Source organism: Streptomyces scabichelini (assembly GCF_011045015.1).
GTDB lineage: Bacteria > Actinomycetota > Actinomycetes > Streptomycetales > Streptomycetaceae > Streptomyces > Streptomyces scabichelini.
Map to the genome: position 1 here is coordinate 1 of NZ_JAAKZY010000058.1, position 52,430 is coordinate 52,430.

General features: G+C 70.2%; 52 protein-coding genes and 1 pseudogene. 32 read left to right on the forward strand and 21 right to left on the reverse strand.

Annotated elements, in window-relative coordinates; genetic code table 11:
- A partial coding sequence (locus tag G5C60_RS19635) for an acyl-CoA dehydrogenase family protein (RefSeq protein WP_165261029.1) occupies nt 1-712 on the forward strand: 712 nt, incomplete at its 5' end.
- A gap of 118 nt (nt 713-830) precedes the next feature.
- On the opposite strand, the gene G5C60_RS19640 is transcribed toward G5C60_RS19635, so the two are convergent.
- The 7 genes from G5C60_RS19640 to G5C60_RS19670 all read right to left on the reverse strand — a co-directional run bounded on the left by G5C60_RS19640 (nt 831) and on the right by G5C60_RS19670 (nt 7,241).
- Nucleotides 831-1,682 carry a class I SAM-dependent methyltransferase gene (locus tag G5C60_RS19640; protein WP_206439727.1) on the reverse strand — a complete coding sequence of 284 codons (852 nt, stop codon included), beginning with the start codon at nt 1,680-1,682 and terminating at the stop codon, nt 831-833.
- Between the two features lie 41 nt (nt 1,683-1,723).
- Nucleotides 1,724-2,881, reverse strand: coding sequence for an acyl-CoA dehydrogenase family protein (locus tag G5C60_RS19645; protein ID WP_165261032.1), 1,158 nt, complete (start codon nt 2,879-2,881; stop codon nt 1,724-1,726).
- A 48-nt stretch (nt 2,882-2,929) separates the two neighbouring features.
- Entirely contained in the window at nt 2,930-3,472 is a 543-nt protein-coding gene (locus G5C60_RS19650; protein WP_165261035.1) for a DoxX family membrane protein, read from the reverse strand.
- Nucleotides 3,469-4,380 (reverse strand): SDR family NAD(P)-dependent oxidoreductase, encoded by a 912-nt coding sequence (locus tag G5C60_RS19655; protein ID WP_165261038.1) that lies wholly within the window; start codon nt 4,378-4,380, stop codon nt 3,469-3,471. The genes G5C60_RS19650 and G5C60_RS19655 overlap by 4 nt, the downstream gene beginning before the upstream one ends.
- A 53-nt stretch (nt 4,381-4,433) precedes the next feature.
- The gene (locus tag G5C60_RS19660; protein WP_165261041.1) at nt 4,434-5,588 is read right to left on the reverse strand and encodes a CoA transferase; all 1,155 of its coding nucleotides are present in this window, start codon (nt 5,586-5,588) and stop codon (nt 4,434-4,436) included.
- A gap of 107 nt (nt 5,589-5,695) precedes the next feature.
- A complete protein-coding gene (locus G5C60_RS19665) occupies nt 5,696-6,472 on the reverse strand; it encodes an enoyl-CoA hydratase/isomerase family protein (RefSeq protein ID WP_241266919.1) in 777 nt (258 codons plus the stop codon).
- 13 nt (nt 6,473-6,485) lie between these two features.
- Nucleotides 6,486-7,241: a glucose 1-dehydrogenase gene (locus tag G5C60_RS19670; RefSeq protein ID WP_165261044.1), complete on the reverse strand. Its 756-nt coding sequence runs from the start codon at nt 7,239-7,241 to the stop codon at nt 6,486-6,488.
- Between the two features lie 226 nt (nt 7,242-7,467).
- On the opposite strand from G5C60_RS19670, the gene G5C60_RS19675 reads away from it, so the two are divergent.
- The 10 genes from G5C60_RS19675 to G5C60_RS19720 all read left to right on the forward strand — a co-directional run bounded on the left by G5C60_RS19675 (nt 7,468) and on the right by G5C60_RS19720 (nt 18,430).
- Nucleotides 7,468-8,610, forward strand: a complete 1,143-nt coding sequence (locus tag G5C60_RS19675; protein WP_165261047.1) for an acyl-CoA dehydrogenase family protein — start codon at nt 7,468-7,470, stop codon at nt 8,608-8,610.
- An 82-nt stretch (nt 8,611-8,692) separates the two neighbouring features.
- Entirely contained in the window at nt 8,693-10,183 is a 1,491-nt protein-coding gene (locus G5C60_RS19680) for an aldehyde dehydrogenase family protein (protein ID WP_165261050.1), read from the forward strand.
- Nucleotides 10,184-10,223: 40 nt separating this feature from the next.
- Entirely contained in the window at nt 10,224-11,801 is a 1,578-nt protein-coding gene (locus tag G5C60_RS19685) for an AMP-binding protein (RefSeq protein WP_338145868.1), read from the forward strand.
- Between the two features lie 4 nt (nt 11,802-11,805).
- Nucleotides 11,806-12,957, forward strand: a complete 1,152-nt coding sequence (locus tag G5C60_RS19690) for a thiolase C-terminal domain-containing protein (RefSeq protein WP_165261056.1) — start codon at nt 11,806-11,808, stop codon at nt 12,955-12,957.
- Nucleotides 12,954-13,355, forward strand: a complete 402-nt coding sequence (locus G5C60_RS19695) for a Zn-ribbon domain-containing OB-fold protein (RefSeq protein WP_165261059.1) — start codon at nt 12,954-12,956, stop codon at nt 13,353-13,355. The genes G5C60_RS19690 and G5C60_RS19695 overlap by 4 nt, the downstream gene beginning before the upstream one ends.
- A 275-nt stretch (nt 13,356-13,630) precedes the next feature.
- Nucleotides 13,631-16,147, forward strand: a complete 2,517-nt coding sequence (locus G5C60_RS19700) for a nitrate- and nitrite sensing domain-containing protein (protein WP_165261061.1) — start codon at nt 13,631-13,633, stop codon at nt 16,145-16,147.
- 3 nt (nt 16,148-16,150) lie between these two features.
- Nucleotides 16,151-16,600, forward strand: a complete 450-nt coding sequence (locus G5C60_RS19705; RefSeq protein ID WP_165261064.1) for a roadblock/LC7 domain-containing protein — start codon at nt 16,151-16,153, stop codon at nt 16,598-16,600.
- A gap of 8 nt (nt 16,601-16,608) precedes the next feature.
- Nucleotides 16,609-16,986 (forward strand): DUF742 domain-containing protein, encoded by a 378-nt coding sequence (locus G5C60_RS19710; protein ID WP_165261067.1) that lies wholly within the window; start codon nt 16,609-16,611, stop codon nt 16,984-16,986.
- Nucleotides 16,967-17,560: a GTP-binding protein gene (locus G5C60_RS19715; protein ID WP_241266920.1), complete on the forward strand. Its 594-nt coding sequence runs from the start codon at nt 16,967-16,969 to the stop codon at nt 17,558-17,560. Before G5C60_RS19710 ends, G5C60_RS19715 begins: the two co-directional genes overlap by 20 nt.
- 120 nt (nt 17,561-17,680) lie before the next feature.
- On the forward strand, nt 17,681-18,430 hold the full coding sequence (locus G5C60_RS19720) for a FadR/GntR family transcriptional regulator (RefSeq protein WP_338145869.1): 750 nt from the start codon (nt 17,681-17,683) through the stop codon (nt 18,428-18,430).
- Between the two features lie 30 nt (nt 18,431-18,460).
- On the opposite strand, the gene G5C60_RS19725 is transcribed toward G5C60_RS19720, so the two are convergent.
- From G5C60_RS19725 to G5C60_RS19750, 6 genes and pseudogenes are all read right to left on the reverse strand, one after another.
- Entirely contained in the window at nt 18,461-20,101 is a 1,641-nt protein-coding gene (locus G5C60_RS19725) for an amidohydrolase (RefSeq protein WP_241266921.1), read from the reverse strand.
- A 45-nt stretch (nt 20,102-20,146) separates the two neighbouring features.
- Nucleotides 20,147-20,434: pseudogene (locus G5C60_RS19730) on the reverse strand (amino acid transporter); the annotation flags it as partial.
- Complete coding sequence (locus tag G5C60_RS19735; protein ID WP_420907391.1) at nt 20,371-20,640, reverse strand: hypothetical protein; 270 nt, start codon at nt 20,638-20,640, stop codon at nt 20,371-20,373. The pseudogene G5C60_RS19730 and the gene G5C60_RS19735, both read right to left, overlap by 64 nt.
- 162 nt (nt 20,641-20,802) lie before the next feature.
- Nucleotides 20,803-21,825 (reverse strand): LLM class F420-dependent oxidoreductase, encoded by a 1,023-nt coding sequence (locus G5C60_RS19740; protein WP_165261074.1) that lies wholly within the window; start codon nt 21,823-21,825, stop codon nt 20,803-20,805.
- Entirely contained in the window at nt 21,822-22,964 is a 1,143-nt protein-coding gene (locus G5C60_RS19745; protein WP_165261077.1) for an acyl-CoA dehydrogenase family protein, read from the reverse strand. The genes G5C60_RS19740 and G5C60_RS19745 overlap by 4 nt, the downstream gene beginning before the upstream one ends.
- A gap of 19 nt (nt 22,965-22,983) precedes the next feature.
- Nucleotides 22,984-23,781, reverse strand: a complete 798-nt coding sequence (locus G5C60_RS19750) for an enoyl-CoA hydratase/isomerase family protein (protein WP_241266922.1) — start codon at nt 23,779-23,781, stop codon at nt 22,984-22,986.
- An 80-nt stretch (nt 23,782-23,861) separates the two neighbouring features.
- On the opposite strand from G5C60_RS19750, the gene G5C60_RS19755 reads away from it, so the two are divergent.
- From G5C60_RS19755 to G5C60_RS19765, 3 genes are all read left to right on the forward strand, one after another.
- Entirely contained in the window at nt 23,862-24,746 is an 885-nt protein-coding gene (locus tag G5C60_RS19755) for a crotonase/enoyl-CoA hydratase family protein (RefSeq protein WP_165261080.1), read from the forward strand.
- Nucleotides 24,743-26,344 (forward strand): GMC family oxidoreductase, encoded by a 1,602-nt coding sequence (locus G5C60_RS19760; protein ID WP_165261082.1) that lies wholly within the window; start codon nt 24,743-24,745, stop codon nt 26,342-26,344. Before G5C60_RS19755 ends, G5C60_RS19760 begins: the two co-directional genes overlap by 4 nt.
- Before the next feature lie 148 nt (nt 26,345-26,492).
- Complete coding sequence (locus tag G5C60_RS19765) at nt 26,493-27,902, forward strand: family 1 glycosylhydrolase (protein WP_165261084.1); 1,410 nt, start codon at nt 26,493-26,495, stop codon at nt 27,900-27,902.
- Here the strand turns inward: G5C60_RS19765 and G5C60_RS19770 are convergent.
- Together G5C60_RS19770 and G5C60_RS19775 are read right to left on the reverse strand one after the other, a co-directional pair.
- The gene (locus G5C60_RS19770) at nt 27,881-28,381 is read right to left on the reverse strand and encodes a MaoC family dehydratase (RefSeq protein WP_165261086.1); all 501 of its coding nucleotides are present in this window, start codon (nt 28,379-28,381) and stop codon (nt 27,881-27,883) included. The two genes, G5C60_RS19765 and G5C60_RS19770, sit on opposite strands and share 22 nt — an antisense overlap.
- A gap of 17 nt (nt 28,382-28,398) precedes the next feature.
- Entirely contained in the window at nt 28,399-29,238 is an 840-nt protein-coding gene (locus tag G5C60_RS19775) for an enoyl-CoA hydratase/isomerase family protein (protein ID WP_206439728.1), read from the reverse strand.
- Between the two features lie 95 nt (nt 29,239-29,333).
- Between G5C60_RS19775 and G5C60_RS19780 the strand changes: the two genes are divergently transcribed.
- From G5C60_RS19780 to G5C60_RS19800, 5 genes are all read left to right on the forward strand, one after another.
- Nucleotides 29,334-30,452 (forward strand): acyl-CoA dehydrogenase family protein, encoded by a 1,119-nt coding sequence (locus tag G5C60_RS19780; protein ID WP_165261088.1) that lies wholly within the window; start codon nt 29,334-29,336, stop codon nt 30,450-30,452.
- A gap of 48 nt (nt 30,453-30,500) precedes the next feature.
- A complete protein-coding gene (locus G5C60_RS19785; RefSeq protein WP_165261090.1) occupies nt 30,501-31,679 on the forward strand; it encodes an acyl-CoA dehydrogenase family protein in 1,179 nt (392 codons plus the stop codon).
- Nucleotides 31,676-32,227 carry a nuclear transport factor 2 family protein gene (locus G5C60_RS19790; RefSeq protein ID WP_165261092.1) on the forward strand — a complete coding sequence of 184 codons (552 nt, stop codon included), beginning with the start codon at nt 31,676-31,678 and terminating at the stop codon, nt 32,225-32,227. The genes G5C60_RS19785 and G5C60_RS19790 overlap by 4 nt, the downstream gene beginning before the upstream one ends.
- Nucleotides 32,227-32,991 carry an SDR family NAD(P)-dependent oxidoreductase gene (locus G5C60_RS19795; protein ID WP_165261094.1) on the forward strand — a complete coding sequence of 255 codons (765 nt, stop codon included), beginning with the start codon at nt 32,227-32,229 and terminating at the stop codon, nt 32,989-32,991. Before G5C60_RS19790 ends, G5C60_RS19795 begins: the two co-directional genes overlap by 1 nt.
- Nucleotides 32,992-33,265: 274 nt before the next feature.
- Complete coding sequence (locus tag G5C60_RS19800) at nt 33,266-34,879, forward strand: class I adenylate-forming enzyme family protein (protein WP_206439729.1); 1,614 nt, start codon at nt 33,266-33,268, stop codon at nt 34,877-34,879.
- Nucleotides 34,880-34,902: 23 nt separating this feature from the next.
- Here G5C60_RS19800 and G5C60_RS19805 read toward each other — a convergent pair whose 3' ends face one another.
- Nucleotides 34,903-36,114, reverse strand: coding sequence for a CaiB/BaiF CoA transferase family protein (locus tag G5C60_RS19805; RefSeq protein ID WP_165261096.1), 1,212 nt, complete (start codon nt 36,112-36,114; stop codon nt 34,903-34,905).
- A 143-nt stretch (nt 36,115-36,257) separates the two neighbouring features.
- Between G5C60_RS19805 and G5C60_RS19810 the strand changes: the two genes are divergently transcribed.
- The 5 genes from G5C60_RS19810 to G5C60_RS19830 are packed head-to-tail and all read left to right on the forward strand — an operon-like array spanning nt 36,258 to nt 39,696.
- The gene (locus tag G5C60_RS19810) at nt 36,258-36,752 is read left to right on the forward strand and encodes a PaaI family thioesterase (RefSeq protein WP_165261098.1); all 495 of its coding nucleotides are present in this window, start codon (nt 36,258-36,260) and stop codon (nt 36,750-36,752) included.
- 4 nt (nt 36,753-36,756) lie between these two features.
- Nucleotides 36,757-37,602, forward strand: a complete 846-nt coding sequence (locus tag G5C60_RS19815; protein ID WP_165261100.1) for an enoyl-CoA hydratase-related protein — start codon at nt 36,757-36,759, stop codon at nt 37,600-37,602.
- A 48-nt stretch (nt 37,603-37,650) separates the two neighbouring features.
- Nucleotides 37,651-38,133 (forward strand): FAS1-like dehydratase domain-containing protein, encoded by a 483-nt coding sequence (locus tag G5C60_RS19820; protein WP_165261102.1) that lies wholly within the window; start codon nt 37,651-37,653, stop codon nt 38,131-38,133.
- Nucleotides 38,133-38,555 carry a MaoC family dehydratase gene (locus G5C60_RS19825; protein ID WP_165261104.1) on the forward strand — a complete coding sequence of 141 codons (423 nt, stop codon included), beginning with the start codon at nt 38,133-38,135 and terminating at the stop codon, nt 38,553-38,555. Before G5C60_RS19820 ends, G5C60_RS19825 begins: the two co-directional genes overlap by 1 nt.
- Before the next feature lies 1 nt (nt 38,556).
- Complete coding sequence (locus tag G5C60_RS19830; RefSeq protein WP_165261106.1) at nt 38,557-39,696, forward strand: serine hydrolase domain-containing protein; 1,140 nt, start codon at nt 38,557-38,559, stop codon at nt 39,694-39,696.
- Nucleotides 39,697-39,735: 39 nt separating this feature from the next.
- Here the strand turns inward: G5C60_RS19830 and G5C60_RS19835 are convergent, their stop codons facing one another.
- The 3 genes from G5C60_RS19835 to G5C60_RS19845 form a co-directional block, all read right to left on the reverse strand.
- On the reverse strand, nt 39,736-40,923 hold the full coding sequence (locus tag G5C60_RS19835; protein WP_241266923.1) for an amidohydrolase family protein: 1,188 nt from the start codon (nt 40,921-40,923) through the stop codon (nt 39,736-39,738).
- 83 nt (nt 40,924-41,006) lie between these two features.
- Nucleotides 41,007-41,996, reverse strand: coding sequence for an alpha/beta hydrolase (locus G5C60_RS19840; RefSeq protein ID WP_165261108.1), 990 nt, complete (start codon nt 41,994-41,996; stop codon nt 41,007-41,009).
- A 103-nt stretch (nt 41,997-42,099) separates the two neighbouring features.
- Nucleotides 42,100-42,417, reverse strand: a complete 318-nt coding sequence (locus G5C60_RS19845) for a putative quinol monooxygenase (protein ID WP_165261110.1) — start codon at nt 42,415-42,417, stop codon at nt 42,100-42,102.
- A 144-nt stretch (nt 42,418-42,561) separates the two neighbouring features.
- On the opposite strand from G5C60_RS19845, the gene G5C60_RS19850 reads away from it, so the two are divergent.
- Both G5C60_RS19850 and G5C60_RS19855 read left to right on the forward strand, forming a co-directional pair.
- Nucleotides 42,562-43,467, forward strand: a complete 906-nt coding sequence (locus tag G5C60_RS19850; protein ID WP_165261112.1) for an AraC family transcriptional regulator — start codon at nt 42,562-42,564, stop codon at nt 43,465-43,467.
- Nucleotides 43,468-43,630: 163 nt separating this feature from the next.
- Nucleotides 43,631-44,380 (forward strand): SDR family oxidoreductase, encoded by a 750-nt coding sequence (locus G5C60_RS19855; protein ID WP_165261114.1) that lies wholly within the window; start codon nt 43,631-43,633, stop codon nt 44,378-44,380.
- 130 nt (nt 44,381-44,510) lie between these two features.
- Here the strand turns inward: G5C60_RS19855 and G5C60_RS19860 are convergent, their stop codons facing one another.
- Nucleotides 44,511-45,314 (reverse strand): FCD domain-containing protein, encoded by an 804-nt coding sequence (locus G5C60_RS19860; protein ID WP_165261116.1) that lies wholly within the window; start codon nt 45,312-45,314, stop codon nt 44,511-44,513.
- A 201-nt stretch (nt 45,315-45,515) separates the two neighbouring features.
- Here G5C60_RS19860 and G5C60_RS19865 point away from each other — a divergent pair, with 201 nt between their 5' ends.
- From G5C60_RS19865 to G5C60_RS19875, 3 genes are all read left to right on the forward strand, one after another.
- Nucleotides 45,516-46,361 carry an enoyl-CoA hydratase-related protein gene (locus tag G5C60_RS19865; RefSeq protein WP_165261118.1) on the forward strand — a complete coding sequence of 282 codons (846 nt, stop codon included), beginning with the start codon at nt 45,516-45,518 and terminating at the stop codon, nt 46,359-46,361.
- Nucleotides 46,358-46,930: a DUF2889 domain-containing protein gene (locus G5C60_RS19870; RefSeq protein ID WP_165261120.1), complete on the forward strand. Its 573-nt coding sequence runs from the start codon at nt 46,358-46,360 to the stop codon at nt 46,928-46,930. The genes G5C60_RS19865 and G5C60_RS19870 overlap by 4 nt, the downstream gene beginning before the upstream one ends.
- A 353-nt stretch (nt 46,931-47,283) precedes the next feature.
- Nucleotides 47,284-47,853: a DUF3455 domain-containing protein gene (locus G5C60_RS19875; protein WP_165261122.1), complete on the forward strand. Its 570-nt coding sequence runs from the start codon at nt 47,284-47,286 to the stop codon at nt 47,851-47,853.
- Between the two features lie 100 nt (nt 47,854-47,953).
- Here G5C60_RS19875 and G5C60_RS19880 read toward each other — a convergent pair whose 3' ends face one another.
- Nucleotides 47,954-49,180 carry an acyl-CoA dehydrogenase family protein gene (locus G5C60_RS19880; RefSeq protein WP_206439732.1) on the reverse strand — a complete coding sequence of 409 codons (1,227 nt, stop codon included), beginning with the start codon at nt 49,178-49,180 and terminating at the stop codon, nt 47,954-47,956.
- 123 nt (nt 49,181-49,303) lie between these two features.
- Here G5C60_RS19880 and fabG point away from each other — a divergent pair, with 123 nt between their 5' ends.
- From fabG to G5C60_RS19895, 3 genes are all read left to right on the forward strand, one after another.
- Complete coding sequence (fabG, locus tag G5C60_RS19885; protein WP_165261126.1) at nt 49,304-50,050, forward strand: 3-oxoacyl-ACP reductase FabG; 747 nt, start codon at nt 49,304-49,306, stop codon at nt 50,048-50,050.
- Between the two features lie 96 nt (nt 50,051-50,146).
- On the forward strand, nt 50,147-51,397 hold the full coding sequence (locus G5C60_RS19890; protein WP_206439733.1) for an acetyl-CoA C-acetyltransferase: 1,251 nt from the start codon (nt 50,147-50,149) through the stop codon (nt 51,395-51,397).
- Between the two features lie 3 nt (nt 51,398-51,400).
- Nucleotides 51,401-52,430: hydroxymethylglutaryl-CoA synthase family protein (locus G5C60_RS19895; protein ID WP_165261128.1), on the forward strand; the 1,030-nt coding region annotated here is incomplete at its 3' end.

The window sequence follows — 52,430 nt, forward strand, 5'->3', positions numbered from 1 at the left end:
GGGGCAGGGGGAGGGTGAGGGTGAGAGTGGAGAGGGCGGCTGGAGACTGACCGGACGCAAGAGCTTCGTCATCGACGGTACGACGGCCGATCTGGTCCTGGTCGTCGCCCGTACCGTCGGCGGTCCCTCGCTCTTCGCCGTCGACAGCACAGCGCCCGGCCTGACCGCCGAGCCCATGGAGACGCTGGACGCCACCCGGGCGATGGCCCGGCTGACGCTGGACGCCGTCCCCGCGACACGCGTCGGCGCGGACGGAGCCGGCGGCCGGATCATGGCGAAGGTCCTGGACATCGCCTCGGTCGGGCTTGCCGCCGAACAGGCCGGCGGCGCCCGCCGCTGCCTGGAGACGGCGGCCGATTACGCCCGTACCCGCCACCAGTTCGGCCGGTCCATCGGCTCCTTCCAGGCGGTCAAGCACAAGTGCGCGGACATGCTCGTCCAGGTGGAACTGGCCGAGGCCGCCGCCCGCGAGGCCGCCCGGCTCGCCGCGGAGGGCTCCCCGGACTTCCCCGTCGCCGCGGGCGTGGCACACGTGGCCTGCTCACGGGCATACATGTTCACGGCGATGGAGAACATCCAGGTCCACGGCGGCATCGGCTTCACCTGGGAACACCCCGCCCACCTGTATTTCCGGCGCGCCAAGTCCTCCCAACTCCTGTTCGGGGGCCCGGCGGTGTACCACGAGCGGTTGCTCGACCGGCTCGGCATCTGACCGAACCGCTGCGCCGCCCAAGCGCTCCGCTGGAAGCGCAGTCATGAGGCTGCGGGCCGGTGGGGGCTGGTCGCGCCCACGCGGCGGAAGCCGCATATCTGATACAGCCCCGCGCCCCTTACGGGGCGCGGTACCGGGCCGGGGCCGGCGATTCCGCGCGAAGCGAGTACAGGACCGGCAGGTGGGAGTCCCCGAACGGGAGCCGGTACAGGCCGTCTTCGCTCTGGCGGAGGAAGCCGCGGGGGTCGATCTCGGTGGCGACGTGTTCGCCCAGGTGCTGTGTGGTGAGGCCCGCTTCCGCGGCCGCGGTGACGATCTCACCGAGCGAGTACGGGTACTGGACGGTGTCCTGGGCCGGTGTCGCCAGGCCCGGCTCGGCGTAGGTTCCGGTTTCCGTCTCGTGCTGGGGCTCGCCCCCGCCGTAGGGCCAGTCGACGACCAGCGGATCGAGGGAGGCGACCGTCTGGAACGCCGGGTGCAGGTCCACCAGTACGAGGCTCCCGCCGGGCTTCAGTGCCATGGCGGCGCCGCGCATCCAGGCCTTGACGTCGGCGATCCAGCACAGCACCCCGTAGGTGGCGACGACCAGGTCGAAACGGCCTGCCAGCCGCGCGGGCAGCCGCTGGGTGTCGGCCTCGACGAAGGTGGCCTCGAGACCGGCTCGTCCGGCCAGCAGCCGCGCCCGCTCGATCGCCACCGGTGAGAAGTCGACACCGGTGACCCGGGCACCCAGACGAGCCCAGTTCAGCGTGTCCATCCCGAAGTGGCACTGCAGATGGAGCAGATCCTTCCCGGTGACGTCACCCGCGAGCTCACGCTCGACGGCATAGAGCGTCTGGCGCCCGGCGAGGAACGACTCGACGTCGTAGAACCTGTCCGAGGGAGTCGAACCGTGGATGCGGGCACGCTGGTCCCACAGCGCACGGTTCAGCGCGAGGCCGTCCTCGCCGTTCGGCATGGTTTCGGTCATGCGCTGAGAGTGGCACACAGCGAACACCTCGGCGGGCGGGTTCAGCCGCGCGCGGCCTCGCCCAGCAGTGCCTTCGCGATGATGACCTGCTGGATCTGGCTCGTGCCCTCGTAGATGCGGAACAGCCGGGCGTCGCGGTAGAAGCGCTCCACGGCGACCCCGCGCATATAGCCCGCGCCGCCGTGGATCTGCACCGCGCGGTCCGCCACCCGCCAGACCATCTCGCTCGCGAAGTACTTCGTGCAGGACGGTCCGATCTTGGTGTCCTCGCCCTCGTCGAAGCCCCGGGCCGCCTCCAGGACCGTGGCGCGTCCGGCGTAGTAGTCGGTCATCGAGTCGGCGATCAGGCCCTGGACGAGCTGGAAGGAACCGATGATCTTCCCGGACTGCCTGCGCGTGCTCGCGTACGCGACCGACTCGTGGACCAGGCGCTCCGCCATGCCGACCATCAGGGCCGAGATGTGCACCCTCCCGTGCGCGATACAGCCCATCGCCGTGGCGAAGCCCCGGTTCAGGCCCTCCTCGCCACCGACGAGGGCGCCGGCCGGTACGCGTACGTCGTCGAAGTAGACGTCCGCCGTCCAGGCGCCGAACTGGCCCATCTTGTGGTCCTTCGGCGCCACCGTGAGGCCCGGAGTACCGGCAGGGACCAGGAAGGTGGAGATGCCCCGGGTGCGCGGGGCGTCGGGGTCGGTGCGGGCGAAGACCATGAAGACGTCGGCGAGCGGGGCGTTGGTGATGTACCGCTTGGCTCCGTTGATCACCCACTCGTCGCCCTCGCGATGCGCCCGTGTGGTCAGCGTCGACGGGTCGGAGCCGGCGTCCGGTTCGGTGAGCGCGAACGACGCCAGTACGTCACCGGAGGCGATCCGCGGCAGCCAGTGCGCCTTCTGCTCCTCGGTGCCGCCGACCATGAGGACATGACCCGCGATGCCGTTGTTCGTGCCGAACATCGAGCGCAGCGACGGAGTGGTGTAGCCGAGCTCGAACATCAGCTGGGCCTCTTCGTACATCGAAAGGCCAAGACCGCCGTACTCCTCGGGCAGGGCGAAGCCGAAGAGCCCCATCTTCTTCGCCGCCTCACGGATGTCCGCCGGCATCTCGTCCGTCTCGTCGATCTCCGCCTCCAGCGGCACGACGCGTTCCCGGACGAAGCGCCGGACCTCGGACAGCACCGCGCCGAAGTCATCAGCGTCCATGTCGTCTCCCTTGACTGGCCTGGTTTCTGTGACTGGCCTGGTTCCTGTTCACTGATCTGCCTCGTCCGGCTGTTGGTCCGGCTGTTCGTCCGGCTTCTCTGCCGGCCGATAGCACGCGGCGAGCAGTGCCGCCGCGCTCGCCGCACCCACCCCGGCTGCCAGCAACGCGGGCCCCGGGCCCGAGCGTTGCCGCCTCAGCAGCCCGTCGACCGAGTACCGGCCGTTGCCGAGAGCGGCCAGCGCCACGGCAGCGCCGCCGACGACTCCGACGTACTCCCAGCCGCCCTTGAAGACGAAGAAACCCTTGCCCCGGTGGTCGGTCCGGGCCGCCACGGCCATCAGGCCGACGGTCGCCGCCGCGGGGAGCGGGTTCGCGGCGCCCAGGGTGAGGCCGACGCCCGCCGCCATCTCGGTTCCCGCCGCCATCCGCGCGTGCACTTCCGCGGGCTTCAGCCCGAGGGCCTCGAACCAGCCCGTGGTGCCTTTCAGACCACCCGGCCCCGAGACCTTGTTCCAGCCGTGTGCGAAGAGCATCGGGCCGAGTGTCGCGCGCAGCAGCAGCGCCGCGACGTCGCCGCCCCGGGCCTTCACTGGCCCACTCCGGTGGCCCGGCCCGCGGGAGCGGCACCGTACAACTGCGGTACGGCCTCGACGAGTTCCTCGGGAGTGAGGGCCTCACCTGACCGGCTGGGGTGCACACCGGCCACCGTCCAGCCCTGGAGGCGGTTGAGCCGGTTGCCCTCGATGCGCAGCACCTGGCCGGTCAGCCAGGACGAGGAGTCGGAGGCCAGGTAGACGACGACGCCGGAGGCGTTGGCGGGATCACCGGGGTCGAAGCCGTCGACGGCCGGCTGTGAGGTGCCGACCGCCAGGCCCTCGGTCATCCGCGTGGTCGCGATCGGCGAGATGGCGTTCGCGGTGACGCCGTAGCGGCGCATCTCCAGCGCGGTGACGACCGTGAGGCCGGCGATCCCGGCCTTCGCGGCGGCGTAGTTGGACTGGCCCTGGTTGCCGAAAAGGCCGGTACCGGACGTTGTGTTGATGACACGACCGGCGACGCGCTCGCCCCGCTTCGACGCCTCACGCCAGTACGCGCACGCATGCCGCGTCAGCGCGAAGGTGCCCTTGAGATGGACGGCGATCACCGCGTCGAACTCGGCCTCGCTCATCGAGAACAGCATGCGGTCGCGCACGATCCCCGCGTTGTTCACGACGATGTCGAGCCGGCCGAACTCCGCGACGGTGTCCGCCACCATCGCCTCGGTCGCCGCCCAGTCGGTGACCGAGCTGTGGTTGGCGATCGCCCGGCCGCCGAGCTTGGTGATCTCGGCGACGACCTCGTCGGCGGGGGAGTCGCCGGTCTGCTCGCCGTGCACGCCCGCGCCGGGGTCGTTCACCACCACTGCGGCCCCGGCCTCGGCGAGCGCCAGGCAGTGCGCGCGGCCGAGGCCCCGCCCGCCACCGGTCACGATCGCGACCTTGTCGTCGAGGATGCCCACGCCGTACCTCCAGATCAGCTGGATCAGTTGAATTAGCTTGCTTGCCTGCTGAGTCAGCTCAGTTCGCCGAGCACTTCGTCGGTGTGCTCGCCGAGCGTCGGCGCACCCGCCCGCGGTTTCTCGTCCACACCCCAGAAACCGACAGGTGTGGCCACCGTCCGCAGCGGCGGCGCGTCACCCATGCCGGGCTGTTCGACGAACGCCCCCACCGCCTCGGCCTGTGGATCCGCGGCGACCTCCGCCAGCGTCTGGACGGGCGCCCACCACACGCCCTCCGTGTCGAAACGCACCGCCCACTCGGCCAGCGGCAGCTTCGCGAACTCCTCGTCGAAGACAGCGATCAGCTCCCGTACGTGGCCGCGCCTGGCCTTGCCCGTCGCGAACCGTTCATCCGTCCCCAGGTCCTCGCGGCCGAGCGCCTTGATGACTCCGGGCCAGTGCCGGTTGCCCTCCAGACCGACCAGCCAGAACCAGCGTCCGTCGGCGGCCTGATAGCTGTTGTAGAGCGGGGATTCGTGCTCGGTACGCGGCCGGGTGCGACCGCGCTTGCCGAAGAAGTTCTGCAGCGCGAGATCGTTGCCGTTCGCATACGTCCCGGAGCGCAGCAGCGACACGTCCACCACTCCGCCCTCGCCCGTACGCGCCCGGCGCAGCAGCGCGGCCAGCACGCCCGCCACGAGATTGGCGGCGGCGGTACGGTCGCCGAGGCCGGGGCGGATGCCGGGCGGCGGCTCACCGGCCGGGTTCAGCATCGCGGCGATACCGGGTCGCGCCCAGAACGCGGAGACGTCGTAGCCGGCCCGGTCCCGCTCCTCGCCGGTCCAGCCGTAGCCCGTCAAAGTGCCGATGACCAGGCGGGGATGGCGGACACGTATCTCCTCCGGGGACAGGCCCAGACGCTCCAACGCGCCCGGACGGAGGTTGGTGACGAACACGTCGGCGCGCTCCAGCAGCCGCTCCAGCGCGTCCTTGCCCTCCTCGGACCGCAGATCGAGGACCACACTGCGCTTGCCCCGGTTGTCCGTCTCGAAGGGCGGCGCGCTGTCGATGTCCTGACCCACGTGCCGCAGCGTGTAGCGGTTCGGGTCACCGGTCGGCGCCTCCACCTTGATCACGTCCGCGCCCCAGTCGGCCAGCATGGTGGCGGCGGCCGGAGCCGCCACCCACATGCCCAGCTCGACCACGGAAAAGCCCTCCAGTGGCCGCACGGCCCCCACCTCCACACCGGTTCGAATCTGTCGGATCGGCCGCCGCACCCGTTTGGCCGCTACACCCGTTGGTCGCTGCACCCGTTGGCTGCTGCACCCGTTGGCTGCTACACGCCGCGGAACTCCCCGGGACGCCGCTCACGGAACGCCTTCAGCCCTTCGGCGCGGTCCTCGGTGGAGAACAGCACCGAGACGGTCTCCCGCTCGTACGAGATCGCCGTCTCCAGGTCCATGCCGACCCCGTAGTCGATCAGGCGCTTGCCCGCGGCGAGCGCGAGCGGCGCACCGGCGGCCAGCCGCGCGGCCAGCGTCTCGGCGACCTTCAACGCCTCACCGGGCTCGGCGAGTTCGTTGACCAAACCCAGGTCCCAGGCCCGCTGCGCGTCGATCGGCTCGCCGGTGAGGATCATCTGCTTGGCGATCGCCGGAGGCACAAGACGCGGCAGCCGCTGTGTGCCGCCCGCGCCCGGCAGCACGCCGAGCTTCATCTCGGGCAGCCCGAGCCGGGTGCCGTGTTCCGCCACTCGAAGATCACAGGCGAGGGCGAGTTCCAGACCGCCGCCGAAGGCGAATCCGTGCAGCGCCGCCACCGAGGGCTTGGGGAAGTCCTCCAGGAGCGCGTACGCCTCGGTCAGCCGCCCCACGAAGGCACGGAACTGCCCGGGTGTCGTGAACGACTCCATCTCGTCGAGGTCGGCCCCGGCCGAGAAGGCCCGGCCCGCCCCGGCCAGCACCAGCGCCCGGACCGCCTCGTCCTCGCGGACCCGCTCCAGCGCGTCCCGCAACAGGCCGACGGTCTCGGAGCCGATCGCATTGAGCCGGCTCGGCCGGTCAAGGGTGAACACGGCCAATCCGCCGCGTACTTCGACGCGCAGCACGCTCATCAGCTCAGCCCTTTCAGACCATCGTGAGTCCGCCGCTGACCGAGAGCGTCTGCCCGGTCATGTACGCGGCGTCGTCGGACGCGAGGAAGGCCACCGCACCGGCGATGTCGGCGGGCTGGGCGATACGGCGCAGCGGAATGGCCCGAGCCGTCGCCTCGTACATCTTCTGGCTGTACTCGGCGACCTGGCCGAGCAGCGCCGTCTCGGTCGGACCCGGACAGACGCTGTTGACGGTGATGCCGTGCCGGGCGACCTCCCGGGCCAGCGCCTTGCCGAAGGCGATGACGCCGCCCTTGGTCGCCGAGTACACGACCTCGCCGGAGGAGCCGACACGGCCCGCGTCGGAGGCGATATGGACGATCCGGCCGCTCTCGCGCTCGATCATCGGGTCGAGTACGGCCCGCGTCATGGTGATGGTGCCGCGCAGGTTGACCGCGATGATGCGGTCCCAGTCCTCCTCGCGGCTGTCGGTGAAACGCCCGATCACGTCGATGGCCGCGTTGTTCACCAGGACGTCCACCGGGCCCAGTTCGGCGCTCACGCGCTCGACGGCGGCGCTCACGGCCGCACCGTCGGAGATGTCCGCGCCGACTCCGGTCGCCCGCACGCCGTACCGCTCGGCGAGCTGGGCCGCGACCTTGTCGGCGGCCTGCGGGTCCAGGTCGCAGACGGCGACGGCGGTCCCTTGTGCCGCGAGCCGGTCGGCGATCGCCTCGCCTATGCCGCGTCCCGCTCCGGTGACGAGCGCCACCTTGTCCCGTCCGCTCACATGTCCTCCACCCGCAGCATCTTCGGTTCGCCTCCGGGGCGCTCTAAGCCGGTGTCGAGAGGCCGACCGTGCTCAACCCTTCGGGCCTCCGCGCGCTCGTCCTCTCGACACCGGCAGCGCCCCTACGGCTCCACTTACCCGGTACTCGTACTCGCCTGGCTGTCGATACAGCGCTATCGTATAACTACTTCAGTTAAATAAGCGAGATGTGCGAGTGGAGCCGAGCATGCGCCGTACCATCTTCACCGCGGAACACGAGCTGTTCCGGGGCACCGCCCGGACGTACTACCTGCGCGAATGCGCTCCGTACGCCGAGCAGTGGGAGCGCGATGGCCAGGTGAGCCGGGAGGCGTGGGCCGCCGCGGGCAAGGCCGGGCTCATCGGCTGGCAGTTCCCGGAGGAGTACGGCGGTCAGGGGCTGTGGGACTTCCGCTACAACGCCATCATGGCGGAGGAGATGCACGCCACCAGCTCGGTCGGCATCGGCCTCGGGCTGCAGAACGACGTCATCCCGCCCTATCTGATGCACCTCACCACCCCGGGGCAGAAGGCGCGCTGGCTGCCCGGAGTGATCAGCGGCGAGACGATCTGCGCGCTCGCCCTCTCCGAGCCGGGAGCCGGATCCGACCTCAAGAACATCCGTACCACCGCCCGCCGCGAGGGCGACACGTGGGTGATCGACGGCTCCAAGACCTTCATCACCAACGGCATCCTCGCCGACCTGGTCATCGTGGCCTGCAAGACCGACCCGGACGCCGGACACAAGGGCATCAGCCTGATCGTCGTCGAGCGCGGAACCGAAGGCTTCGAGCGGGGCCGCAAGCTCGACAAGGTCGGCATGAAGGCCCAGGACACCGCCGAACTCTTCTTCCATGGCGTCCGGGTCCCCGCCGGCAATCTCATCGGGCAGGAGGGGCGCGGCTTCTACCACATGATGGGCAACCTGCCGACCGAGCGGCTGGCCATCGCGGTCGCCGCGCTCGCCTCCGCCGAGCGGGCCTTCGAACTGGCCCTGGAGTACGCCAAGACCCGCACCGCCTTCGGCCGGCCCATCGGCGAGTTCCAGGCCAACCGCTTCGCCCTCGCCGACATCAAGGCCCAGCTCAACGTGGCCTGGGTCTATCTGGACGGCTGCATCATGGCGCTGGTCGAGGGCGAGCTGACGGCCGACGAGGCCGCCGCGGCCAAGTACTGGACCACCGAGACCGGCTGGCAGGTCATCGACCGCTGTATGCAGCTCTTCGGCGGCTACGGCTACGTCAATGAGTACGAGATCGCCCGCATCTGGCGGGACAGCCGGGTCCAGCGGGTGTTCGGCGGAACCTCGGAGATCATGCAGGAGATCATCGGGCGCTCGCTGGGACTGTGAGCACCTGGTGGATCCATTGACTGTCTTGGATAAATAGGTTAGCTATTTACCCGAGATGCGGTGACGGCTCGAGGAGGCATCCGTGGTCACGGTCGATGTGCAGTTGCACCAGGAGAGAGCCGAGCAGGACCTGCCGCTGCCGCGGCTCGTCATCGGCGGCAAGGACGTCACCGACACGAGCGGCGGACTCTACGAGCACCGGAACCCGGCGACCGGCCTGGTCCAGTCCCACATCCCGCTCGCGGGCCCCGCCGAGGTGGACCAGGCCGTGGCCGCCGCCCGGCAGGCCTTCGAGGTGTGGGGCACCATGCGCCCGGCCGAACGGCGCCGCCTGCTCACCCGCTTCGCGCAGTTGATCCGCGACCACATCGAGGACTTCGCGGCGATCTGCCCCCTGGAGAACGGCGTCTGCATAGGCGGCTGGGCCGAGAACGTGGGACCGCACGTCGCCGACTGGACCGAGTACTACGCCGGCTGGGCCGACAAGATCGAGGGCATGGTGGGCGCCGCCTACAGCCCGCACGAGAACGTCGAGTACACCATCGCCGAGCCGTACGGCGTCATCGGCCACATCATCACCTGGAACTCACCCGCGCTCTCGCTGGCGATGAAGGTCCCGCCCTCGCTCGCCGCCGGCAACACCGTGGTCATCAAACCGGCCGAGAACACCCCGTTCTCCGCGCTGCTCTTCGCCGACCTTGCCCGCGAGGCGGGTATCCCCGACGGCGTCATCAACGTCGTCACCGGACTCGGCGACGCGGGCGAGGCCCTGGTCTCCCACCCCGGCATCGACAAGATCTCCTTCACCGGCGGGCCCGCCACCGCGCGCCGCATCATGGAGACCGCGGCCCGCAGCCTCAAGCCCGTCCTGTTCGAACTCGGCGGCAAGTCCGCCAACCTGCTCTTCGCCGACACCGACCTGGACAGCGTCGTCCCGTACTGCGCCGCCTTCGCCATGAGCAACACCGGCCAGGGCTGCGCGCTCCCGACCCGGCTGCTGGTCGAGCGTTCCATCTATGACGAGGTCGTCGCGCGTGTGACCGGCGTCGTGGCGCATCTGCCCGTCGGCGATCCGCTCGAACCGACCACGTACATCGGCCCGTTGGTCAACGCCGTGGCCCGGGACCGGGTTCAGGACGTGATCGACAAGGCGATCGCCGGTGAGGCCGGCCGACTGGTGTACGGCGGGGAACGCATCGAGTCCGACGGGTACTTCGTGACCCCGACCGTGTTCGCCGACGTCGACAACCGCAGCGATCTGGCTCAGCAGGAGATCTTCGGTCCGGTCCTGGCCATCACCCCCTTCGACACGGAGGAGGAGGCGGTCGCGCTGGCCAACGACACCGAGTACGGACTGTCCGCCTACATCCAGTCCCGCGACATCGGGCGGGTCAACCGGCTCGTGCCGCGCCTCAAGGCCGGGACCGTCTACGTCAACCCCGGCCCCAACCCCATCACTTCGCCCGCGACGCCGTTCGGCGGCGTCGGCATCAGCGGATTCGGCCGCGAGGGCGGCAGGGCAGGGCTGGAGGAGTTCATCAGCGTCAAGGGCGTCGGGATCAGCCGTGCCTGACGCCGTGCCTGACGGAGCCTCACATTCAGGAGTGAGTTCAGTGAATCACGCCCGTCGTCTGACCTTCGGCGATCTCATCCGTGAGCACCGCCGCTCATACCCCGACGCGATCGCCCTGGTCGACGGCGAAGTCCGGCTGACCTGGCCGGAGTTGGACGAGCGCACCAACCGGCTCGCCGACGCGCTCACCGTCGCCGGGGTCGGACCCGGCGACCGGATCCTGTGGCTGGGCCAGAACTCGTTCCGGATCTGGGAGCTCCTCGGCGCCGCCGCGAAGACCGGCGCCATGGTCTGCCCCGGCTACTGGCGCTGGGCCGCCCCGGAGATGGCGTACGCGATCGAGGACTTCGACCCGCGCGTGATCGTCTGGCAGGACGAGGAGATCGGCGACACGGTCGCCAAGGCGCGGGCCGAACTGGGCAGCGACCACCGGGCGTTGTGGCTGCGCCACGATGCCGAGGGTGAGGGTGAGGGTACGTACGAATCCTTCCTCGCCACCGGTTCTCCCGAGGATCCTCAGATCGACGTGGACCCCGACTCCGCCCTCCTCGTCATCTACACCGCGGCGATCAGCGGGCGGCAGTCCGGCTCCATGCTCTCCCACCGCAATCTGCTCGCGATGGGCGCGAGCGCCGCCTGGATGGGCGACATCGGCCAGGAGACCGCCTTCCTGGGCGCCGGGCCCATGTTCCACATCGGCAACTACCAGTTCTGGGGCGTCCCCGCCTTCGTGCACGGCGGCAAGAACGTCGTCGTCCGCCGCGTGATCGCCGAGGAACTGCTCCCGCTGCTGGCCGCCGAGCGCTGCACACACGCGTATCTGATGCCCCCGACCATCGCGCAACTCGTCGCGCTCAACCGCGAAGCCGGCCACGACCTGTCCCACCTGCGAGCGAGCGTCGCCGCACCGGTGTGGGAGGGCACGGTGCCCACGGACACCAGCCGTTTCACCCGCAACGGCGGCGGCGAGGGCCGCGGCTACGGGCAGACCGAGGTGACCGGGTTCGCCGTCACCGGAGCCTATGGCGGGACGGGCGCGGGCAATGCGGGACGGCCGGGGCCGTTCACCGCCGTACGCATCCTTGACAGCGGTGGCAAGGAGTGCGCGGTCGGCGAGGCCGGCGAGATCTGCGTCCGCGGCGACCTCGTGCACCTCGGCTACTGGAACCGGCCCGAGATCAACGAAGAACGCTTCCGCTTCGGCTGGTGGCACACCACGGACCTGGGGCGCCGGGAGGCGGACGGCACCATCAGCTTCCTCGGTACGACGACCCGCATGCTCAAGTCCGCCGCCGAGAACATCTTCCCCGCCGAGGTCGAGAACTGCATCGAGTCGCACCCCGCCGTCAAGGAGGCCGCCGTCATCGGCGTCCCGAACGAGCGCTGGGCCCAGGACGTCAAGGCCGTCGTCGTCCTGCGGGACGACACCGAGGTCACGGCCGAGGAGATCATCGAGCACTGCCGGGCCCGTATCGCCTCGTACAAGAAGCCCAAGACGGTGGAGTTCATCGACGCCCTGCCCCGCACCGGCGGCTACGCCAAGGACTACGACGCGCTCGACGCCCGGTTCGGCGGCGGAGGCTACCCCGGCGGCGACACACTGGGCGCGGGACGGTGACACCGTGACCGGCCGTCAGCCCGTCGTCGCGGGTGTGTACGCCACGGAGCAGGCCCTGTCCCTTCCTCATCGGGATGCCATGGACCTCGCCCTCGAAGCGGTGCGGGGTGCGGTGGCGGACGCCGGTCTGGAGCTGTCGGACATCGACGGGGCGCAGGTCGACTGGCCAGGACCCGGCGGCGTACCGGGCGAGGGCAGTTCCTGGGCCCGCATGCTGGGCCGGGACCTGCGCTGGACCAGCGACTCGATGCTCGACAACGCGGGCTCCCGGGGCCTGCTGAAGGCGGCGGCCGCCGTGCGCGCCGGGTTCGCGGACACCGTCGTGGTCGGCGGCTGCAAGCTGGTCTCGCGCGGCGTGGGACCGGTCGGCGCCGGCGTACCGCTGGAGTTCACCGACGTCTGGGGCAGCTATGTCGTCGCCCAGTTCGCGCTGGTGGCGGCCCGGCGCATGCACGAGTACGGCACCACCTCCCGCCAGCTCGCCGAGGTCGCCGCCACGATCCGCAACAACGGCACCACCAACCCCGAGGCGATGATGTACGGGCGTGGCCCCTACACCGCCGACGACGTACTCGCCTCCCGCATGGTCGCCACCCCCTTCCACCTCCTGGACTGCTGCATCGTCGGCGAGGGCGGCGCCGCGCTCGTGGTCACCACCGCCGAACGGGCCCGCGACCTGCCGCACCCGCCGGTCGCCGTGCTCGGCGGCGCGATGGAGTACCACCAGGCCGCGTACGCCAATCCGGCGCTCCACCGCGAGGTGGGGATGCTAGGCCGCGACGCCGCCACACGCGCGTACGCGATGGCCGGGATCGGCGCACACGACGTGGACGTCTTCTCCCTCTACGACCCCAACTCCTTCGAGATCATCCGGCAGTTGGAGGCCCTGGGGCTGTGCGGCGAGGGCGAGGGCGGGCCGCTGGCCGCGAGCGGGGCCATCGCCGTGGGGGGCAAGCATCCCGTCAACCCGGACGGCGGCTGTCTGTCGTACGCGTGGAACGGCACCCAGCAGATGACGCTGAAAGTCGTCGAAGCGGTACGGCAGTTGCGCGGCACCGCCGTGCACCAGATCACGGACGCGGAGCTGGCCGTCGTCGGCAACGCCGGGTCAGGGGCGCAGCACTACGAGATGAGCGTGCTGGGGAGGACCCGATGAACGGCAGGCCTGTTCCGGTGCCGACGGAGTTGTCGGAGCCGTTCTGGGCGGCGGCCCGGCGCGGCGAACTGGTCATCCCGTACTGCCCTTCCTGCGACCTGCGGTTCTTCGTGCCGGAGCCCGCATGCCCGGGATGCATGTCACGGGACTGGCGCTATGAGCCGAGCGCGGGCCGGGGGACCGTCTACTCGGTGACGGTGGTGCACCGAGCGCCCGGTCCCGGCTTCGACACACCCTTCGCGCTCGCCGTGATCGACCTGGACGACGGCGGCACCCTGCTGTCCCATGTGGACGCCGGCGACCCGGACGGCGTCGTCATCGGCCTGCCCGTCCGCGTGGACTTCCGCCCCTTCACGGACGAGATCACCCTGCCTTATTTCGTACCGAACCTGCCCTGAGCTGCCGCCGATCGCCATCGGGTCACATTTCAAACACCGAAAATCACTAAGTGTATTGAGATGACTCTTTTAGGCGATAGCATCTGCGCGTCATCGTGCGGGCCCATAGGAGCGGCCTGTCACTCCTAGCATCACTGGGGACCTCAGTGGCAGTGCATGCGCGTGCGTCAAAGAGGCAAGACCCTCAAGGCTTTACGGAGAAACCTCAAGGCCCTACGGAGAAAGTCGTCAGACGGCAGCTGTCCCTGCGGACGGTTCTGCTCATCCTCGCGCTGGTGCCGAGCGTGACCCTGCTCGCCCTCTGGGCGACGACCTCCGCGCAGTTGTACGGGGACTGGCGGCAGCAGAAGGAACGCAACGACGCGTCCACCCAGGCCGCACGTCCGATCATGGCCGCCTTCTTCAGCCTTCAGGAGGAACGACGGCTCAGCGGTGCGGCGCTGGCCGATCCGGGGGCCTACCGGACGGAGTTGCGCAAGCAGCGCCTGCGCACCGACGCGACGGTGAAGAGCGTCCAGGAACTGCCCGGCAGCGGGTGGAGCGCCCCGGACGACATTCGCCGCAACGTCGAAGAGGTCGGCAGGGATCTGCGCCAACTGGCCGACTACCGGGCCGGGGTGGACCAGCGGACCGCTTCCCAGCAGCAGACGTTCGACCGCTACACCGGCCTCATCTCCACCGACCTAGAGCTGTTCACCGTACTGAGCCATGTGGGTCTCGCCGAGATCGAGTACCTCGCCAAACCGGCCATCGACTCGGTCTGGGGCATGGAGATGATCTCGCGCGAGAACGCCCTGTTCACCCGCGGCTCGGTGACCGGACGACTCTCCGGCGCCGAGCGGGGCCAGCTGGCGGGATGGATCGGCGCCCAGCGGTTCATCTACGACAACAAGGTCGTGGCGCTCCTCCCCGATGACCAGGCCAAGCAGTACCAGGAGCTGATGGCGGGCGACACGTGGAAGGGGAAGACCTCGGTCGAGCAGGACGTGCTCCGCGGCGTCGCTTCCGGGTCCGGCTCGGACGCGTTCCCCGCCAAGCTCGGCAAGACGTGGAGCGCCGGTGTCGGAGAGATCACCGGGCGCCTCCAGGAACTCAACGCCGCCTACTCGACCACCCTGACCGCGGCCACGGACAGGGAGCTGGAGGCGATGGTGACGCGGCTGATCGCCGCGAGCGTGCTGGGTGCGGTGGCCGTGATCGTCGTCGTGCTGGTCAGCGCGCTGCTCACCCGTATGCTGCGCCGCCGGATCTTCGCCCTGCGGCAGGCCGCCCTGGATCTGCAGACCCGGATGCCGGACGTGGTCGACCGCATGCGGCGCGGAGAGCCCGTCGACCCGGACGCCGAACTCCCGCCGATCCAGCACGGCCAGGACGAGCTCGGCCAGCTGGGACAGGCGCTCAACCAGGCCCGCCACAGCGCGCTGGACACCACGATGGCTCAGGTCGGACAGTTCCGCGGATTCGAGAAACTGCTCCAGCGCATCGCCCGCCGCACGCAGCTGCTCATCGGCCTCCAGATGAAGAAGCTCAGCGAGCTGGAGCGCCGGCACGAGGACCCGGAGGTCCTCGAGGGCCTCTTCGACCTCGACCATCTGACCGCCCGCCTGCGGCGATACGAGGAAAACCTGGTGATCCTCGGCGGCGGTCAGCCGCAGCGGCGCTGGCGCAAGCCCGTACTGGTACTTGATGTGCTCCGCTCGGCACAGAGCGAGGTGCAGGACTACCGGCGGATCCAGATCGAGGTCGAGGGCCAGGTCTGGCTGTCCGAGCGCGCGGTCGGCCTGGTGGTCCATGTGCTCGCCGAACTCATGGAGAACGCGGTGGGGTTCTCCAGGCCGCCGACCCCGGTGGAGGTGTACGCGGCCCGGGTGGGGCGCGGTCTCGCGGTGGAGATCGAGGACCGCGGCATAGGAATGACCGCCGAGGAGTACGAGGAGGCGAACCGGCTGATGGCCGAGCCGCCCCGTATGGACGTCATGTCGCACGCGGACGACGTCAGGCTCGGCCTCTATGTGGTCGCGCGGCTGACGCAGGTGCTGGGCATCCAGGTGGAGCTGCGGCCCTCGTCGTTCGGCGGCACCCGGGTGGTCGTGCTCATCCCCGTCGAACTCGTCGTCGAGAGTCCCGAGAGTTCCGAGAGCCCTGAAGGAACCGGGACAGGGACCGGGCCCGGGCCGGACCGCGCCGGCGTTTCCGTCTGGCCGACCCCGGACCTGGTGGTGGCGACCCTGCCGACCGCCGCGCACGGGCCGGCCGCTGCGCACGGGCCACCCCCGCACGTCAGCCGTGCCGAGACGAGCCACGTCGGCGTGACCGGGTCCGCCGCCGCGGTCCGGAACGGGCCGTGGTTCGGGTCGCCGCCTCCTGCCGATGTGCAGGGCGGCCCACCGCCGGTGAACGCCCCGGAGATGGTCGAACCGCTGCCCAAACGAGTACGCATGGCCAGTCTGGTCGACGAACTGCGGGACCCGGCCGCGAGTGTGCGGGCACATCCGGCCGACGTGGGGACGGAGCGGACGGAGCACCGGCTGTCCGTGCCGCCGGCCCGCTCCGGTGCGACGATCGGCGCGTTCCAGCGTCAGTCCCGGATGGCCCGGCAGGGCGCTCTCCACGGAGAGCACGGCACCGGAGTCCACGGCCCGGGAGAGCACGGTCCCGGAGAGCACGGCCCCGGAGAAGACAGCGCCGAAGACCTCGGTGCACGAGGCCATGGTCCCGGCGGTCACGGCCCCGGCGGCCACGGCTCCACCGAAGTTCTGCCGCTCCAACGACGGATCCCTACGGAAGACTGACCCATGACACAGCGAACGACTCCCGCACAGCGGACGACGGCCACCCTTCAGGACCTCGACTGGCTGCTGGACGGCCTCGTCGAACAGGTCCCCGGCACTCAGCACGCCATCGTGCTGTCCGACGACGGGCTGGTGGTCAGCCAGTCCCGCTCCATCGCGCGGCGCGACGCCGAGCGGCTCGCCGCCGTGGCCACCGGCCAGCAGAGCCTGGCCCGGGGCGTCGGGACCCTGTTCGGCGGGGGTTCGGTGCACCAGGTGATCGTCGAGATGACCGACCTGTGGCTCTTCATCTCCGCCGCGGGCAGTGGCACCCACCTGGCCGTCGTGGCGTCTCAGGAGGTCGACGCCGAGCTGATGGCCGTGGCCATGCACCAGCTCATGCAGCAGGTGGGACGGCGACTGGGCGCCGAGGCGCGCCTCGGTCCCGCTCCCGAGGGCGGTGTACGTGAGTGAGCCACTGGATGGACGAACTGGGGTCGGACGACGCGGAGGCGCTGTCCGTACGGCCGTACACCATCACCCGGGGCCGGACGGCTCCGGCACGCGATGACCTCACCCTCATCACCCTCGTGACGACCGCCGAACCTGAACCGGGCCGGACCGGTTCCCGCGGTCTGCAACCCGAGCACCGCGCGATCCTCCAGCAGTGCCGCAGACCCTCGGCGGTGGCCGAAATCGCCGCCGAACTGGATCTGCCCGTGTCGGTGACGAAGATTCTGATCGACGATCTGGTCGTGCTCGCCAAAGTGACGACACGTCCGCCGATCGCCATGGCGGCAGGAAGCGAATTGGACATGACAGTTCTTCAGGCGGTGAGAGATGGTCTTCGCCGACTTTGACCTGGCCGACGACACCCGCATGGGCGCGGCCCCCGCGGCGGTCAAGATCCTCGTTGCCGGCGGCTTCGGCGTGGGCAAGACGACCCTGGTCGGCGCGGTGAGCGAGGTGACGCCGCTGCGCACCGAGGAGTACCTGACCGTCGCGAGTGTGGGCGTCGACGACGTCGGAGGCATCGAGAACAAGTCCACCACCACGGTGGCGATGGACTTCGGCCGTATCACCGTGCATCCCCGGCTGGTGGTCTACCTGTTCGGCACGCCCGGCCAGGAGCGCTTCTGGTTCATGTGGAACGACCTGGTGCACGGCGCCCTCGGCGCGGTCGTCCTGGCCGACACCCGACGCCTGGAGTCCAGCTTCGCGTCCATCGACTTCTTCGAGAGCCGTGGCGTTCCCTTCGTGGTCGGCGTCAACTGCTTCCACGGCCGCATGGACCGCACCGAGGAGGAGGTCCGTGAAGCACTGACCCTCGGCCCGGGAGTTCCCCTGGTGATGGGGGACATGCGCCAGAAGACGGTGGGCCGCGATCTGCTGCTCGCCCTGGTCGAGCATCTCATCGCCATCTCGATAACCTAGCTTAAATAGTTATCTAATAGAGTACGATGGTCCTCGCCGGTGTTCGAGCGCTCTGTCCTGCGGGCCGGGCGGGAGGTGGGGCCAATGGTGAGTGCGTCGGATGGTCGCCGCGGTGGTGGGGTGAACGGCGTCCGCGTGCGGGTCCCCAAGATGGCCGAGCTGGTGGCCGCCCAGCTGCGCCGCAAGATCGTGCGCGGGGAACTGGCGGAGGGGGAGGCGCTGCCCGCCGAGTCGGCGCTGATGGCGGAGTTCGCCGTGTCGCGGCCCACGCTGCGCGAGGCCTTCCGGGTGCTGGAGTCGGAGTCGCTGATCAGTGTGCGCCGGGGCGCGCGGGGCGGGGCCCGCGTCCAGATTCCCGAGCAGACGGTGGCCGCCCGTTACGCGGGCGTGGTGCTGGAGTACCGGGGCACGACCCTCAAAGACGTCTACGACGCCCGTACGGTGCTGGAGGCGCCGTGCGCCGGACTGCTCGCCGGGCGGCGCACGGACGAGGACCTGGAGCGACTGCGGGCCGCGGTCGCCGAGGCCGAGCTGCTGATGGACGACCCGTCGGCCTTCATCCGCGCCCATATGGAGTTCCACGCCCTGGTGGTCGAACTCGCGGGCAACGAGACGCTGGCCGTACTGGGCGGCATGGTCCGCCACATCATCGACCAGGCGAACTGGTCCCACGTCGACCTCGACGCCGGCAGCCCCGAGAACATCCGGGCCAACCGCCGGGGCTTCCGCGCCCATGTCGCACTCGTCGACCTGATCGCGGCGCGTCGCGCGGAGGCCGCGGAGGAACTGTGGCGGGTCCATCTCCAGGAGGCCGAGGACTATCTGCTGCAGAACAGATCCATGACGACGGTGCTGGACCTGCTCGGCTGAGGGGACCCGCTCGGACGTCGAAGAGCAAGCTCAGGCATCGGGGGCCGTGTAGACGCGTTCCCCCTCCACGAAGGTCTCCAGGACCCGGGTGGCCGCGATCTCCTCGGGCGGCCCCGTGAACGGGTCCCGGTCGAGGACGACCAGGTCGGCCGCCTTGCCGACGGTGAGGCTGCCGGTGAGGGCGTCGAGCTGGTTCACGTAGGCGCTGCCCGCCGTGTACGCGGCGATGGCGGCACCCAGGTCGAGGCGCTGTTCGGGCAGGAACTCGGGGGTGCCCTCGGGTGCGTTCGGGGAGACGCGGTTGACGGCGACATGGAGGGCCTGGAGCGGGTCGGGGCTGCTGACCGGCCAGTCGCTTCCCGCGGCGAGCGTCGCCCCGGCGCGCAGCAGATCTCCGAACGGATACTGCCGGGTGCCGCGTTCGGGGCCCAGGAACGGCAGGGTCAGTTCGTCCATCTGCGGTTCGTGGGCGGCCCACAGCATCTGCAGGTTGGCGGTGGCGCCGAGCGCCCGGAACCGCGGTATGTCGTGCGGGTGGACCACCTGGGCGGCCTGCACGGCGTCGAGCGCTTCGCGCACGGCCCGGTCACCGAGGGCGTGGAAGTGGACCTGGAAGCCGAGTGCGTCGAGCTCGGTGACGTACTTCTTCAACTCGCCGGGGTCGACGAAGCTGATGCCGCTGGTGTCAGAGACACAGCCGCAGCCGGAGCCGGTGAGGTACGGGTCGAGCATGGCGGCGGTGTGGTTCTCGGCGATGCCGTCCTGCATGATCTTCACCGTGCCGGCGTGGAACCGCCCCTTGCTCAACTCCGCGCGCCGCGCGACGAGTTCGGGGATCTGCTCGGCGCCGCGTTCGCGGTCCCACCACAGTGCGCCGACGACGCGGGCGGTGAGGAGTCCCCGGTCCAGGAGCGCGTGGTAGGCGGGTGCCGGGTCGGTCATGTTGGCGTAAGCGCCGATGATGGCGTCCTGCCAGGCGGTGACACCGTGGGAGTGCAGTACGGCCTGCGCCCGTAGCAGCGCGGCCAGTTGTTCCTCGGGCGTGGGATCGGGCACCAGTCGGCCCACGAGGTGGACGGCGCCCTCCTGGAGCATGCCGGTCGGGTTGCCCTCGGCGTCGCGTTCGATCCGGCCGTCGGCGGGGTCCGGGGTACGGGCGTCGATGCCGGCCCGCTCCAGCGCCCGGGTGTTGACCCAGGCGCCGTGGTGGTCCCGGTTGGGCAGGAAGACGGGCCGGTCGGGGACGATCGCGTCGAGGGCGGCGGCGCTCGGCGTGCCGCCGGGGAAGGCCTCCAGGGACCAGCCGCCGCCGGTGATCCATTCGGCCTCCGGGTGCTCGTCGGCGTACCGACTGATGCGCCGCAGGTACTCGGCGGGGTCGACGGTGTCGGCCAGATGGCACAGACCGAGTTCCAGGCCCGCGCCCTGCGGGTGCACATGGGCGTCCTGGAAGCCGGGCAGCAGCAGCTTCCCGGCGAGATCGACGACCTCGGTGCGCGGCCCGATCAGCGCGTGCACCTCGTCGTGGCCGACGGCCGTGATCCGCCCGCCGCGCACGGCCACGGCGGTGGCGCGGCTGCGGGCGGGATCGACGGTGTGGACGGTTCCGCCGGTGAGGACTAGGTCGGCGGGGCCCGTGACCTGGGACTGCGACATGGGGGTGAACTCCATGGAGGGGGTGTGGTGAAGGGGGCGGTGATTCAGACGGTCGTGGATTCAGACGGCTGTGCGGTCCATGGGGAGGGTGAGGACGTCGGCGTCGGTGCCGCGTCCGGTGGTGAAGTACGGCGAGCGGCGGACGTACTTGGCGACCGCGGCCATACCGAGGCCGGCGAGGATGATGACAGCGGGCAGGGAGAACATGAACCACCCGTTGTCGGGGCTCAGTTCGAAGTGATCGCTCATGGTCAGGTACGAGTATCCGAGATAGCCGCCGAGGATCAGCAGCACCGGACCGGACACGGCGGGCACGCCCACGGCGAGCACGGCCGTACGCGGCCCGTCGAGGAGGCGGTCGACCGCACCGTCTGCGCCGCCCGCACCTCCTGGCGGAACCGGGCCCGGAACGTGCGGTCCTCGGCGTGCTCGGCCCGCACCACCTTCACGGCCAGCCGCATACCGGTGCCCGCCTCGGCGAGATAGACCTCGCCCATGCCGCCCGCGCCGAGTCTGCCCAGCAGGACGTACGGGCCGATTCGCCGAGGATCCACAGTGCGCAGCGCCTGCATCCCGTACCCCCCTGATCGCTCATGCGATGCGTACGGCCGCCGAGCCGAGCGTATCCGCTGAGTGTGCGTCAGGGCAGGGGGAGCCGGGACGTCCGAGGGCCCGTCCGCCTCTCGCGAACAGGTACCGCAAGACCAGGCCGGGCCTCAGCTGTTGCGCAGCTCCTGCACGATCGGCTCCCACACCTCGGCGTCGATGTCGTACGCCGCGTAGAACGACACCCGGTCGACCAGCGCCCCGTACCTCCGGCGGATCTCCGCGGCCACCCGCTCCGGCTCCGCCACCACCGCGAAGGCGTGCAGGACCTCGTCGTCGACGAGGCCGCCCATGGCCTCCCACTTGTCCTCGCGGGAGGACTTCGACAACGCGTACAACTCGTCGCCGAGTTCGCCCCAGCCGTGCAGTTCAAGGACGCCCCGATACGCGGGCGTGCTGCCGTAGAAGGCGATCTGGCGCCGGGTGCCGTCCACCGCGCGGGCCAGCTCCTCCTCCGTGCGCCCGGTCGCGGTGAGCAGGAGATGGCTGACGGAGAAGTCCGAGCGCGTCCGGCCGGATCGCACGAGACCGGCCTCGACGGTCGGCAGGGTGACCTCGCGCAGATACCGCTCGGTGGTGAAGCCGTGCGCGAGGAGTCCGTCCGCCACCTCGCCGGCCACCCGGGTCATCGACTCCCCGACGGCGGCCACGTACACCTTCGGCGCACCGGCCGGGGCGGGCGGGGGAGAGAAGAAGGGGGCCATCAGGGTGTGCGTGTAGAAGTCGCCGCGGAAGTCCAGCTTCTCGCCGTCGTTCCAGGCGGCCCAGATGGCGCGCAGCGCGCACACGTACTCCCGCATCCGGGCCGCGGGCCGGCTCCACGGCATCGAGAAGCGCCGCTCGATGTGCGGCTTGATCTGGCTGCCGAGACCGAGCGAGAAACGCCCGCCGGAGTAGGCCTGCAAGTCATGTGCGGTGTACGCGAGTTGCATGGGGGAGCGGGCGAAGGCCACCGCGATGGCCGTGCCGACCTCGAGCCGGTCGGTGTGCTCGGCGGCGAGCAGCAGCGGCAGGAACGGGTCGTGCTTGGACTCCGAGGCCCACAGTCCGTCGTACCCGGCCTTCTCGTGGTGCCGGGCCTCCTCGGTCACCTCGGCGGTGCCCCACACGTTCAGCTTGCCGTCCACCTTCATGCGGATCCTCCGACGATGTCCAGGTCCAAACCGATGCGCCGCGCGAGCAGTTCCCGGTGGTACGCCGGGTCGCCGAAAAGTAGTTGCGAGGTCTTCGCCCGCTTCAGATACAGGTGGGCGGGGTGCTCCCAGGTGAAGCCGATGCCGCCGTGCACCTGGATGTTCTCGGAGGTGGCCAGCAGACAGGCGTCGGAGCAGAACGCCTTGGCCAGGCTTGCCACGGCGGGCAGCTCCGGGTCCTCGCCCTCGGCCGCGAGCAGCGCGTAGTGCGCGGCGGCCCGCGCCGACTCCACCTCCAGCAATACATCGGCCAGGAGATGCTTCACGGCCTGGAAGGAGCCGATGGGCCGCCCGAACTGCTGCCGCACCTTGGCGTACTCCACCGCCATGTCGAGCGCGCGGCCCGCGACCCCGACCTGTTCGGCCGCCAACGCCACCACGGCACGGTCGAGGACCTCCCTCACGAGCTGCCATCCGTCGCCGTGCGTACGCAGCCGCGTCGCAGGCACCTCGTCGTACTCAAGCCGTGCCTGCCGCCGGGTCGGATCCATCGTGGGCAGCGGCTCACGGGTCAGGCCGGCCGCGTGGCCGTCCACCCAGAAGATCCCCATACCGTCATCGGTCCGCGCGACAGTGAGGACGAGATCGGCGGTCGCCCCGTCCAGTACAAAGGTCTTGTGGCCGCTCAGCAGCCAACTCCCCGCCGATTCCCGGGCGGTGAGTCCCACACCCTCGGCGTCCCAGCGGGCGGAGTCCTCGCTCAGCGCCAGGGTCGCGACCAGTTCACCGGCGGCCAGGCCCGGCAGCAGCCGCTTGCGGGCCTCCTCGTCGTCCGAGCGAAGCAGCGTGGTGGTGGCCAGGACGGCGGAGGCGAGGAACGGGGTGCAGGTCAGTGCCCGGCCCAACTCCTCCATCACGACGCCCACTTCGACGAGTCCGCAGCCCGCGCCCCCGTACTCCTCGGGGATCGCGAGCCCCTGAAGACCCAGCTCCGAGCCCATCCGCCGCCACAGCGCCCGGTCGAAGCCCTCGGGCGCCTCCATCAGCCGCCGCACCTCCGTCTCGGGCGAGGTGTCCGCCAGGAACGCCCGTACGGTGCGCCGCAGTTCCTCCTGCTCGTCGCCGAACGCGAAGTCCACGTGACCATTCCTCTCCGGTTCAGCGTGCGGCGCGCGCCGCGATGATCTTCTCGACGATCGCGATGTGGTCCGGCGCGTGCATGCTGTCCTGTTCCGCGAGCAGAGCCGGTTCCAGTACGGCGGCGATGGCCTGCTCCAGATGCAGGTTCACCGCACGCTTGGTCTCCCGCAGTGCCTGGACGGGCAGCGCGGCCAGCCGCCCGGCGAGGTCCATGGCCTCGGCCATGAGCTTGTCGTCCGGCACGACACGGTTGACGATGCCCAGCCGGACCGCGTCCTGCGGGGACACGCGGTCGCCCAAGAAGAGGAGTTCCTTCGCCCGGGCCAGACCGACGATCAAGGGGAGTACGAGCGCGCCGCCGTCGCCCGCGACCAGACCGACCTGGACATGCGGATCGGCGATATGGGCGCCCTCGGCGATCAGGACGAGGTCGCTGAGCAGGGCGAGGCTGCAGCCGAGGCCCACCGCGGGTCCGTTCACCGCCGCGATGACCGGGAGTGGGCAGCGGACCATGCCCAGGATGATCCGCCGGGCCTCGTCGACGTTCTGCTCCCGGAAGGCACTGTCCCGCTGGACCCGGGTCATGATGTCGAAGTTGCCTCCGGCGCTGAACGCACGCCCGCGCCCGGTGAGCACCACCACCCGTGCCTCCGGGTCGGCCGCGACGGTGTCCCACACCGACGCGAGCCCCGAATGCAGCTCCTCGCTCATCGAGTTGAGCTGGTCCGGCCGGTTCAGCTCGATCAGCCGGACCGGCCCGCGGGCCGTCACCACCAGATCCGTCATCGCCACCGCCATCAGCCAGGAGAGAGTCATCAATGAGTCAGTAGAGTTGAATGCTATAACTAATTAAGCTGACTGGGAACCGTCACGGTGATCGACCGCGGAGGACGCGCATGCCGGAGCAGGAGTACGAGACCGTACGAGCCGAAGTGGCGGACCGCATTCTCACCGTCACGCTCAACCGGCCGGAGAAGCTGAACGCCTTCAGCCCGCAGATGATGCGGAACCTCATCGACGTACTGGACTCCGCCGACGCCGACGACGACGTACGCGTGATCGTCGTGACCGGCGCCGGGCGGGGCTTCTGTGCGGGCGCCGACGTCAGCTCCGGCGGCGGCTCCTTCGACCACCGCAGGGCAGGTGCCTGGCACCGTGACACGGGCGGTCAGGTGGCCCTGCGGCTGTTCTCCTGCACCAAGCCGGTGATCGCCGCGATCAACGGCCCGGCGGCGGGCGTGGGGGCGAGCATGACGCTGCCGATGGACATCCGGCTGGCGTCCGCCTCCGCGAAGTTCGGCTTCGTCTTCGCGCGCCGCGGCATCGTGCCGGAGTCCGCCGCGAGCTGGTTCCTGCCGCGGGCCGTGGGCATGCAGCGGGCCATGGAATGGGTGGCCACGGGCCGCGTCTTCGGCCCCGACGAGGCTCTGGCGGCCGGGCTCGTCCGCTCCGTCCACCCGCCGGAGGAACTGCTCCCGGCGGCGTACGAACTCGCCCGTGAGATCGCCCGGAACACCTCGGCGGTCTCGGTCGCCCTGTCCCGGCAGATGATGTGGCGCATGCTCGGCGAGCCCCACCCCATGACCGCGCACCGGCTCGACTCGCGGATCATGAGCCAGATCGGCGGCGGCCCGGACCCCACGGAGGGCATCGAGTCCTTTCTCGCCAAGCGCCCGCCGGAGTTTCCCGGACGGGTCAGCAAGGACATGCCGCCGGTCTATCCGTGGTGGCAGGACGAGGAGTTCCGCCCCTTCGGGGAGCGGGGAGGGGAGAACGTATGACGGACTTCGACTACATCGTCGTGGGCGCGGGCTCCGCGGGCTGCGTACTCGCGAACCGCCTCTCCGAGAACCCGAGAACCACCGTGCTGCTGATCGAGGCCGGAGGCAGGGACTCCAGCCCGCTGATCAAGATGCCCAAGGGCTTCGGCAAGCTGCTCGGAGACCCCCGGTTCACCTGGCACTACCCCGTCGAGCCGGTGGGCCCGAGCCGTCGCGTCGAGCAGTGGGCCCGGGGCAAGGCGCTCGGCGGATCGAGCTCCGTCAACGGCATGGTCTACAACCGCGGTGACCGCGCCGACTACGACGAACTGGAGCGGCTCGGCAACCCCGGCTGGGGCTGGAACACGATGCTGCCCGTCTTCAAGCGCATCGAGAACAACGAACTCGGCGCCTCCGACGCCCGAGGAGCCGACGGACCGCTGCACATCTCCACCGCCCCGGAGCGGGAACCGCTCTGCGAGGAGGCCATCGCGTCCGGAACCGGGCTCGGCTGGAGACGTACGGACGACCTCAACGCGAGCGACGACGAGCGCATCGGCTACGCCATGGCCACCATCAAGAAGGGGCAGCGGTTCAGCGCCGCGCGCGCCTTCCTGCACCCGGCCGAGGACCGTACGAACCTGACGGTGGCCGTGGACACCCAGGTCACCAAGGTCCTGATCGAGAACGGCAGGGCCGTCGGCGTACGCACCCGGCACAAGGGCCAGGAGACCGACACCCGCGCCCGGCGCGAGGTGATCCTCTCCGCGGGCAGCATCGCCACGCCGAAGATCCTGCAGCTGTCGGGCATCGGCCCGGCCGAGACGCTGAAGGCGGCGGGCGTCGACGTCCTGGTCGACAGCCCGCACGTGGGCGGCAGACTGCGCGAACACCGCTGTTTCGTCGTTCAGTACCGGCTGGCGGACAATCTCGGCTACAACAAGGCGCTCAGCAGTCCGCTGCGGCAGGCCCTCTCCGGGGTGAAGTACATGACGCGGCGCCGGGGACCGCTGGCCGCACCGGCCTTCGACGTGATCGCCTTCTTCAAGACGCGACCCGAACTGCCGCGCCCCGACGCACAGTTGCTGATCGCACCCGTCTCCCTGGCGCCGGAGGTCCCCGGCAAGGAGACCGAAGTCGAGTCCGAGCCCGGGGTGATGGGCCTCGGGTACATCCTGCGGCCCACCGCCGAGGGAGGCCTGCACATCACCTCGGACGACCCCGAGGCGCCGCTCACCATCACACCGAACTACTACGGGTCCGAGCACGACCGCACGGTGGGCACCGCTCTCTTCCGCAGAATGCGGGAGCTCTTCGAGGCCGAGCCGATCGCCGGCCGGATCGAGTCGGAAACCCTGCCGGGGCCGGGTGTACGGGACGACCAGGAGATCATCGACGCCGGGCTCGAGCACGGCCGTTGCGGCTACCACGCCGTGGGCACGTGCGCGATGGGGCCGGCCGAGGACGACGTCGTCGACGCACAACTGCGCGTGCGCGGTGTGGAGGCACTGCGCGTCGTCGACTGCTCGGTGATGCCGACCATGGTGTCCGGCAATCTCAACGGACCGGTCATGGCCATGGCCTGGCGGGCGTCCGACTTCATCCTCGACCGTGGCTGACGTCCGGGGCCGAAAAGAGCACGCATCCGACGGACCGGACACCGGAGATATGGCCGAAACATTGTCGTAGCCTCCCCGAAGTGTTACGGTCCCGACGGCGACCATTCAGTTGAATGCGCTACATCATTCATCGCCCCGGACGGTGACCATGAGCGATGATCTGCACGAGTCTCTTCAAGCTGTCGACTGGGGCGTCGCCACCGCCGACAGTGTCGCGGCACCGCAGCCCCCGCCGCACGCCGGTGGCCACTTCCGGCAGTGGACCGACGACATCCAGCAGGTGGTCGGAGCGACCGCGACCACCTACAGGGCGGTCGCGGGATGGCCGCAGCTCCAGCCCGAGGGCCCCGGAGTCTGGGACCGGGCGGCCCTCGACCGCTGCGACCGTACGCTCGACTCCCTGCTCGCACAGGGACTCAGGCCCGGCCTCACCCTGCTCAACCTCGCGCTGCCGCCGTGGCTGGAGACTTCCGGAGGCTGGCTGGCCCGCGGCACCGCGCAGTACTTCGCCGAGTACGCCGCCGAGATGGGCCGCCGCTTCGGCGACCGGGTCACCCGCTGGGTCACGTCGACGGATCTGGCGCGGCCCTCGCTCGCGGATCGCGTGGCCGGAATGTACTGTGCCGACCGCCGCGCCGGCATGGCGGGCATGCCCGCGGTCCACCATGTGCTGCTCGCCAACGGGCTCGCGTGCCAGGCGCTGAGAGCCGTCGGTGTGAGCGGCCGGGTCGGGACCACGGTCACGCTTGTCGGCGGACACGCGGCCACCGACGACCCGTACGACCGCCTCGCCGTGGAACGTCTGGAGAGCTGGACCAACCGCCTCTTCCTCGACCCGCTGCTCCTCGGCGAGCACATGGTCACCGAGGACGACGTCTCGCCGGTCGAGTCGACCGGCTGCGTACGCCCGGGCGACCTGGAGACCATCGCCACCGCACAGGACCTGCTGGGCCTTTCCTGGCACTCGCCCTTCCGGGTCACGGCACCCGAGAACCTCGCCAGGGTACTTCCGGCCATGAACCGCTTCCGTGCCCTCAACGAGGTGAACCGGCTGCTCGTGGACCTCGGATTCGCGGTGATCCCCTTCGAGGACGTGCAGACGACGGCGTACGGCTGGCCCATCGTCCCCGAGGCGCTCGCCGACGCCGTCGCGGGCCTGCACGACCTGTACGGAGAGCTGCTGCCGCCCCTGTCCATCGTCGACCACGGCATGGGCGACATGGATCTGGTCGACGACCAGGGACGCTGCGACGAGACCCGGCGTCGGACCCTGCTGCGGGCCAGGCTCTCCTGGCTGGCCGGCGTGATCTCCTGGGGCGTCGACGTGCACGGCTACGAGTACTGGTCGGTGCTCGACGACCTGGAGGCGAAGTTCCGCTACAGCCGCCTCTACGCCATGGCGGTACCGGACCACGAACTTCCGCCGCAGCCGCCGATCCCCGCGGACTGGGTGCGCACCGAGGCATTCGGCAAGGCGGCCGGGGCCTGCCGGCACCCGGCCGGTCTCGCCCTGGTGCCGTCCGCCGCCGGCCGCGCTCAGAGCGTCGTGGCCCCGTAGTCCTTGCCGCGGATCAGCCGCACGGGGGTGTAGACGAGCACCTCCTCGTCGCGCTGGTTGCGCACGGTGATCCGGCTGGTCACCACGCCGCGGCCGGGCTTGCTCGACGGCCGCGAGTCCGTGGTCTCCACGACGGCGTACAGCGTGTCCCCGACGTACACCGGCCTCCGTACGGTCAGTTCCATGTGCATGAAGGCCAGACCGGTGCCGTGCAGCACGTTCGTCTGCAGGACAAGACCCTCGGCGATGCAGTACGTCAGCGCGCCCGGAACCAGCCGCCCGCTGTAGCCGCCGTCGGCGGCGTGCGAGGCGTCCCAGAAGAGCGGCTCGTTGAAGCCGCCCCAGGTGATGAAGTTGACCAGATCGGTCTCGGTGATCGTGCGGCGCGCGGTGCGGAAGATCTGGCCCGCGGGCATCTCCTCGTACGTCATCCCCTTGACCAGCGGCGGGATTTCGGTGCTGTTGTATTCCGACGTCATCGCGGGCTCCTCGTCTGTCACAGGTCGAGCGGGTGCTTGGTGCTCACGCCCTCGAAGTCCGGGGCGCGCTTCTCCCGGTGGGCGCTGAGACCCTCCGTGACCTCGTGCCCTCCGAACCCGAAGAACTCGAGGCCGAGCGAGGCCTCGAAGATCGGCTGGGCCGTGCGGTACCAGTGGTTCAGGGACCGCTTCGTCCAGCTGATGGCACTGGTGGACCCGGCGGCAAGAGTCGTCGCGATGCGCAGGCCCTCGGCGTGCACCTGCTCGTCGTCCACGCACTTGGAGACCAGACCGATGCGTTCGGCCTCGGCGCCCGTGAGCGCCTCGCAGGTCAGCAGGTAGTACTTGGCCTTGGCCATACCGCACAGCAGCGGCCAGCAGATCGCCGCGTGGTCACCGGCCGCCACCCCGAGCCTGGTGTGCCCGTCGACGATCCTCGCCTTGCGTCCGGCCACGGAGATGTCGGCCAGCATGCCGATGACCAGACCCGCGCCCACCGCCGGACCGTGGATCGCGGAGACCACCGGCTTGGAGCAGTTGATCACTCCGTACACCATGTCCCGGGCCTCCCGCATCACCCGGGCGCGCACCTGGTAGTCCTCGGTCATGGCCTCGATGGAGTCGAAGGTCCCGCCCGCCGAGAAGGCCTTGCCCGCGCCCTGGACCAGCACCGCGCGGGTCTGCTCGTCCCGGTCGATCACCGGCCAGATGTCGGCCAGTTCTCCGTGCATCCGCGGATCGACCGCGTTGAGGTTCGGGGCGTCCAGCACGATGCGGAGCACGCCGGGCGCCGGCCGCTCGAAGGTCAGGCTCGTGAACTGGTCGTAGCGGTCGGTCACATCGCGCTCCTGGTTCATTCAGTGTGGATACTATAATTATCTAACTGTATCGTGGCCGGGTAGCACGTGGGCAACACCAGGGAGCGAGCAACATCGGGGACGGGAAGGCCGCCATGGATCTCACCTTCAGCGAGGAGCAGGACGAGCTGCGCAAGGTCGTCCGCTCCTTCCTCGCCAGACACTCCACCGAGGCCGACGTACGCCGCCTGGCCGCCGACCCGAAGGGCTACGACCCGGCCGTATGGCGTCGGATGGCCGGGGAACTCGGGCTCCAGGGGCTCGCCGTCCCCGAGGAGTACGGCGGTTCGGGCTTCGGTTACGCCGAACTCGGCATCGTCTTCGAGGAGACGGGCCGCGCACTGCTCTGCGGCCCCTACTTCGCCACCGTGGCCCTGGCTGCCGAGGCGCTGCTGCGCTGCGACGACGAAGCGGCCCGCCACGACTACCTGCCGGGCATCGCCTCCGGCGACACCGTGGCCACCCTCGCGCTGACCGAGGCGGACGGCCGCTGGGACGAGCCGGGCATCGGGCTCATCTCCCATGAAGCGCAAGGGAGTTGGCGGCTTACCGGTGTCAAGACGTACGTCCCCGACGGCCACCTCGCCGATCTGCTGCTCGTCGCCGCCTGTACGCCCTCCGGCGTCAGCCTCTTCGCCGTGCAGGGCGACGCACCCGGCGTCACCCACACAGCCCTGCCCGTCCTGGACCAGACGCGCCGGCAGGCCCAGGTGGAGTTCGCCGCCACTCCCGCCCGGCTGCTGGGCACCGAGGGCGCGGCCTGGCCGGCGATCGAGCGCACTCTTGCCACCGCCTCCGTACTCCTGGCCGCCGAGCAGGTCGGCGGAGCGGCCGCCGCGCTGGACGCGGCCGTGGCGTACGCCAAGATCCGCGTCCAGTACGGACGGGCGATCGGCTCGTTCCAGGGGATCAAGCACAAGTGCGCCGACATGCTGGTCGAGATCGAGTCGGCCCGCTCGGCGGCGTACGGCGGGCTGTGGGCGCTGGACGCGGGGGACGAGGCGGAGATCGCGGTGGCCGCGGCCCTCGCCCAGGCCTTCTGCTCGGAGGCGTTCACCAAGGTCGCGGGCGAGAACATCCAGGTGCACGGTGGGATCGGCTTCACCTGGGAGCACCCCGCGCACCTCTACCTCAAGCGGGCCAAGAGCTCAGAGGTACTGCTGGGCACGCCGTCCTACCACCGGGAACTGCTCGCCGCCCGGCTCGGCATCTGAACCCACGCGATCGGAACCCACGCGATCTGAAGCGGAAGAGAGCACGCAATGGAGCTGGACTTCGGGCCCGCGGTACGCGACTTCCGGGATGAGCTGCGCGACTGGCTGGCGGAGCATCTCGTGGGCGAGTTCGCCGCACACCGGGGCGTGGGCGGCCCCACCGACGGGGCGGCCTGGGAGGTCCGCCTCGCCTGGGACCGCGAGCTGTCCGCCGGGAACTGGCTGGGCATCAGCTGGCCGCGCGAGTACGGCGGACGCGGGCTCGGCCTGCTTGAGGAGATCGTCTTCGAGTACGAGTACGCGCGGGCCAACGCCCCGTACCGAGCGACCGGCAACGCCCTCGACCTGCTCGGCCCGATGCTGCTCGCCATGGGCAGCGAGGAGCAGAAGAAGCGCTTCCTGCCGCCGATCCTGGCGGTCGAGGAGCTGTGGGGGCAGGGCTTCAGCGAACCGGGCGCCGGATCCGACCTCGCGTCGGTGCGCACGCGGGCCGAGCGGGACGGCGACAACTGGGTGGTGAACGGGCAGAAGGTGTGGACCTCCTTCGGGATCCACGCCGACTGGCTGTACGTCCTCGTCCGCACCGACCCCGACTCCCAGCGGCACAAAGGCTTGACCATGCTGCTCCTCCCCGCCGACCAGCCGGGCGTCGACATCCGGTCCATCCGCAACCTGGCGGGCCAGGACGAGTTCGCCGAGGTGTTCCTCTCCGACGCCCGCACCGGCGCGGACATGGTGGTGGGCGAGGTCGGCCAGGGCTGGCGCACGGCGATGGGCACCCTCGGCATCGAACGGGGCACCACGCTCCTGCCTCAGCAACTGTCCTTCGAGCGGGAGGCCGACGCGCTGATCGAGCTGGCGCGCGAACGCGGTGCCTTGCACGACCCCATGCTGCGCCGCCGGATCGTGGACGCCTGGATCTCCGTACGCATCATGCGCACCACCAACATGCGGACCGTCGCCGAGCTGATCGCGGGCCGTACACCCGGAGCGCAGGCCACCACGGCCAAGCTGTACGCCTCGACGCGGCACCAGCAACTAGGCCATCTCGCCACGGAGTTGGCCGGGCCTGCCGGACAGATCATCGGCGAGGACTACGAACTCGACACCCGGCAGCGCTCGTTCCTTCTGTCGCTCGCCGAGACCATCTACGGCGGCTCCAGCGAGATCCAGCGCAACATCATCGGCGAACAACTCCTCGGCCTGCCCAAGGACCCACGGCCATGAGCACAACGGACAGCCGCTCGCTCGGGGACCGCTCCCTCGAGGACCGCATCGACCGCGTCGAATCGCAGCTCGCCATCCAGCAGTTGCCGATCCGCTACGCCCTCGCCGTGGACGCCCGTGACCTCGACGCCTGGGTCGGCTGCTTCCGCCCCGACGTCGACATGGGCCGCCACGGCCGGGGGCGTCAGGTCCTACGCGACCACATCGAGCCCCAGCTGCACGGCTTTCGCCGCTCCGTCCACCAGATCTGCGGCCACCGCATCGAGTTCACCGGCCGCGACACCGCGACCGGCGCGGTCTACTGCCGCGCCGAGCACGAGGTCGGGGAGCGGTGGATTGTGATGGCGATCTGCTACTGGGACGCGTACGCACGGGTGGACGGCGAGTGGTACTTCTCCCGCCGCCGTGAACAGCACTGGTACGCGGCTGATGTCACCGAGCGGCCGCAGTCGGTGGACTTCAGGGGCTGGGAGGGTGCCGGAAATCCGGCGCTGCCGGACGCCTTTCCCTCGTGGGCACCTTTCTGGAAGGACTGGAGGGAGACGTGATGGAGCGACGCGCACGGCTGGCCGGGAAGGTGGCCCTGGTCACCGGAGGGGGACAGGGAGTGGGGCGCGGTATCGCCCTCGCGCTGGCCGCCGAGGGTGCGGCGGTGGTGATCACGGGCCGTACGGAGAGCAAGCTCAAGGACACGGCCGCCGAGATCGCCGGGCGAGGCGGGCGGGCGCACACCGTGGCCGGGGACGTGGGTGAGCGTGACGACGTCGACCGCATGGTGGCGGAGACGGTACGGGAGTTCGGCACGCTGGACGTCCTCGTCAACAACGCCCAGTCGTCCGTGCAGCGCAAGCTGGAGAAGACGTCGTACGACGATGTCGAACTCACCTACCGCAGCGGTCCGTTGGCCACCTTCCACGCGATGCAGGCCGCCCTGCCACATCTGAAGGAGAGCCGGGGCAGCGTGGTCAACCTGGGTTCCTCCGCCGCGGTGCAGGGAGATTCGACCTTCGGGGCGTACGCGATGGCCAAGGAGGCGATCCGCGGGCTGAGCCGGGTGGCCGCGCGGGAGTGGGGCGCGTACGGGATCCGGGTCAACGTCGTCTGCCCGGCCGCGCTGAGCCCGGCCGCGGAGGACTACCTCGCCGCCCACCCGGAGAAGGCCGGACCGCTGTTCGCCGGCATCCCCCTGGGCCGGCTCGGCGATCCCGAGGCGGACATCGGCCGGGCCGTGGCCGCGCTGGTCAGCGACGACATGGCCTATCTGACCGGCGAGACGCTGATGCTGGAGGGCGGCAGGACGCTGATCGGCTGACGCGCCAGCGCATCCGCTGGGGGCCGGTATTGAAGCTGTGGGTTCGTTGTGGCTGGTCGCGCCCCGCGGCGGAGCCGCATATCGACACAGCCCCGCGCCCCTAAAGGGCGCGGTACCGCACGGGACTTCACCAAGGACCCGAAACGCGGCCTGGGACGCCTCGCCCCGTCGTATCGTGGCAGCGCCGCCCCTACGGGCGCCGCCCTACGGCACCGCCTCTGCGCCACTGATCCACCCCGTCCCAGCCGGCCCCACGCCCCGAGCGGAGACGTCCATGGATGCAGCGTTGACGAGCCCGTCCGACCACACTTCCGGCCAGACATCCGGCCGCACTTCCGGTCGCGAAGACACCGGTCCCGATACGGCGCCTTTCCCTCAGGCCCTCATCGATGCCTTCCGCGCGCAGCCGGACCTGCCCGCCTTCGAGTACCGGGGCCGCCCCGTCCCACGAGGCGAGGTGCTGGAGCTGATCGGCCGGTGCGCCGACGGGCTGCGGGCGGCCGGGCTCGGACCGGGGCGGTCCGTCGCCGTGGCCACGGACGTGACGCCCGAGGGTTTCGCACTGCTCATCGCGGCGTATCTCGTGGGCTGCCGGGTGACCGGTCTGCGGCCTCGAATGACCCCGGCCCATCTGGCGTACGTACTCTCCGACGGCATCGACGCCGTCGTGGCCGACGAGACCGGCGCGGACCCGGAGCTGCTGAAAGCGGCGGGCGACCTTCAGGTGCTGCGGCTGGGACCGGATCTCCTCGACGCCCACCCGGCGCCCACGGGGGAGCTGATCGCCCAGGGGCGTCCCGGCGACATCGCCATGGTGACGCTGACCAGTGGCAGCACGGGACGGCCCAAGGGCTGCACGCACACCTACGCGTCGCTCGGCCTCAACTGGGCCTGGCAGCCCACGCGTTGGAGCGACCGGACCGCGCGGCTCGCGGCCGGATACGAGCGGTTCCTGGTCTTCGGCACCCTGACCAGCATGGTGATCTTCGAGCACCTCGGGCTGTGTCTGCTGGGCGGCGGCACCGCTGTCATCCCTGAGCTGCCGCTCGCCTTCCCGCAGGTCTTCGAGCGCCACCGGATCACCGCGAGCGTGATGACCGTTCCCCGGCTGTACCACGTGCTGGACGTCCTGCGCACCGACCGGACCGAGACCGGCAGCCTGCGCGCCCTGATCGTCGCCGGTTCCCCGCTCGCCCCGCACCGGCTCGCGGAGGCGACCCGGCGGCTGGGCCCCGTGGTCCACCAGGGGTACGGGCAGACGGAGGCCGGGATGATCAGCCTCCTCACTCCGGACGACATGGCCGAGTGGTCCGACGAGGTGTACGACTCCGTGGGCCGCGCGTGGTCCGGCGTGGAGATCGATGTCCGTGACCCCGAACTGCGACCGGTGCCGGTCGGAACGACGGGTGAGATATGGGTGCGCACCGAGTCCGCGATGTCGGGCTACTGGAAGGACGAGGAGCAGACCGCGGAGGTTCTGCGGGAAGGCTGGGTACGCACCCGCGACGTCGGACACCTGGACGACCACGGCTTCCTGCGGCTGACCGGCCGGGCCCGTGACGTGATCATCATCAACGCGGTCCTGTACTACGCCGGGGCGATCGAACGCGCGCTGGCGGCCCATCCCGACGTCGGCGAGGCATACGTCGTCGCCGCGCCGGACGAGGCCACCGGCGAGGCCGCGCACGCCTTCGTCGTCCCGGCCGAGGGCCGCGAGGGCCGCGAGCCGGATCTCGCCGCCCTGCGCGCGCTCGTCGCCGCGGAGTTGGGCGAGGCCTGCGTCCCCGCCACGATCACCGTGGTGACACAGGTGCCCCTGGCGCCGAGCGGCAAGCCGAACAAGCGCGCGCTGCTGTCCCAGCTGCCTGGCCCCGAGCCGGCCCCCTGAGGAGCGTCACCCCCTGAGAAGCGTCACACGACGCCCCGCGCCCGCAGCTCCACGAGCTGATCCTCCGTCACCCCGGCCAGTCGGCCCAGGACTTCGGTGGTGTGCTCGCCCAGCGAGGGCGGCGGGGCGTAGCCCTCGACGGGCGTTCCCGTGAGCCTGATGGGGCTGGCGAGGAGTGGCAGCCGCCCGGCCACCGGGTCCTCGACCTCCAGCAGCATCTCCCGGTGCTGGATCTGGGGGTCGGCGAAGACCTCGGGCAGTTCGTTGATCGGGCCGGCCGGGACGTCGTGCGCGTCGAACGCGGCCAGCCACTCGTCCCGCGTCCTGGTCCGCAGGATCGTCTCCAGTACGGGCACGATCTCGTCCCGGTGGGTGATGCGGGCGGCGGTCGTGGCGAACCGCGGATCCTGGAGCAGGTCGGTGTGGTCCACCGCCGCGCAGAAGGCCGCGAACTGCTTGTCGTTGCCGGCCACGACGAAGATGGGCTTGTCCGCGCACTCGAACGCCTGCGACGGGATCCCGCCGTAGCCGCCGTTGCCCCGGCGCCGCGGGACCTCGCCGGAGACCAGGTAGTTCATCGCGAAGTGCGAGAGCGTGGCGAGCCCGCAGTCCAGCAGGGAAAGATCGATGAACTGGCCCTCGCCGGTGGCGTCCCGGTGCCGCAGGGCCGCCAGGATCGCGGTGGACGCGTACAGCCCGGTGAGGATGTCGACCATGCTGATGCCGACCTTCATCGGCTCGTGAGGATGCCCCGAGACGCTCATCATCCCGGACATGGCCTGGAAGATGCCGTCGTAGCCGGGGCGCTGGGCGTAGGGGCCACTCTGGCCGAAGCCGGTGACGGAGAGATAGACCAGCCGGGGGTTGAGCGCCCGCAGGCTCTCCTGGTCGAGGCCGTACTTCGCCAGGGTGCCCGCGCGGTAGTTCTCGACGACGACGTCCGACCGTGCGGCCAGCGCGCGGATCAGCTCCTGCCCCTCGGCGGTGGCGTGGTTGACGGTGACCGACTTCTTGTTGCGGTTGCAGGCGAGGAAGAACGCCGCGGTGTCCGTCGGCTCGCCGTCCTGGTCGGTGAGGAACGGGGGCCCGTACGTCCGTGAGTCGTCGCCGACTCCGGGGCGCTCGATTTTGATCACCTCCGCGCCCAGGTCGGCGAGCGTCTGGGTGGCGAGCGGTGCCGCGAGGATACGGGACAGATCGAGGACGCGGATCCCGGCCAGAGCGGTCGACGGCATCAAGAGCCTCCCGTTCAAGGTGAATGAGTTATATAAATAATACATCTGTTGGGGTCGTCGTGACCCTCATGATTGCTCCAACTAACCAAATCATGTAACTATATGGTCCCTGGGCTGAGGAGCCGAGACTGGAAGGTGCGCGGATGACCGTCACAGCGAGGACCCTCACCGACCAGGAACAACGCGAGCGCCGCGAGTGGTTCCGGACCCGCTGGGAACGTGGGGTCAAGTTCAACCGCAGCGCCGGCATGCGCGTACTGCGCTGGGACCCGGACGGCATCGAGATGACCCTGCCCTACGCCGAAACGCTGTCGGCCCACGAAGGCGTCTTCCACGGCGGAGTCGTCTCGGCGCTCATCGACGCCGCGGGCTCGGGAGCCGTGATCGCCGGCCACGACTTCACCAAGGGCAGCATGCTCAGCACCGTGTCCATGTCGGTGCAGTACCTCTCGCCCGCGCGGGGCCAGGAGGCCATCGCGTACGCGCGCTGCGTGAGACGAGGCCATCGGCTGCACTTCGCCGAGGTCGACGTACGCATGCCGGACGGCCGGGTCTGCGCCCGGGGCCAGGTCGTGGTGAGCATCTCCGGGGAGCGGCCCGGCGTCGGCGACCCCGTCGAACCCTTTTCCGAGGAGTGACACGATGACCGAACAGCCCACAGAAGACCTGGTGTTGTACGAGGTCGACGAGGACGGTGTCGCCACCGTGACCCTCAACAGGCCCGAGCGCAAGAACGCGTGGAGCATCCCCATGGAGCAGCGGTTCTTCGCGCTCCTGGACGAGGCCGCGGCCGACCCCGCCGTCCGCGTGGTCGTCATCACCGGGGCGGGCAAGGCGTTCTGCCCCGGGATGGACGTCCAGCGCCTCGAGCAGAACGCCCAGCCCGGGCAGTCCCTCAACCTCCAGGCCCGCGTGCCCATGTACAGCCGGCGGACCATGCCGAAGCCCCTGATCGCCGCCGTCAACGGCGCCTGCGCGGGCATCGGCCTCATCCAGGCGTTGATCTGCGATGTCCGCTTCGCCGCCCGCGGCGCCCGCTTCACCACCGCCTTCACCCGGCGCGGACTGGCCGGCGAGTACAACCTGCCGTACGTGCTGCCGCGCGTCATCGGCCTGGAGAACGCCCTCGACCTGCTGCTCTCCGGACGCGTCTTCGACGCCGACGAGGCGAAGGAGCTGGGGTTGGTCAGTCGCGTCGTCGACCCTGACCAACTCCTCGACGCCGCCCGCGCCTACGCCCGCGACATCGCCCGCAACTGCTCCCCGCGCGCCATGGCCGTCGTACGCCACCAGGTGTACGGCGACCTCGACCGCGGCTTCACCGACGCCCTGGCCCGCAGCTACTCGGCGATGGAGTTCTTCGCGGGCTCGCCGGACTTCCGCGAGGGGGTGGCGAGCTTCGTGGAGAAGCGGGAGCCCAAGTTCGAGGGCCTGCCCCCGGACTTCGACCCGGACGAGGCGACACGCGACGCGTTCCTCCCGTACTGACACCAACTGACGTCTGCCAGACGCTTATGACCACGAGGAGCACGAACGATGACAGGGCAGCCGTTTCCCGTCGAGGCCGGGCACATCATGATGTTCGCCCGGGCCATCGGCGACGAGAACCCGGCGTACGAGCATCTCGCCCCGCCGACCTTCACCTGGGCGAGCGCCCACTTCGACCCCGACTACCGTCTGCGGCCGAAGCCGGGCCAGGAGTGGTTCGGCTCCGGAGGCGGTCCGGGTGTGATGCCGGAGGGCGGCGGAGGGCTGCACGCCGAGCAGCACTTCGAGTACCACCGTCCGGTACGCGTCGGAGAGACGCTGTACGCGCACACCGTGCCGGGCCGCAGCTGGGAGAAGCAGGGCCGCACGGGGCGCCTGCTGTTCAGCGAACGCATCACCGAGTACCGGGACGCCGACGGCGAACCGGTCGTCAGCGCCCGGACCGTGGCCGTCGTGCCCGAGGGCCCTGCCACCCCGAAGTCCGAGGAACCCGAACCCGCCACTGGTGCCACCGGGAAGGAAGACGCCTGATGAGCCCGCACGTGGATGACATCAAGGTCGGCGAGAGCCGCGAGAACGTGCTCGTCGACGATCTCAAGCGCACCCGGATCGTCCAGTACGCGGGCGCCTCCGGCGACTTCAACCCCCTCCACACCGACCACGTCTTCGCCACCGAGGCCGCCGGCTACCCCGGCGTCTTCGCCCACGGCATGATGACCATGGGCATGACCGGGCGGGTCCTCACCGACTGGGTCGGCGTCGAGCCGCTGCTGAACTACGGTGTGCGCTTCAAGGCGCAGGTGTGGCCGGGCGACACCCTGACCGCCACGGCGACCGTCGAGTCCGTCGAGGACACACCGGCCGGACCGGTCGCCCACTTCTCGCTGCGCACCGTCAACCAACACGGCGCCGAGGTGGTCACCGGTACCGCGACGGTCCGTCTGGAGTCCTGACATGCCCGACCAGTCGGCGGTTGACCACTCGCTCGTGGCGCCTGAGACCGTGAGTGTCGACCCGCACCGGCTCGACGTACTGCTGCGCCGCATCAGGCTCGAAGTGGAGCACGGCCCGCTTCCGTCGGCGCAGGTCGCCGTCGCCAGGGGCGGCCGGCTGGTGGCGTACGAGACGTGGGGTGACGCCGGTCCCGACACCCGCTACATCCTGCAGTCCGTCGGCCGCTCGATCGTCGCCGGCGCCGTGTGGAAGTTGATGGGCGACGGACTGCTCGACGTCGATGAGCAAGTCGCCGCGATCATCCCGGAGTTCGCCCCGAACGGGAAGGAGACGGTGACGGTCGAGCAGGTGCTCACGCACACCGCCGGCTTCCCCTTCGCCCCGCTGGGTTACCCGAAGATGCTCGAACGGGAGCAGCGGCTCGCCGCCTTCGGCCGCTGGCGCCTCGACTATCCGCCCGGCAGCCGCTTCCAGTTCCATCTCACCTCGGCCGCCTGGCTGATCGCCGAGATCACCGAGCGGCGTACGGGGCTGTCCTTCGCCGATTACCTGCGCGAGCGGATCGTACGGCCGCTGGGCCTGACCTCGATCGAACTGGGCGTCCCGGTCGACCGTCAGCCCGGCACGGTCGCTCCGATGACCGCCACCGACCGCACCGACGACGACCAGGAACCCGATCCCTGGGGCCCCTGGTACCTCTCCGACCCGCGGGTGTTGGCGGCAGGCGAACCCAGTCACGCACTCGTCGCCACCGCCGCCGATGTCGCCCTGTACTTCCAGGCGTTGCAGCACTCGGGCCTGTGGAAGCCGGAAGCGGTGGCCGAGGGAACCAGGATCCGGCTGACGGAGCACCCGTACGGCGATCAGCTCTACGGCGGCGGGGGCGGCCGGCGTACGAGCATGGGACTGTTCGTCACCGTCGCCGGCCCCGACGCGGGCAGTCAACTCCCGTCCACCGGCTCGCCGTCGCTCTTCGGGAGTGCCGGAGCGGCGTACCAACTGGGCTTCATGGACCCGGAGACAGGGCTGTCCTTCGCCTTGCTGAGCAACGGCTACCCGCTCGCCGGTTACGACCACTCGCGGCGCGGCACCGCACTGCTCACCAACATCGCGAACCTGGCGGCGGACCTGGTCGACTGACCGGATCCGCCGCCAGGCGGGGACTGCGGGACTGAACGCTCAGCGGCTCACCAGCTGCTGGGCGTTGTTGTACATGATGTCGTCCTGCACCGACTCGTCCAGTTCCGCGATGAGCTTGCGGTAGTCGGCGGGGTTCGCGATGCCCTCGGCGTGCGGGTAGTCCGAGCCCATGACAAGGGACTCGTGGTAGCCGAGTCGCTTCACCAGGCTGGGGATGTCGTCCTCCGGATAGGGCACCACGCGGATGTGTTTGCGGAACACCTGGCTGGGCCGCTCGGACAACTGCCCCCCGATCCACGGTCCGTTGCGGCCCATGCCCCGGCTCTTGTCCATGTGCCGGACGAAGTGCGGGACCCACTCGGCGCCGAACTCGGAGACCAGGACGTTGATGTCGGGGAACCGCTCGAAGAGGTTGTCGAAGATGAGCGCGGAGAGCGTCTCCTCGATCGGGCGCTGGCCGTACGTGTTCATCCACTGCCAGGCGGACATGCGGAAGTGGATCGGGTTCGGGTCATGACCCCAGGCGGGGGCCACGTGGGAGTTGTAGTAGAACTCGCTGATGTGGTAGCAGACACTGGCCTTGGCCTCGTTGACCAGCTTCCAGAACGGGTCGAAGTACGGGTCGCCCGGTGAGCGGCCGTACTGCGGCCCGGTCGGCAGCATGATGAACCGGGCGCCCTTCTCCAGGACGAACTCCAGCTCCTTCACCGCGCTGTCCAGATCGCGCAGCGAGAGCAGGGCGGGGGAGTAGATGCGGCCCTGGTGGTCGAAGCCCCACACCTCGTCCATGTAGCGGTTGAACGAGTGGTAGTTGGCGTAGAGCGGCTCGACTCCGCGTACGTACTCCTCGGCGACCAGCGCCCAGCCGCCGGGGTACATGATCGTCTGGTCCAGGCCCTGCTCGTCCATGACCCGCAGCCGTGCCTCGCGGTTCTGGTACGCCTCGTGCATGGGCTCGAACTGGTACGTCTCCTCCGGGTTGCCCGAGGCCATCGCCTTGAGCATCTCCTTGAGCGAGCCCGGCCGGTAGACCTGCCCGAACTCCGGCTCAAGACAGACCACGATCCGGTCTCCCGCGAGGATGACCTCCCGGCCGTCCGGCAGCGTCACGGGGGCCACGGCCTGACCGAGGTACTCCTTGGGGAGGTAGCGGGTGAAGGAATCCCGCTCCTCGTACATGTGCTGGTCACAGTCGAAGATCCGCTTGCGCTGTTCGGCCATCGCCATCGCCGTTGCCTCCCGACCCAGAGCTATTCAGTGCTCCTCCTATAATTATCTAACTGTTTCAAGAGTGCAAGTGAGAGGGCGGGTCAGTGAACGCCGTGGCATTGCGCGGCGGAGTTCGCGGACAGGAGCCGGGCCAGCCAGTCGGTGCGGGTTCGGCGGGCTGTGGCCGAGATGCGTGCCTGCGGGTACAGGGCGTCGAAGCCGTGGAAGCCGCCTGCCCAGACGTGGAGTTCGGCCTGGCCGCCTGCCGCCCAGATGCGGGTGGCGTAGTCGGTGTCCTCGTCGCGGAAGACTTCGGCGGAACCGGTGTCGATGTAGGTGGCCGGCAGGCCCGAGAGGTCGTCGGCCAGCGCGGGTGAGACGTAGGCGGGCACCTCGTCGCCGGTGAGGTCGCCGAGGACGGCGAGCCATCCGAACGCGTTCATCTCGCCGGTCCAGACACCGGGCACGCCGGAATACTGGCGGCTGGAGGTGCTGGTGTTGCGGTGGTCGAGCATGGGGCAGATCAGCATCTGCGCGGCGATCGCCGGGGTGCCGAGGTCGCGGGCCAGCAGGGTGAGGCCGGCGGCGAGGCCACCGCCCGCGCTGGCACCGGCGACGATGATCCGGGCGGGGTCGATGCCCAGTTCGGAGGCGTGTTCGGCGATCCAGAGCAGTCCCTGGTGGCAGTCGTCGACGAGGGTGGTGCCGGTGACCTCCGGCGCGAGCCGGTAGTCCACGGAGGCGACGACGGCGCCGAACTCGTCGAGCCACTCCAACGGGATGTCGATCTGCGAGAAGCGGTCGCCCATGACCATTCCGCCACCGTGGATCCAGTAGACGCAGGGTGCGGCGGGCGTGGTGCGATCGGCGTGCGCGGGACTGAAGACCGACAGGCGGATCTGGGCGCCGTCCTTGGCCGGCACGGTGATCTCGCGCCGGTCGACCTGCCGGTGCGCGAGGAGGGACTCGATGGGCGTCGAGGGGAGCTGACGCAGTTGCGCGAGAACTTCCGGGTTGAGCTGGGACATGAGGGGCATGTCGGCCAGCAGCTCACGCAGTTCGGGGTCCAGGGCGGGGCGTGCCATGGTCATGTCGTTGCCTTTCGTGGGGTGGTGCCGGACAGTCGGACGGCGATGGGCGCTGCGTCGTGGCAGGTGCCGAGGGGCAGGAGGGCCGGGGGGCGATCCAGGGGCTTCAGAAGGCGGTCTTGCCGCGGACCGGGACGTAGTCGGTGTACTCGGACTCCTTGGCCAGCAGTCCGTCGAGCTGCGCCACGATGGCCTGGGCGGCCTCGTCGGCGAAGATGCGGTGGTGGTCCGCCTCGCTGGTCCAGCCCTCGGTGACGTGGACGACGTCGGGGGCGGACGCTGAACGGGAGACGAGGTAGACGACGCAGTGTTCGCTCGCGCCCGGGCTGCCCTCGTCCAGGCCGGTCAGCAGCAGGTCGACCAGCCGGTCGCCCATTCCGGGCCTGGCGGTCAGGGTGGCGTTGAAGCCGTACTTGGCAATCATGGAGGCCTTCTTCTGCGTTGGTGGAGTGAGGTGACTCCATTCAACCGTGCTGACCTGCGGAAACGTTAGAACGATGCTCGCTGCTCCTTGCACAATCCTCGCGGCTACGGGAGCCCGGATGCCGAAGGGTGCTGCAATGGACGCATGTACCTCGAAGAGCTCCGCACCCTGCTGGCCCGGCATGTGCGACCCGACTGGACAACGGCCATCGATGGCGTTCTGATCTCGAAGGTCGACCGGTCGGATCCGCCTGCCCCCTCCATGTCCGGCACGGTCCTCGCGGTCATCGCCCAGGGCGCCAAACGCCTCGCCCTGGGCGACCGGGTCTACGAGTACGGGCCCGGGCAGTACCTGGTCGCCTCCGTCGACCTGCCTGTCACGGGGCAGTTCACCCAGGCCGAGCCCGAGCAGCCGGCCCTCGGCTTCGGTCTCGTGCTGGAACCGTCCGCCATCGCCGAACTGCTGCTGCAGGCCGGTCCCGGGGACATCCCCCGCCCCGATGGAGGCGTTCCGTCGGGGATCGCCGTCAGCGACGCTTCAGCCGCGCTGCTCGACGCGGTGATCCGGCTGCTGCGCCTGCTCGACGAGCCCCGCGACCGGGCCGTACTGGCGCCGCTGGTCAAACGCGAGATCCTGTGGCGCCTGATCACCGGCGAGCAGGGGGCGACGGTTCGTCAACTCGGCCTGGCCGACAGCGGCCTCAGCCACATCTCGCGGGCCGTGCGCTGGATCCGCGAGCACTACGCGCAGCCCTTCCGGGTCGAGGACGTGGCCCGCATGTCCGGCATGAGCGTGTCCGCCTTCTACCGCAACTTCCAGGCGGTGACCGCGATGAGCCCCATCCAGTTCCAGAAACAGATCCGGCTGCAGGAGGCCCGGCTGCTGCTCGCCACCCACCCGGGCGACGTCACCGGGGTCGGCCAGCGCGTGGGCTATGACAACCCGTCGCAGTTCAGCCGGGAGTACCGCCGCCAGTTCGGCGCACCCCCGAGCCTGGACGCGGCCCGCCTGCGGGACACCGCACGCACCCCCGCGGGCATCCTGCCCTGAGGCGAACTGGACCGCCGTAGAGGATCGTGCAAGGAGTAGCGAGGATAGTTCTACTGTTTCAGCAGGTCAGAGCGATTCAATGGGATCACTGGTTCTCCCGGGGAGCAGAAAAATGCCTGCCCCTCCGTGAATCCCATCCCATCGCATCGCAAAGGATCACACCATGAAGACCGTTCTGATCACTGGTACTTCGTCCGGATACGGGCGGGAGACCGCCCGCCACTTCCACGCCCAGGGCTGGAACGTCGTCGCCACGATGCGCACCCCGCGTCCGGACGTCCTTCCCGAGTCGGACCGGCTCCGCGTCATCGAGCTCGACGTGACCAAGCCCGAGAGCATCACCACCGCGTTCGAGGCGGCGGGGCCCATCGACGTCCTGGTCAACAACGCGGGTGTCCCGTCGATCAGCGTCTTCGAGAGCACTCCCATGGCCCGCGTACGGGAGGTGTTCGAGACCAACACGTTCGGCGTGATGGCGACGACCCAGGCGGTGCTGCCCCAGTTCCGCGAGCGCGGCTCCGGCGTGGTGGTCAACGTGACCTCCAGCGTGGTGCTGGGACACATGCCGCTCTCGGCCGTCTACAAGGCGAGCAAGATGGCCGTCGAGGGGTTCACCGCATCCCTCGCGCTCGAGCTCGCGCCCTTCGGCGTGCGGGCGAAGACAGTCGAGCCGGGCGCCTGCCTCACGACGAACTTCGCCGCCAACGCCACCAGCGGCACCTCGCTGGACGAGCTGATCCCGGCGCCCTACGCAGCCTTCGCGAAGAAGGCCATGGACGGCTTCACGGGCCAGGACCTGTTCACCAAGGAGAGCGCCGTCGCCGAGACGGTGTGGCGAGCCGTGCACGACACGACCGGCCAGCTCCGGTTCCCGGCCGGCCCCGACGCGGTCTGGCTCGCCCAGGCGAAGTGATCAGCCGGCAGGCAGGCTTGACGCCGCACTCACACCACGAGCCGGCCCCGTGCACACGCACGGGGCCGGCTCGCTGTCAGGCGCCTCCGGACCATGGACAGAACCCGTGGACGGAATGCGGATCCTCTGCTCAGTCGATGAGTTCCAGGACCGTCTTCGGGCCCGCCGCGTTCACGACGTCGTCCGCGCTGGAGAGGTGGCGCTGCCAGAGCTTCTCGGCCTCGTCCGCCTTGCCGGCCTCGATCAGGCCCACCAGCCGGACATGCGCACGGTGGCCCTTGAGAGCCTGGGTCTTCTGGGCCTCGGTGTCGGCGGCGGCAGCGGTGTACGAGGCGTTGGCGCGGTCGACGATGTTGCGCAGCATGCCGCAGAGCAGGATCAGGGTCTGGTTGCCGGTCAGCTCCACCAGCAGGGCGTGGAAGGCGTCCTGGGCGTCGACCAGGCCGAGCGGGTCGTCCAGGACGGTCTTCTCGGCGGCCACCGCCTCGCGCAGCCGCTTGATGTCCGCCGCCGTGTGCTTGGCGGCGAGCTGGCGGGCGCACGGCGGCTCGATCAGCGCCGCCGCGCGGTAGACGTCACCCAGGGTGGCGCCGCGGTACTCCAGGATGAGACCGGCGAAGCGGGCCGCGACATCGGAGTCCGGCGCGCTCACCCGGGCGCCGCCGTGTGCTCCGCGGCGCACCGTGATCAGTGACTCGGACTCCAGTACGCGGAAGGCCTCGCGCAGGGTCGGCCGGGAGATGCCGAACTGCTCCATCAGGCCGGACTCCGGCGGCAGCGCGTCGCCGGGCTTCAGCTCGCCGCGTACGATCTGGCGGCGCAGATGTCCGGCGACCAGCTCGGCCGTCTTCGGGACGCGCACCTGGCGCCCGACGCGTGCGCGGGAGGGTACGGGCACGGTGGGTACTTCTGCTGCGCCGGCTGCCTCGGCCACGACGGACTCTCCTCGCTTGTGATCCATCCCGTCCACTTTGCCTGATATAGCAAAATGAATCTTCTTAGTGCACCGAGGGTACCAGGTCAAGAGCCGGGTGATCATCTCCTTGTCCCCATCTGATCTGGTGCCGGGAGGGCGGGTGGTATATAGATGATTCATCTAGCTATACCGCCGACGGGCCTCACGGGAGTGACCTCGATGACCGAGAATCCGACCCCGGTGATCCTCACCGAACTGACCGGCGACGGGGTCATGCTGCTCACCCTGAACCGGCCCGAGCGGCACAACGCCTGGACCCTGGAGATGGAGCTGCTCTACAACGAGCTGTTCGACCGCGCCGAGTCGGATCCGGCCGTACGGGCAGTCGTCCTCACCGGCGCGGGCCACCGCAGCTTCTGTCCGGGCATGGACATGAGCGTGCTGGATGGAGCGTCCTCCGGTGCCAGTCCGTGGCCGACCGACAAGCTGCCGCCGCGCACCCGGCCGATGACCTGCCCGAAGCCCGTCGTGGCGGCCGTCAACGGTGCCTGCGCCGGGATCGGCTTCAACCAGGCGGTGATGTGCGACGTGCGGTTCGCCGTGCCGGGTGCCAAGTTCGCCGCCGCCTTCAGTGCGCGGGGCCTCGTGGCGGAGGACGGCGTCTCCTGGATCCTGCCGCGGCTCGTCGGATACGGGAACGCCGGCGACCTGCTGCTGTCCTCGCGCCGGATCAGCGGCACCGAGGCGTTCGAGATGGGCCTCGTCAACCGCCTCTGCGAACCCGGGGACCTGCTCCCGGCGGCGCTCGCGTACGCCACCGAACTGGCCCGCTCGGCCAGCCCGTACGCCATGTCCCTCATCAAGCGGCAGCTCGCGGACGACCAGACGCGGACGTTCGTGGAGAGCCGGGACGCCGCGGCCGCGCTGCTGGCGACGGCCAAGCGCGCGCCGGACTACCGGGAGGGCGTACGCAGCTTCATCGAGCGGCGGCAACCGGAGTTCGCGGCACTGGGAGAGTCGGCGGCGCTGGGGGAGCCGGTGGCGCTGGGGGAGGAGTCGTCGTGAGCCGCGCCGAACTGCCGCTGCACCGCCGTACGATCACCGTCACCGCGTACAAGGAGGGCCGGGACGAGATCTCGGTCGAGGCGGAACTGTGCGACGAGCGGCCGTGGGCGGACCCCGGCGCGGATGTCGTCCACCGCATGGCGCTCGCGGTACGAATCCGGCTGGCGGACATGGTCATCGTGGCGGCCGACGCGGACATGCGCACGTTTCCGCACGCCGAATGCCCTCTGATCACGCCGGCCTTCGACGGTCTGGTCGGGCTCAGTGTCGCCGCCGGGTACAACCGTGCCATCCAGGAGCGGTTCCGTGGTGTGTCCGGCTGCTCTCACCTGCACGAACTGGCCCGTGCCCTCGGCCCTGCCGTGGTCCAGTCCGGCATCTCGGCCAACGCCGGGCTCCGGATGGCCGGCAGGCCCTCCCACGATCCGCGCTCCACGGCGGGCGTGCTGAACAGTTGCCACATATGGGCGCCGGACGGGGTGGGCCTGCGCAAGCTCGACGCCGGGTGGCGGCCCGGTGAAGGGCCGCGCCCGGTACCGGAGGTCGAGGTGTTCGAGGGCCCACGGTAGCGCTCCGCTTTGTAGGCCGATTCTCAGGTGCGGGTCCGTTGTGGCTGGTCGCGCCCGCGCGGCGGAGCCGCATATGTCACAGCCCCGCGCCCCTGACGGGGCGCGCGGCACCTGACGTCAGATCACTTCCCTCTCAGCTGCGGGAAGTTCGCGCGGCGATCCGTGTCACCGGGGTGCCCCCACTCGATCTCGTGACCGGGCCTCACGGTAATGTGCGTCATTGAGTGTTCAAGATCATTTAACAGCCCCCGGGTGCTTGGTCGGCCGCTGCCGTCTCGGCACTCGGGACATGCACGGCATCCGCTTTCACAGCCAGGAACTCGTTCAGAGAAATCTTTCTGGAGACATACCTGATGAAGCTCGCCAGACGTCTCATCCTCACGACCACAGCCATCGCCGCCGTGACCGTCGGCACGCTCTTGAGCGCGACGGTCGGCCAGGCCACAACCTCGAAGCCCGCCCCCGCCACCGCTGATGCCAAGGCCGCGCCGAAGGTCCCCGACGCGCTGAAGGTCCCCGACGGCAACCGGCTCACCGGCGTCTTCTCCGCCAACGGCGTCCAGACCTACACCTGCACCGACGGCGCCTGGAAGCTGCTGGAGCCCGCCGCCACCCTCTCGGCCAAGAATGACAGCGCCCACCGCCCCGTCGCCCTCCACTCCCGCGGCCCCGTATGGGTGTCCACGGTGGACGGCAGCGCGGTCAACGCCGCCGCCGTCGCCACCTCTCCCAAGACCGGCACCATCCCCGAGCTCCTCCTGAAGTCCACCGCCACTCGCGGTACCGGAGCCTTCGCCGACGTCTCCTACATTCAGCGTCTCAACACCCAGGGCGGCGTCGCCCCCACCACCGCCTGCACGGGCACCGAGCAGATCAGCGTCCCCTACTCCGCCCTCTACACCTTCTACAAGCCCGCCAAGTGATGCGGTAAGCAGCAACGGCAGGGCACTCGGCAGCATGCGAACGGGCGGTGCCCGCGCGATGAGCGCGGGCACCGCCCGGAGCGACGACGGCGCAGCAGGGTCACGCCCGCGGCTCGCGCGGCAGCCCCAGCACCTTCTCCGCCAGAATGTTCCGCTGCACCTGCGAAGTCCCCGCGTAGATCGGGCCGGAGCGGGCGATCAGGTACGTCGTCGACCAGGACGCCGAGGAGTTCGCAGCGCCGGGATCGTCCGCCCGGTACGTACGCAACGGCGCCCGCCCCACCGGCACCTGCCCATGGAGCCCCATGATGTCCATCGCCAGGTCGGTGACCTTGGTGTGGTACTCGCTCCAGTACAGCTTGGAGATCGAGGACTCGGGTCCGGGTTCCGCGCCCCTGAGCCAGCCCGTGAGCACCCGGTAGCCGAGATAGCGCATGATCTCGACCTTGGACCAGCACCAGGCGATGCGCTGCCGAATGACGGGGTCCTGGTCCTTGCCGTAGAGGCGGGCCAGTTCGACCAGCCGCTCGACTTCGGCCCGGAAGAGGATGGGGTTGGTCGCGGCCTCCTCACCGCGCTCCACGCCCAGCAGGCTCTGCGCGACCGTCCAGCCGTTGTTCACTTCGCCCACGACGAGGTCGGCCCGGGTGCGGGCGCCGCTGAAGAAGACCTCGTTGAAGTGGAGCTGGCCGCTCATCATGCGGAACGGGCGTACCTCGACGCCGGGTTGGTGCAGGGGAACGAGAAGGAACGAGATGCCGCGGTGCTTCGGGGCGTCGCGGTCGGTGCGGGCCAGGACGAAGATCCAGTCGCAGTGGTGGGCGCCCGACGTCCACACCTTCTGGCCGTCGATGACCCACTCCTCGCCGTCCCGCACCGCCCGCGTGGTGAGCGAGGCCAGGTCCGAGCCCGCGTCCGGCTCGGAGTACCCCTGGCACCAGGTGTCCTCGCCGCTCAGGATCCGCGGCAGGAAGTGGGCCTTCTGCTCCTCGGTGCCCCAGCGAAGCAGCGTGTTCGCCAGCATCTTCACGCCGAAGGTGTCCTGCGGCAGCCCGAACGGCACGCCTGCCAGGGCCAGTTCCTCCATCAGCACGACCTGGTGGAGCTTGGACAGGCCGCGACCACCGAACCGCTCCGGCCAGGTCAGGGAGAGGTAACCGCGCTCGGCGAGCCGGGTCCGCCAGTCGCGTGCGAAGGCCCAGGCTGCCTCCTCGTCCAAGGCGCCGATACCCGTCCAGCCGGCCGGCAGGGCGGCGGCGAGAAACGCCTTGACCTCGCCCCGGAACGTCTCGGTCTCCGGGGGGTAACTGATGTCCACCTGCGTCATCTCCTCGTCAGGGCCCCGCGCGACCGGCCGCCGGTCAGTCGGCTCCGTGTTGATACTTTCAGCGTAATAGGTTATCTATTTTAGAGGAATAGCGAGGACTGGCGACGAGTCTGGGCGGGCGACATGGGACTGCTGGACGGCCGGGCCGCGGTGATCACCGGGGCCGCGCAGGGCATCGGCTTCGAGATCGCCGGCGTACTCGGCGGGGCGGGCGCGTCCGTCGTCATCGGTGACATCAACGAGGACGCGGCGGCCGAGGCCGCCGAGCGTCTGGTGAAGCACGGCGTCGCCGCCACCTCGCTGCGCTGCGACGTCACCGAGGAGGACGAGGTCGCGGCCCTGGTCGCGCACTGCGCCGACACCTTCGGACCGGTCGGCGTCATGGTCAACAACGCCGGAATCACCCGCGACGCCACCCTGCGCAAGATGGCACTCGCCGACTTCCGCGCCGTCGTGGACGTCCACCTCACGGGCGCCTGGAACGGCACCCGGTACGCCGCCGCGGCGATGCGCGAACACGGCCGCGGCGGCAGCATCGTCAACATCTCCTCCATCGCCGGCAAGGTCGGCAACTTCGGCCAGACCAACTACAGCGCGGCCAAGGCGGGACTCGTCGGCCTCACCAAGGCCTCCGCCAAGGAGCTGGCCGGAGCCGGAATCCGGGTCAACGCCGTTCAGCCCGGACTGATCCGTACCGCCATGACCGAGGCGATGCCCCAGTCCGCCTGGGACGCGAAGCTGGCCGAGATCCCCATGGCCCGCGCGGGCGAACCCGCCGAGGTCGCCCAAGTGGTCCTCTTCCTCGCCTCCGACATGGCGAGCTACATCACCGGAGCCGTCCTCGAAGTGACGGGCGGCCGCTACATGTGAGACACCCGCCGCTCCCTGCGAGCGGCGCCCCCAGACCCGTACCCCTGAAGCCTCGTACTTCCGAAGTCCCGTGCCCCGAACCGAAAGGCCTGACCGATGCCCGCCCTCCTGCGTGACGCGGTGATCTGTGAACCGGTGCGTACCCCCGTCGGCGGTTACGGAGGCGTCTTCCGCGAGGTGACCGCGGCCGAGCTGGCCGCCACGGTCGTACGGGCGGTCCTCGACCGTACGGGAGTGCCGCCCGGCGCCGTCGACGACGTCCTGCTGGGCCAGTGCTACCCCAACGGCGAGGCCCCGGCGATCGGCCGGGTCGTCGCCCTGGACGCCGGACTGCCGGTGGAGGTCCCGGGGTTCCAGATCGACCGGCGCTGCGGATCCGGACTGCAGGCCGTCATCACCGCCGCGATGCAGGTGCAGACCGGCGCCAGCGATCTCGTCCTCGCGGGCGGCGTGGAGTCCATGAGCCAGGCCGAGTTCTACACCACCGACGTGCGGTGGGGCGTACGCGGTGCAGGCACCACCCTGCATGACCGCCTTGCCCGTGGCCGGGTCACCTCCGGCGGGGTCAACCACCCAGTGCCGGGCGGGATGCTGGAGACCGCCGAGAACCTGCGCCGCGAGTACGGCATTCCGCGTGAGGAGCAGGACCTGCTCGCCCTGCGCTCGCACGAGAAGGCCGTCGCGGCCCAGCGGGCGGGCCGCTTCACCGACGAGATCGTGCCCGTCACCGTGCGCTCCCGCAAAGGCGAGACCGTCGTCGACTCGGACGAACACCCGCGCCCGGACTCGTCGTTGGACAAGCTCGCCTCCCTGCGGCCCGTGCTCGGCCGCCAGGATCCGGAGGCGACCGTGACCGCCGGGAACGCCAGCGGGCAGAACGACGGAGCCTCGGTCTGCATCGTCACCCATCCCGAGCGCGCGGCCGAGCTGGGACTGCGCCCGCTCGGGCGACTCGTCTCGTGGGCCGTCGTGGGCGTACCCCCGGAGACGATGGGCATCGGGCCTGTGCCCGCCACGGCCCGCGCCCTGGACCGTGCCGGGCTGAAGCTCTCCGACATGGACCTGATCGAACTCAACGAGGCCTTCGCCGCCCAGGTGCTGGCCTGCACCCGTGAATGGGGCCTGACCGAGGCCGACTTCGAGCGGTTCAACGTCAACGGCTCCGGCATCTCGCTCGGTCACCCCGTCGGCGCCACCGGCGGCCGCATCCTCGCCACCCTGCTGCGCGAACTCGACCGCCGAGAGGCCCGCTACGGCCTGGAGACCATGTGCCTCGGCGGCGGCCAGGGCCTCGCCGCGGTCTTCGAACGGCCGACGCTCACCAACCACGCTCATGGAGGACGCTGACCGATGGCCGGACTGATCGCATACGGCGCCTACGTACCGCACCACCGCCTCGCGCGGGCCGACATCGCCGCCACCCTCGGGACCCGAGCGGCCAAGGGCACGCGCGCGGTCGCGGGCTACGACGAGGACACCACCTCGATGGCCGTCGAAGCGGCACGCGGCGCCCTGACCGCCGACGGGCTGCGCGCCCGCATCGGCCAGCTCTTCCTCGCCACCGCCGCACCCGCCTACCTCGACAAGACGAACGCGACCGCCGTGCACGCCGCGCTCTCCCTCGACGAGCACGTACTCGCCGCCGACATGGCAGGCTCCGTACGCTCCGGCGTCGGCGCCCTGGTCACGGCCGCCCGTTCGCCGGTCCCGACCCTCGCGATCCTCTCCGACCTGCGCACCGGGCTGCCCGGTGGCGCGGACGAGAGCGCCGGGGGCGACGGCGCGGCGGCGTTCGTCTTCGGCGGGCACCGGGACAGGGCACCCGTCATCGCCGAACTCCTCGCCCACGACACCGTCAGCGACGAACTCCTGGAACGGTGGCGGCTGCCGGGCGCGCCCGCCTCCCGCGTCTGGGAGGAGCGGTTCGCCGAGGAGATCTACGTCGACCTCGCGGGCAAGGCCCTCGGTGCCGCCCTCGACCACGCCGGACTCACCGTGGACGCCGTCGACCACTTCGCGGTCGCGGGCCTGCACGCCCGGGCCTGCGCCACGGTCCGCCGGACGGCGGGCATACGGACCGAGGCGGTGACCCCGGACCTCACCGCGGCCATCGGCAACGCGGGCACCGCCCAGCCCGGACTGCTCCTCGCCGACGTGCTCGACCGCGCCAGGCCCGGCGAGACCATCGCGCTCGTCGTCCTCGGCGACGGCGCCGCCGTACTGCTGCTGCGTGCCACCGACGCCCTGCCCGCACACCGGGCAGCCCGCCCGGTGGCCGCACAGATCGCCGCGGGCAGCGCCCCCGTCCCGTACGCCACCTACCTCTCCTGGCGCGGACTGCTCGACCGCGAACCGCCCCGCCGCCCGGACCCCGAGCCCC

Coding starts and splice junctions, on each gene's coding strand:
- G5C60_RS19640 (WP_206439727.1), bottom strand. CDS start 1,682: ATGACCGAAACCATGCCGAACGGCGAGGACGGCCTCGCGCTGAACCGT.
- G5C60_RS19645 (WP_165261032.1), bottom strand. CDS start 2,881: ATGGACGCTGATGACTTCGGCGCGGTGCTGTCCGAGGTCCGGCGCTTC.
- G5C60_RS19665 (WP_241266919.1), bottom strand. CDS start 6,472: ATGAGCGTGCTGCGCGTCGAAGTACGCGGCGGATTGGCCGTGTTCACC.
- G5C60_RS19675 (WP_165261047.1), top strand. CDS start 7,468: ATGCGCCGTACCATCTTCACCGCGGAACACGAGCTGTTCCGGGGCACC.
- G5C60_RS19695 (WP_165261059.1), top strand. CDS start 12,954: ATGAACGGCAGGCCTGTTCCGGTGCCGACGGAGTTGTCGGAGCCGTTC.
- G5C60_RS19705 (WP_165261064.1), top strand. CDS start 16,151: ATGACACAGCGAACGACTCCCGCACAGCGGACGACGGCCACCCTTCAG.
- G5C60_RS19710 (WP_165261067.1), top strand. CDS start 16,609: ATGGACGAACTGGGGTCGGACGACGCGGAGGCGCTGTCCGTACGGCCG.
- G5C60_RS19715 (WP_241266920.1), top strand. CDS start 16,967: ATGGTCTTCGCCGACTTTGACCTGGCCGACGACACCCGCATGGGCGCG.
- G5C60_RS19725 (WP_241266921.1), bottom strand. CDS start 20,101: ATGGAGTTCACCCCCATGTCGCAGTCCCAGGTCACGGGCCCCGCCGAC.
- G5C60_RS19740 (WP_165261074.1), bottom strand. CDS start 21,825: ATGAAGGTGGACGGCAAGCTGAACGTGTGGGGCACCGCCGAGGTGACC.
- G5C60_RS19750 (WP_241266922.1), bottom strand. CDS start 23,781: ATGACTCTCTCCTGGCTGATGGCGGTGGCGATGACGGATCTGGTGGTG.
- G5C60_RS19755 (WP_165261080.1), top strand. CDS start 23,862: ATGCCGGAGCAGGAGTACGAGACCGTACGAGCCGAAGTGGCGGACCGC.
- G5C60_RS19760 (WP_165261082.1), top strand. CDS start 24,743: ATGACGGACTTCGACTACATCGTCGTGGGCGCGGGCTCCGCGGGCTGC.
- G5C60_RS19765 (WP_165261084.1), top strand. CDS start 26,493: ATGAGCGATGATCTGCACGAGTCTCTTCAAGCTGTCGACTGGGGCGTC.
- G5C60_RS19770 (WP_165261086.1), bottom strand. CDS start 28,381: ATGACGTCGGAATACAACAGCACCGAAATCCCGCCGCTGGTCAAGGGG.
- G5C60_RS19775 (WP_206439728.1), bottom strand. CDS start 29,238: ATGAACCAGGAGCGCGATGTGACCGACCGCTACGACCAGTTCACGAGC.
- G5C60_RS19780 (WP_165261088.1), top strand. CDS start 29,334: ATGGATCTCACCTTCAGCGAGGAGCAGGACGAGCTGCGCAAGGTCGTC.
- G5C60_RS19785 (WP_165261090.1), top strand. CDS start 30,501: ATGGAGCTGGACTTCGGGCCCGCGGTACGCGACTTCCGGGATGAGCTG.
- G5C60_RS19790 (WP_165261092.1), top strand. CDS start 31,676: ATGAGCACAACGGACAGCCGCTCGCTCGGGGACCGCTCCCTCGAGGAC.
- G5C60_RS19795 (WP_165261094.1), top strand. CDS start 32,227: ATGGAGCGACGCGCACGGCTGGCCGGGAAGGTGGCCCTGGTCACCGGA.
- G5C60_RS19800 (WP_206439729.1), top strand. CDS start 33,266: ATGGATGCAGCGTTGACGAGCCCGTCCGACCACACTTCCGGCCAGACA.
- G5C60_RS19805 (WP_165261096.1), bottom strand. CDS start 36,114: ATGCCGTCGACCGCTCTGGCCGGGATCCGCGTCCTCGATCTGTCCCGT.
- G5C60_RS19810 (WP_165261098.1), top strand. CDS start 36,258: ATGACCGTCACAGCGAGGACCCTCACCGACCAGGAACAACGCGAGCGC.
- G5C60_RS19815 (WP_165261100.1), top strand. CDS start 36,757: ATGACCGAACAGCCCACAGAAGACCTGGTGTTGTACGAGGTCGACGAG.
- G5C60_RS19820 (WP_165261102.1), top strand. CDS start 37,651: ATGACAGGGCAGCCGTTTCCCGTCGAGGCCGGGCACATCATGATGTTC.
- G5C60_RS19825 (WP_165261104.1), top strand. CDS start 38,133: ATGAGCCCGCACGTGGATGACATCAAGGTCGGCGAGAGCCGCGAGAAC.
- G5C60_RS19830 (WP_165261106.1), top strand. CDS start 38,557: ATGCCCGACCAGTCGGCGGTTGACCACTCGCTCGTGGCGCCTGAGACC.
- G5C60_RS19835 (WP_241266923.1), bottom strand. CDS start 40,923: ATGGCGATGGCCGAACAGCGCAAGCGGATCTTCGACTGTGACCAGCAC.
- G5C60_RS19840 (WP_165261108.1), bottom strand. CDS start 41,996: ATGACCATGGCACGCCCCGCCCTGGACCCCGAACTGCGTGAGCTGCTG.
- G5C60_RS19845 (WP_165261110.1), bottom strand. CDS start 42,417: ATGATTGCCAAGTACGGCTTCAACGCCACCCTGACCGCCAGGCCCGGA.
- G5C60_RS19850 (WP_165261112.1), top strand. CDS start 42,562: ATGTACCTCGAAGAGCTCCGCACCCTGCTGGCCCGGCATGTGCGACCC.
- G5C60_RS19855 (WP_165261114.1), top strand. CDS start 43,631: ATGAAGACCGTTCTGATCACTGGTACTTCGTCCGGATACGGGCGGGAG.
- G5C60_RS19865 (WP_165261118.1), top strand. CDS start 45,516: ATGACCGAGAATCCGACCCCGGTGATCCTCACCGAACTGACCGGCGAC.
- G5C60_RS19875 (WP_165261122.1), top strand. CDS start 47,284: ATGAAGCTCGCCAGACGTCTCATCCTCACGACCACAGCCATCGCCGCC.
- G5C60_RS19880 (WP_206439732.1), bottom strand. CDS start 49,180: ATGACGCAGGTGGACATCAGTTACCCCCCGGAGACCGAGACGTTCCGG.
- fabG (WP_165261126.1), top strand. CDS start 49,304: ATGGGACTGCTGGACGGCCGGGCCGCGGTGATCACCGGGGCCGCGCAG.
- G5C60_RS19890 (WP_206439733.1), top strand. CDS start 50,147: ATGCCCGCCCTCCTGCGTGACGCGGTGATCTGTGAACCGGTGCGTACC.